This window comes from Dokdonella sp., assembly GCF_051958935.1.
Classification (GTDB): Bacteria; Pseudomonadota; Gammaproteobacteria; order Xanthomonadales; family Rhodanobacteraceae; genus Dokdonella_A.
This window is the reverse complement of sequence record NZ_JBQCFP010000057.1, coordinates 1-46,443: the sequence shown is the minus strand read 5'-3', so window position 1 is coordinate 46,443 and position 46,443 is coordinate 1. Positions and strand designations below refer to the sequence as shown.

General features: G+C 69.1%; 42 protein-coding genes and 4 tRNA genes. 23 read left to right on the top strand and 23 right to left on the bottom strand.

All coding sequences use genetic code 11. From position 1 onward, the window contains the following. From ACTHK2_RS05325 to ACTHK2_RS05305, 5 genes are all read right to left on the bottom strand, one after another. On the bottom strand, positions 1 to 147 hold a 147-nt coding region (locus ACTHK2_RS05325), incomplete at its 3' end, for a GTP-binding protein (RefSeq protein WP_331651203.1). 63 nt (positions 148 to 210) lie between these two features. Further along, positions 211 to 286, bottom strand: a tRNA-Thr gene (locus ACTHK2_RS05320). A 119-nt stretch (positions 287 to 405) separates the two neighbouring features. Then, positions 406 to 479, bottom strand: a tRNA-Gly gene (locus ACTHK2_RS05315). 323 nt (positions 480 to 802) lie between these two features. After that, a tRNA-Tyr gene (locus ACTHK2_RS05310) sits at positions 803 to 888 on the bottom strand. Positions 889 to 994: 106 nt separating this feature from the next. Next, positions 995 to 1,486 (bottom strand): acyl-CoA thioesterase, encoded by a 492-nt coding sequence (locus ACTHK2_RS05305; protein ID WP_440244661.1) that lies wholly within the window; start codon positions 1,484 to 1,486, stop codon positions 995 to 997. A 127-nt stretch (positions 1,487 to 1,613) separates the two neighbouring features. On the opposite strand from ACTHK2_RS05305, the gene ACTHK2_RS05300 reads away from it, so the two are divergent. After that, positions 1,614 to 2,693, top strand: coding sequence for a DUF11 domain-containing protein (locus ACTHK2_RS05300; protein ID WP_440244660.1), 1,080 nt, complete (start codon positions 1,614 to 1,616; stop codon positions 2,691 to 2,693). On the opposite strand, the gene ACTHK2_RS05295 is transcribed toward ACTHK2_RS05300, so the two are convergent. From ACTHK2_RS05295 to ACTHK2_RS05255, 9 genes are all read right to left on the bottom strand, one after another. After that, complete coding sequence (locus tag ACTHK2_RS05295; protein WP_440244659.1) at positions 2,690 to 3,235, bottom strand: DUF1579 family protein; 546 nt, start codon at positions 3,233 to 3,235, stop codon at positions 2,690 to 2,692. The two genes, ACTHK2_RS05300 and ACTHK2_RS05295, sit on opposite strands and share 4 nt — an antisense overlap. Positions 3,236 to 3,351: 116 nt before the next feature. Beyond that, positions 3,352 to 4,443, bottom strand: coding sequence for a redox-regulated ATPase YchF (ychF, locus tag ACTHK2_RS05290; protein ID WP_440244658.1), 1,092 nt, complete (start codon positions 4,441 to 4,443; stop codon positions 3,352 to 3,354). 92 nt (positions 4,444 to 4,535) lie between these two features. Next, positions 4,536 to 5,123: an aminoacyl-tRNA hydrolase gene (pth, locus tag ACTHK2_RS05285; RefSeq protein ID WP_440244657.1), complete on the bottom strand. Its 588-nt coding sequence runs from the start codon at positions 5,121 to 5,123 to the stop codon at positions 4,536 to 4,538. 57 nt (positions 5,124 to 5,180) lie between these two features. Further along, entirely contained in the window at positions 5,181 to 5,858 is a 678-nt protein-coding gene (locus tag ACTHK2_RS05280; RefSeq protein ID WP_440244656.1) for a 50S ribosomal protein L25/general stress protein Ctc, read from the bottom strand. A 148-nt stretch (positions 5,859 to 6,006) separates the two neighbouring features. Then, the gene (locus tag ACTHK2_RS05275) at positions 6,007 to 6,963 is read right to left on the bottom strand and encodes a ribose-phosphate diphosphokinase (RefSeq protein ID WP_440244655.1); all 957 of its coding nucleotides are present in this window, start codon (positions 6,961 to 6,963) and stop codon (positions 6,007 to 6,009) included. 102 nt (positions 6,964 to 7,065) lie between these two features. Beyond that, a tRNA-Gln gene (locus tag ACTHK2_RS05270) sits at positions 7,066 to 7,140 on the bottom strand. A gap of 45 nt (positions 7,141 to 7,185) precedes the next feature. Next, a complete protein-coding gene (gene ispE, locus ACTHK2_RS05265; RefSeq protein WP_440244654.1) occupies positions 7,186 to 8,070 on the bottom strand; it encodes a 4-(cytidine 5'-diphospho)-2-C-methyl-D-erythritol kinase in 885 nt (294 codons plus the stop codon). After that, positions 8,067 to 8,678: a lipoprotein insertase outer membrane protein LolB gene (lolB, locus tag ACTHK2_RS05260; RefSeq protein WP_440244653.1), complete on the bottom strand. Its 612-nt coding sequence runs from the start codon at positions 8,676 to 8,678 to the stop codon at positions 8,067 to 8,069. The genes ispE and lolB overlap by 4 nt, the downstream gene beginning before the upstream one ends. Further along, on the bottom strand, positions 8,675 to 10,249 hold the full coding sequence (locus tag ACTHK2_RS05255; RefSeq protein ID WP_440244652.1) for a tetratricopeptide repeat protein: 1,575 nt from the start codon (positions 10,247 to 10,249) through the stop codon (positions 8,675 to 8,677). Before ACTHK2_RS05255 ends, lolB begins: the two co-directional genes overlap by 4 nt. 331 nt (positions 10,250 to 10,580) lie before the next feature. Here ACTHK2_RS05255 and hemA point away from each other — a divergent pair, with 331 nt between their 5' ends. Further along, positions 10,581 to 11,858, top strand: a complete 1,278-nt coding sequence (gene hemA / locus ACTHK2_RS05250; protein WP_440244651.1) for a glutamyl-tRNA reductase — start codon at positions 10,581 to 10,583, stop codon at positions 11,856 to 11,858. Between the two features lie 98 nt (positions 11,859 to 11,956). Next, positions 11,957 to 13,039, top strand: a complete 1,083-nt coding sequence (gene prfA, locus ACTHK2_RS05245) for a peptide chain release factor 1 (RefSeq protein ID WP_440244650.1) — start codon at positions 11,957 to 11,959, stop codon at positions 13,037 to 13,039. A 1-nt stretch (position 13,040) separates the two neighbouring features. Here the strand turns inward: prfA and ACTHK2_RS05240 are convergent, their stop codons facing one another. The 8 genes from ACTHK2_RS05240 to map form a co-directional block, all read right to left on the bottom strand. After that, positions 13,041 to 13,286, bottom strand: coding sequence for a hypothetical protein (locus ACTHK2_RS05240; RefSeq protein ID WP_440244649.1), 246 nt, complete (start codon positions 13,284 to 13,286; stop codon positions 13,041 to 13,043). 13 nt (positions 13,287 to 13,299) lie between these two features. Continuing rightward, entirely contained in the window at positions 13,300 to 13,752 is a 453-nt protein-coding gene (locus ACTHK2_RS05235; RefSeq protein WP_440244648.1) for a hypothetical protein, read from the bottom strand. Positions 13,753 to 13,771: 19 nt separating this feature from the next. After that, positions 13,772 to 14,509, bottom strand: coding sequence for an energy transducer TonB (locus ACTHK2_RS05230; RefSeq protein ID WP_440244647.1), 738 nt, complete (start codon positions 14,507 to 14,509; stop codon positions 13,772 to 13,774). Between the two features lie 54 nt (positions 14,510 to 14,563). Next, entirely contained in the window at positions 14,564 to 15,739 is a 1,176-nt protein-coding gene (gene dapE / locus ACTHK2_RS05225; protein ID WP_440244646.1) for a succinyl-diaminopimelate desuccinylase, read from the bottom strand. Further along, positions 15,736 to 16,098, bottom strand: coding sequence for a Spx/MgsR family RNA polymerase-binding regulatory protein (locus ACTHK2_RS05220; protein WP_440244645.1), 363 nt, complete (start codon positions 16,096 to 16,098; stop codon positions 15,736 to 15,738). Before ACTHK2_RS05220 ends, dapE begins: the two co-directional genes overlap by 4 nt. A 283-nt stretch (positions 16,099 to 16,381) precedes the next feature. Next, entirely contained in the window at positions 16,382 to 17,200 is an 819-nt protein-coding gene (dapD, locus tag ACTHK2_RS05215; protein WP_440244644.1) for a 2,3,4,5-tetrahydropyridine-2,6-dicarboxylate N-succinyltransferase, read from the bottom strand. A gap of 18 nt (positions 17,201 to 17,218) precedes the next feature. Continuing rightward, a complete protein-coding gene (gene glnD / locus ACTHK2_RS05210) occupies positions 17,219 to 19,879 on the bottom strand; it encodes a [protein-PII] uridylyltransferase (protein WP_440244643.1) in 2,661 nt (886 codons plus the stop codon). Positions 19,880 to 19,883: 4 nt separating this feature from the next. After that, entirely contained in the window at positions 19,884 to 20,651 is a 768-nt protein-coding gene (gene map, locus ACTHK2_RS05205; RefSeq protein WP_440244642.1) for a type I methionyl aminopeptidase, read from the bottom strand. A gap of 325 nt (positions 20,652 to 20,976) precedes the next feature. Between map and rpsB the strand changes: the two genes are divergently transcribed. Together rpsB and tsf are read left to right on the top strand one after the other, a co-directional pair. Beyond that, positions 20,977 to 21,732 carry a 30S ribosomal protein S2 gene (gene rpsB, locus ACTHK2_RS05200; protein ID WP_440244641.1) on the top strand — a complete coding sequence of 252 codons (756 nt, stop codon included), beginning with the start codon at positions 20,977 to 20,979 and terminating at the stop codon, positions 21,730 to 21,732. A gap of 333 nt (positions 21,733 to 22,065) precedes the next feature. Next, positions 22,066 to 22,941, top strand: a complete 876-nt coding sequence (tsf, locus tag ACTHK2_RS05195) for a translation elongation factor Ts (protein ID WP_440244640.1) — start codon at positions 22,066 to 22,068, stop codon at positions 22,939 to 22,941. 98 nt (positions 22,942 to 23,039) lie between these two features. Here the strand turns inward: tsf and ACTHK2_RS05190 are convergent, their stop codons facing one another. Continuing rightward, the gene (locus tag ACTHK2_RS05190; protein WP_440244639.1) at positions 23,040 to 23,717 is read right to left on the bottom strand and encodes a trimeric intracellular cation channel family protein; all 678 of its coding nucleotides are present in this window, start codon (positions 23,715 to 23,717) and stop codon (positions 23,040 to 23,042) included. 136 nt (positions 23,718 to 23,853) lie between these two features. Here ACTHK2_RS05190 and pyrH point away from each other — a divergent pair, with 136 nt between their 5' ends. The 18 genes from pyrH to ACTHK2_RS05100 all read left to right on the top strand — a co-directional run. Further along, positions 23,854 to 24,576, top strand: a complete 723-nt coding sequence (pyrH, locus tag ACTHK2_RS05185; RefSeq protein WP_440244638.1) for a UMP kinase — start codon at positions 23,854 to 23,856, stop codon at positions 24,574 to 24,576. Between the two features lie 206 nt (positions 24,577 to 24,782). After that, a complete protein-coding gene (locus tag ACTHK2_RS05180; RefSeq protein ID WP_440244637.1) occupies positions 24,783 to 25,115 on the top strand; it encodes a hypothetical protein in 333 nt (110 codons plus the stop codon). 185 nt (positions 25,116 to 25,300) lie between these two features. Next, the gene (gene frr, locus ACTHK2_RS05175; protein WP_440244636.1) at positions 25,301 to 25,858 is read left to right on the top strand and encodes a ribosome recycling factor; all 558 of its coding nucleotides are present in this window, start codon (positions 25,301 to 25,303) and stop codon (positions 25,856 to 25,858) included. Positions 25,859 to 25,958: 100 nt separating this feature from the next. Beyond that, complete coding sequence (gene uppS / locus ACTHK2_RS05170; protein WP_440244635.1) at positions 25,959 to 26,699, top strand: polyprenyl diphosphate synthase; 741 nt, start codon at positions 25,959 to 25,961, stop codon at positions 26,697 to 26,699. Between the two features lie 7 nt (positions 26,700 to 26,706). Further along, complete coding sequence (locus tag ACTHK2_RS05165) at positions 26,707 to 27,537, top strand: phosphatidate cytidylyltransferase (RefSeq protein ID WP_440244634.1); 831 nt, start codon at positions 26,707 to 26,709, stop codon at positions 27,535 to 27,537. Further along, positions 27,534 to 28,712 carry a 1-deoxy-D-xylulose-5-phosphate reductoisomerase gene (locus tag ACTHK2_RS05160; protein WP_440244633.1) on the top strand — a complete coding sequence of 393 codons (1,179 nt, stop codon included), beginning with the start codon at positions 27,534 to 27,536 and terminating at the stop codon, positions 28,710 to 28,712. The genes ACTHK2_RS05165 and ACTHK2_RS05160 overlap by 4 nt, the downstream gene beginning before the upstream one ends. 18 nt (positions 28,713 to 28,730) lie before the next feature. Next, the gene (gene rseP, locus ACTHK2_RS05155) at positions 28,731 to 30,104 is read left to right on the top strand and encodes an RIP metalloprotease RseP (protein ID WP_440244632.1); all 1,374 of its coding nucleotides are present in this window, start codon (positions 28,731 to 28,733) and stop codon (positions 30,102 to 30,104) included. Between the two features lie 80 nt (positions 30,105 to 30,184). Beyond that, on the top strand, positions 30,185 to 32,584 hold the full coding sequence (bamA, locus tag ACTHK2_RS05150) for an outer membrane protein assembly factor BamA (RefSeq protein WP_440244631.1): 2,400 nt from the start codon (positions 30,185 to 30,187) through the stop codon (positions 32,582 to 32,584). A gap of 36 nt (positions 32,585 to 32,620) precedes the next feature. Further along, on the top strand, positions 32,621 to 33,160 hold the full coding sequence (locus ACTHK2_RS05145; protein WP_440244630.1) for an OmpH family outer membrane protein: 540 nt from the start codon (positions 32,621 to 32,623) through the stop codon (positions 33,158 to 33,160). Further along, complete coding sequence (lpxD, locus tag ACTHK2_RS05140) at positions 33,157 to 34,182, top strand: UDP-3-O-(3-hydroxymyristoyl)glucosamine N-acyltransferase (protein ID WP_440244629.1); 1,026 nt, start codon at positions 33,157 to 33,159, stop codon at positions 34,180 to 34,182. The genes ACTHK2_RS05145 and lpxD overlap by 4 nt, the downstream gene beginning before the upstream one ends. A gap of 2 nt (positions 34,183 to 34,184) precedes the next feature. Further along, a complete protein-coding gene (fabZ, locus tag ACTHK2_RS05135) occupies positions 34,185 to 34,649 on the top strand; it encodes a 3-hydroxyacyl-ACP dehydratase FabZ (protein WP_440244662.1) in 465 nt (154 codons plus the stop codon). Then, on the top strand, positions 34,646 to 35,425 hold the full coding sequence (gene lpxA / locus ACTHK2_RS05130) for an acyl-ACP--UDP-N-acetylglucosamine O-acyltransferase (protein ID WP_440244628.1): 780 nt from the start codon (positions 34,646 to 34,648) through the stop codon (positions 35,423 to 35,425). Before fabZ ends, lpxA begins: the two co-directional genes overlap by 4 nt. Next, positions 35,422 to 36,582 carry a lipid-A-disaccharide synthase gene (gene lpxB, locus ACTHK2_RS05125; RefSeq protein ID WP_440244627.1) on the top strand — a complete coding sequence of 387 codons (1,161 nt, stop codon included), beginning with the start codon at positions 35,422 to 35,424 and terminating at the stop codon, positions 36,580 to 36,582. Before lpxA ends, lpxB begins: the two co-directional genes overlap by 4 nt. Before the next feature lie 69 nt (positions 36,583 to 36,651). Further along, complete coding sequence (locus ACTHK2_RS05120) at positions 36,652 to 38,376, top strand: LTA synthase family protein (protein WP_440244626.1); 1,725 nt, start codon at positions 36,652 to 36,654, stop codon at positions 38,374 to 38,376. Beyond that, positions 38,373 to 38,966 (top strand): ribonuclease HII, encoded by a 594-nt coding sequence (locus ACTHK2_RS05115; RefSeq protein ID WP_440244625.1) that lies wholly within the window; start codon positions 38,373 to 38,375, stop codon positions 38,964 to 38,966. The genes ACTHK2_RS05120 and ACTHK2_RS05115 overlap by 4 nt, the downstream gene beginning before the upstream one ends. Before the next feature lie 146 nt (positions 38,967 to 39,112). Further along, a complete protein-coding gene (locus tag ACTHK2_RS05110) occupies positions 39,113 to 40,813 on the top strand; it encodes a sulfatase-like hydrolase/transferase (protein WP_440244624.1) in 1,701 nt (566 codons plus the stop codon). A gap of 98 nt (positions 40,814 to 40,911) precedes the next feature. After that, entirely contained in the window at positions 40,912 to 44,406 is a 3,495-nt protein-coding gene (gene dnaE / locus ACTHK2_RS05105; RefSeq protein WP_440244623.1) for a DNA polymerase III subunit alpha, read from the top strand. 132 nt (positions 44,407 to 44,538) lie between these two features. Beyond that, on the top strand, positions 44,539 to 46,443 hold a 1,905-nt coding region (locus tag ACTHK2_RS05100), incomplete at its 3' end, for a TonB-dependent receptor (protein ID WP_440244622.1).

Sequence of the window (46,443 nt, the reverse complement as noted above, 5' to 3'; positions counted from 1 at the left end):
CTGGTCGTACGCCTTGAACTCGCCGCCGAAGCGCTCCGCACCGATCTTCGTCAGCGCCGCCGTCAGCGTCGTCTTGCCGTGGTCGACGTGGCCGATCGTGCCCACGTTCACGTGCGGCTTCTTGCGCTCGAATTTTTCCTTGGACATGGCGAAAACCCCGATCTGGTGTGTACGACTGATTGGTTGGCGTGGCGAAACGGACCGCTTGGATGGTGCTCACGAATGGAATCGAACCATCGACCTCCTCCTTACCAAGGAGGTGCTCTACCGACTGAGCTACGTGAGCATGTACTTCGGCGGTCCTCCATGACCGCAAGAACGGACCGACATCCCGTCGGACCTTCGAACGACATCACGCCCGTCTGCGACGCCTCGAAGCCGCCTGCTTCGAAAGCTGGAGCGCAATGGAGCGGGAGACGGGAATCGAACCCGCGCTAGTAGCTTGGAAGGCTACAGTTCTACCATTGAACTACTCCCGCGCCGGACGAACCTGCTTGGGTGTTGCGCCGGCATACCACCGGTTTGTTTCCAACGGGTCGCGCATTCCACCGCGTCGCCCCTGCATTCGAATCCGCTCCTGCGGATTCGTCGAACCGGTCATTCGCAGGTGGTTCGAACCCACCTTCTGCAACCGCTTCGCACTTGTTCATGGTGGAGGGAGGTGGATTACTCCGGGCATCCTGCCCTCCGCCCCTCCGGGGCCAGCCCTGCGGGCTGTTCGAATCCGCTCCTGCGGATTCGTCGAACCGGTCATTCGCAGGTGGTTCGAACCCACCTTCTGCAACCGCTTCGCACTTGTTCATGGTGGAGGGAGGTGGATTCGAACCACCGAAGGCGTAAGCCAGCAGATTTACAGTCTGCCCCCGTTGGCCGCTTGGGTATCCCTCCATTCACGGAGCCGCGCATTTTCCTTGCATGGGGCCGCCAGTGTCAAGGCGCCCGCGCGAGGACTTTTCGGGGGACGCCCACCACTCGGCGGCGGATGACGCGGCGATCAGGGCGATACCGTCGGGCGGAACCGCGAAATTTCCGCCTCCATCGACTTGGACAACGCGATCAGGCGCTGCGCGTAGTCTGCGAGGCGGCGATCCTCCTCGCTGGTCGGCTGCCATGCCGGCACCGGCGTCGGCTTGCCGTCGGGCGCGTCGAGCGCGACGAAGATGATCACGCAGCTCGTCGCGACGCGCTCCGCCGCGGTCTTGAGGTCGCGCGCGACGACATCGACGGCGAAATGCATGCTCGAGGTGCCGGTATGGATGAGCTTGCAGCGTACCGTCACGAGGTCGCCGATAAGGATCGGCTGCACGAACTGGATGCCGCCGACCGCGACGGTCACGCAGTATTGGCCGCTCCAGCCGACAGCGGCCGCGTAGCCGGCCTGGTCGATCCATTTCATGACCATGCCGCCATGCACCTTGCCGCCAAAATTGACGTCGCCGGGCTCGGTCAGGAACCGGAATTCGACTTCGCGCTGCGTCCCGGGCATGGCATGGCTTCCTCGTGGGGTCGCCTAGCCTAGCGCCCCGCCCCGCACTTGTGTGACCGCCTTCGCGTCCGCATGCGCCGGCAGGGCCTATGCTCGAAATGCCGCAATGGCAGGACAGGGGGCAACCATGCGCATGACGGCTTGGCTGGTAGTGGGGATCGCATGGGCGACTGCCGGCGCCGGCGCCGCCGAAGTCACGATCAAGAACGACTCGCTCACGGAATTCGGCAGCGCCTCGATCGTCTGGGGCTTCGTCACCGGCGAGATGGCGGGTTCGTGGCTGACCAGCCCCTGCGACGGAAACCTTGTCGCCGTCCAGATCTTCTGGCGCTCGCCGAGCGGCGTGGCCGCCGACGTCATCGGCAACGCGATCCACATCTATCGCGCCGGCACCTTCCCGGAACCGGGGGACGAAGCGCAAACCATCGGCGGTCCGGTCCTGCAGGACAATGCGCTCAATGAATGGCGCTATCTCGACGACAACAACACACTTCCGCTGAACGTGCCGGTCACAGCCAATGAAATCGTCGTCGTCGCGTTCGAATTCCCCGCTCCGCCGCAAGCCGGCGTCGACCCGAGTGTGGTACGCGATACCGACGGCAACACGTCCGGGCGAAATACGATCTACGCGGATATCGGCGGTTCGTTCGTCTGGTTCGACAGCGCCACGCTAGGCGTCAACGGCGACTGGGTCATCCGCGCCGTCGTGAACTGCACCACCCTGTCGACCGAAGCCGACGTCTCGGTGTCGATGAGCGCGACGCCGACCGCGTACACCGCCGGCACCGCGTTGCAGTACACGATCGTCGTCGCCAACGCCGGCCCCGCGTCCTCACCGAACACGACGCTCGTCGACACCTTCCCCGCAGCGTTCCAGGCTCCTGTGTGGACCTGCGTGGGCAGTGGCGGCGCTACCTGCCCCGCGGGCGGCAGCGGCAACATCATCGGCTCGAGCTCGCTGCCCGCGGGCAGCGAAGTCACCTTCACCGTCGACGGCACCGTCGCGCCGGGCGCAACCGGCACGCTGACCAATTCGATGACCGCGGTGGTCAACGCGCCGGCGACCGACCCGACCGCGACGAACAACACCGCGAGCCTCGATATCGAGGCCGCCGTCAGTGACGTGATCTTCGCCGACGGCTTCGACGGCGCTCCCCTGCTCGTGCGCCCGGTGCCCGCTCACGCGACCGGCCGGCTGCCGCGTTAGCGCGCCGCCCGGCGCGTGAAGGTGATCGTGCCGAGCGGCACTTCCTTGCCGCTCTTGGGACCGATCGCGGTCATCGTCAGCACGCGCGTGTCGCCGCGGAATTCCTCGGTCATGCGGTATTTTGCCGGCGGATGGGGATCGGGCTGGCGCAGCTCCGAAGTCCACGTCATCGTCTTCGATGCGGCGTCCCAGACGCCCTCGTCGAGGCGGATGTAGTCCGTGTTGCTGTCGACCCAGATGCCGACATAACGCTGCTTCTTCGGGTCGTAGCCCCAGGTACCGTGGCCGCCGTACTTGGCGTCGACCTCGAAGTCGTTGCGGATCCAGCGCTTGCCGGTCACGAACGTATTGGTCTGCACGCCGGTCGCGTGCGTCGGCGCATCGCCGGGCTTGGCCGGCGGAAACTCGATCGCCGCGTCCCAGACGCCTTCTTCGAGCGCGAGGACGGCGAGTTCGGATGCGAGGGCGGGGGCTGGCGCAGGCTCCGCGGCCTGCGCGGCGGTGGCGGCGAACAGCAAGGTGACGACGAGGGCGATACGCATGGTTTCTCCGGCGGCGGCCGCGGATGCGGCGCTCGTCGAGGAGAACGCGATCGCGCGCCGGAACCTATCAGCCCGACGCCGCGGCGCACGGTGCATGCGCCGGGGCGATCACCGGGTCAGACGTTGAAGCGGAAATGCAGCACGTCGCCTTCCTGCACGACGTACTCCTTGCCCTCGAGGCGCAGGCGACCCGCGTCGCGCGCGCCCGCCTCGCCCTTGAACTTGATGTAGTCGTCGTAGGCGATCGTTTCGGCACGGATGAAGCCGCGCTCGAAATCCGTGTGGATGACGCCGGCGGCCTGCGGCGCGGTCGCGCCCTTCTTCACCTGCCACGCGCGCACTTCCTTCTCGCCCGCGGTGAAATACGTCTGCAGGCCGAGCAGCTTGTAGCCGGCGCGAATCACGCGGTTGAGGCCGGGTTCGTCGAGGCCGAGATCCTTGAGGAACTCGTCGCGGTCGGCGTCCTCGAGCTGCGCCATCTCCTCCTCGATCGCGGCGCACACGGGCACGACCTCGGCGCCTTCCGCGGCGGCGCGTTCGCGCACACGGTCGAGGTGCGGGTTGTTCTCGAAGCCGTCCTCGCGCACGTTCGCGATGTACATGAGGGGCTTGAGCGTGAGCAGGAACAGGTCGCGCACGAGCGCGCGCTCCTCCGCGTCGAGGCCGAGGCTGCGCGCGACGCGGCCTTCGTTGAGGCCGGCCGCGAGCTTCTGCAACACCGGCCGTTTCGCCAGCGCTTCCTTGTCGTTCGCCTTGGCCGCGCGTTCGACCCGGTTGAGCGCCTTGTCTACCGACTCGAGGTCGGCCAGCGCGAGTTCCGTGTCGATCGTCTCGATGTCGGCGATCGGGTCGACCTTGTTGGCGACGTGCACGATGTCCGGGTGCTCGAAGCAGCGTACCACGTGCGCGATCGCATCGACTTCACGGATGTGTGCGAGGAACTTGTTGCCGAGCCCCTCGCCCTTCGACGCGCCCGCGACGAGGCCGGCGATGTCGACGAACTCGATCGAGGTCGGGATGATCTTCAGCGGCTTGGCGATGCCGGCCAGTGCCGCGAGGCGCGGATCGGGAACCGGCACCACGCCGACGTTCGGCTCGATCGTGCAGAACGGAAAGTTCGCCGCCGCGATGCCGGCCTTGGTCAGCGCGTTGAACAGGGTCGACTTGCCGACGTTCGGCAGGCCGACGATGCCACATTTGATGCCCATGGACGCGTAATTCCGTGATTGGTGATTCGTGATTGATGATTCGGACGCATCGGACCTGGAGGGTGCGACCGGCTCGAATCACCAATCACCAATCACGAATCCCTGCCGTTGGTGTGCAATCTCTTCATCGCCGCCTCGAACTCGCCGGCGACCGCGAGTGGCAGCACGTCGAGCGAGCGCGCGATCGCGTCGAGCATGAGGTCCTCGTCGACCTTGGACGGTCGACCGAGCACCCACCCGCTGACGCGATCCTTGTGGCCCGGATGGCCGATGCCGATCCGGAGCCGGTGGAACTTGCCGTGGCCGATGTGCGCGAACAGGTCGCGCAGGCCGTTCTGCCCGCCGTGACCGCCGTCGAACTTGAGCCGCGCCGTGCCGGGCGGCAAGTCGAGGTCGTCGTGCACGACGAGCATCTCGTCCGGCTCGATCTTCCAGTAGCGCAGCGCCGCGCCGACCGACGCGCCGCTCGCATTCATGTAGGTGACCGGCTTGAGCATCCACAACGGCGTGCCGTCGAGGGTGATCTTCGCGGTCTCGCCGCGCAGCTTCGATTCCATGCCGAAGCGCGCCGACTCCCGCTGCGCCAGCGCGTCGACGAACCAGAACCCGGCATTGTGCCGGGTCCTCAGGTGTTCGGCCCCGGGGTTGCCGAGGCCAACGACGAGACGCAGGCCGGCCATGCGGCGGATGCGCGCGCACGCCGCCCGCGCGTACGCGGGCAGCGAAACGCAGCCTCGTTACTTCTTCTCGTCCTTCTTCGCCGGAGCCTTGGCCGGCGCGGCGGCGGCGGGAGCCGCGGCGGCTTCGCCCTCGGCCGGGGCCGGTTCGACCTCTTCCCTGACTTCCTTGGCGATGACGATCGCGTTGTCGTGCTCCTTGCCCAGGCGCAGCTCGGGAATCTCGACGCCCTTGGGCAGCTTGAGGTCGGACAGGTGGACGATGTCGCCGGTCTTCAGCTCGCCGAGGTCGACCTCGATGTATTCCGGCAGGTCCTTCGGCAGGCACGAGACTTCCACTTCGTTGAGCTCGTGCGTGATGACCACGCCCGACGCCTTGCCCGCTGGCGACGATTCCTGATTCAGGAAGTGCAGCGGCACGCGCAGGCGGATCGCCTCGTTCTCGTTGATGCGCTGGAAGTCCAGGTGCAGCACGAGCTGCTTGAACGGATGGCGCTGCATGTCACGCAGCAGCACCTTCTGCACGTCGCCGCCGAGGCTGAGGTCGAGGATCGACGAGTAGAACCACTCGTTCTGGCTCGCGTGCCAGACGTCCTTGTGCTGGATCTGGATGCTGACCGGCTTCAGCTCGCCGCCATAGACGATCGCCGGGACGAAACCAGCGCGACGCAGGCGGCGGCTCGCACCCTTGCCCTCGTCGTTGCGCTTTTCGACATTGATGGTGTGTGTGGTTGCCATTTCTATGTTGCCTTCTTGCAATGATGCCGCCGTGCGGCGGCGATGGCCTCTCCCGCGACCAGGAGAGGGTGAAAGAGCGGGGAATGGGGAATGGGGAATCGTGAAAGCAGGTCCGGCCTGCCTTTATTCCCTATTCCCCATTCCCGCTCTAATCCACATACAACGAACTCACCGATTCGCCGTAGGCGATGCGGCGGATCGTTTCCGCGAGCAGTTCCGCGACCGACAGCTGGCGGATGCGGTTGCAGGCCCGCGCCGTTTCCGACAGCGGGATCGTGTCGGTGACGACGAGTTCGTCGAGCGCGGAGCCCTCGATGTTCCTGATCGCCGGGCCCGACAACACCGGATGCGTGCAGTACGCGACGACCTTGCGCGCACCGTTCTTCTTCAGCGCCGCGGCGGCCGCACACAACGTGCCCGCGGTGTCTACGATGTCGTCGACGAGGACGCAGACCTTGTCCTTGACCTCGCCGATGATGTTCATCACGGTCGCCTCGTTCGCACGCGGACGACGCTTGTCGATGATCGCGAGGTCGGCGTCGTCGAGGCGCTTGGCCAGCGCACGCGCGCGCACGACGCCGCCGACGTCGGGCGACACCACGATCAGGTTGTCCGCCGCGTAGTAGCGCCAGATGTCGGCGAGCAGCACCGGCGAGGCGTACACGTTGTCGAGCGGGATGTCGAAGAAGCCCTGGATCTGGTCCGCGTGCAGGTCGACCGTGAGCACGCGGTCGGTGCCGACCACGCCGATCATCTGCGCCGCGACCTTCGCCGTGATCGGCACGCGCGCCGAGCGCGGGCGGCGATCCTGCCGCGCATAGCCGAGGTACGGGATCACCGCGGTCACGCTCGCCGCCGAGGCGCGCTTGAGCGCGTCGACGAGGGCGAGCAGTTCCATGAAATTGTCGGCGCTCGGCGCGCAGGTCGGCTGCACGACGAACACTTCCTGGCGCCGCACGTTCTCCTCGATCTCGATCTGCACTTCGCCGTCGCTGAAGCGGCCGACGAGCGCCTTGCCGAGCGGCACGTTCAGCTCGGTGCAGATCGAGGTGGCGAGCCTGCGATTCGCGTTGCCGGCGAAGACCAGCAGGCCGGACGTATCCATGTTGGGATCCACGAGTCTGCTCCGCTGCGCCATGCCGCCGGACACCATGCCCGCCGGACCTGCCTTGCCTACCGAACCCGCGAGCCTACGCGCCACGCGGAGTGGCTGGGGCGGCAGGATTCGAACCTGCGAATGCCGGGATCAAAACCCGGTGCCTTACCGCTTGGCGACGCCCCACCATGGGCAATCCGGCCTTCCAGCCGGCCTGCACGAAAAACCACTTCAGCCGCCCTGCCCGTCCCACGCCCGGCGCCTGCCGAGCAGCGGCGATTCCGCCACGCCCTGCGCAAGCCACGCCCGCATTCCTGGCGGGCATTCCCGGACCACGGCTTGCGCCGCCTCGCGCGATGCCACCGCGACGAACACGCAGCCACCGCTGCCGCTGAGCCGGGCCGCGCCATGTCGCGCGAGCCAGTCCAACGCGGCCGCGACCGCGGCATGGCGTTCGCGCACGACCGGCTCGAACACATTGACCGTGGTGGCGCCCGAAAGAAAGAGCGGAATTGTCAGATGTGCGGCATCGCGTGTCAATTCAGGCGCCTGGAACAGCGCAGCCGTCGGCACCATCACGCCGGGGTCGACCACCACGTACCAGTTCGGCGGCAGGTCCACGGGCGTCAACCGTTCGCCGACGCCTTCCGCCCAGGCGCTGCGGCCGCGCACGAACACCGGCACGTCCGCACCGAGGCCGAGCCCGATCTGCGCCAGGCGATTCTCGCCGAGCCCGCAGCCCCAGAGTGCGTCGAGCCCGACCAGCGTACTTGCCGCATCGGAGCTGCCCCCGCCAAGGCCGCCGCCCATCGGGATGCGCTTGTCGATCGCAATGTCCGCCCCGAGCGTGGTGCCGCTCGACGCCTGCAAGGCGCGCGCCGCGCGGATCGCCAGGTCCTGCTCCGCACCCACGCCGGGCAGCGGGTCGATACGCCGGATCGCGCCGTCGCCGCGCAGCCGCAGCCGCACCGTGTCGCCGCGATCGAGCAGGTGGAACACGGTCTGCAACAGGTGGTAGCCGTCGGCGCGGCGGCCGACGATGTGCAGGAAGAGGTTGAGCTTCGCCGGCGCCGGCCATTCGCTCCAGCCGGCGTCGGCGGCCACAACAGGCGTCATTGCAGCGACCAGTCGCGGATCGCGAGCCGCACCTGGTAGTCGCCGCGGCTTGCGAAGACCTTGCTCGGCAGCGGCGGATCGCGCGTGGTGTCGTAATCGAGGTACCGCACCTTCCAGCCGTCCTGCTCGATCTGCGCGGGCAGGCCGTCATCGCGGAATTCGATGCGCGCGTCGCCGGGCGCGCGCAGGCCGCGCACCCAGTACAGGAGGTCGGCCAACGGTACCCGCCAGCCGAGTTCGCGCTCGAGCAGCAGCGCCGCGTCATCGCCTTCGACCGCCTGTGCGCGCAGACCCTCGAGCAAGACATGGCCGCGGTCGCCGCGCAGCACCCAGGTCTTGCCGGTCACCGGCGCATGCACGCTGAAGCGGAATTGTCCGCCCTGCTGGGTCCACTCGAGCGAACCGCTGCCATTGTCGTGCGCGTCGGCGACCGCGAGGCGCCCGCGCAGGGTCCAGTCCATCCGGGGACCCATCGCCGTTTCGCGCGCACCCTGTCGCGCCAGCGAAGTCTCATCGACCGGCGGTAGCCGCGTACGCTGACCCGCGCACGCGGCAAGGACGAGCAGGCCGCACAGCAGCGCGAAGCGCCGCAGGATCGGCCCGCTCATTGCGTCATGCGCCGGATCGTTTCGAGCAACGCCTTGTTCTTCGCGTCCTTCTTGCGTCCTTCGTCCCAGATGCGCCGCGCTTCCTCGCGCTGCCCCTGTGCCCAGAGCACCTCGCCCAGATGCGCGGCGATGTCGGCGTCGGGTTGCTTGGCGTAGGCGCGGCGCAGTGCCTGCACCGACGCGTCGAGTTCGCCGAGGCGATAGCGCACCCAGCCCATGCTGTCGATGATCGCGGCTTCGTCCGGCTTCAGCTTCAGCGCACGCTCGATCAGTTCGAGCGCCTCGCGCTGGCGGGGATCGCTTGCCGCACTGCGGTCGGCGAGCGTGTAGCCGAGCGCGTTCAGTGCCTCGGCATCGTCGGGTCGCAGCTCGATGACGCGGCGCAGGTCGCGTTCGCCGCCGGCGAGGTCGCCCTGGTCGACCGCGAGCAGGGCGCGCGCGTAGAGCAGTCGCCAATCGTCCGGCAGGCTCGCGAGCGCGCGGTCGTACACCGCCAGCGCGTCCGCGTGCCGCTGCCGATGCGCCAGCAGGTCCGCCTCGGCGAGCCATGCGGCGCGTTGTTGTTCACTGTCGCCGGCGGCCATTTCGACGACGCGGTGCAACTGGTCGAGTGCTTGCGACACGCGGTCGAGCTGGTCCAGCACGAGGGCCACGCGCAACTGCGCCTCGAAACCGTGCTCGTCGTCGATCGGCACCTCGCGATACCAGGCGAGCGCCGCATCGAGCTTGCCGATCAGCTCCGCGACCTGGCCGAGCAGGTACAGGCGCTTGGAGCTGCGTTCGGTCTTGTCGGACTCGATCTCGCGGTAGAGCTCGCTCAACGCCGCCTTGTCGACCGCTCGCGCGGCATAGGCCGCGCGCGCCGCGTAGGTGGTGTCGTCCTGCGGGCCGGCGACGAGCGCGCGTGCAGCAGCGGCGTTGTCGCCGCTGTCGGCGAGCAGCGCGGCGTAGCCGCTGCGAAGGCGCAGGCTCTCGGGCGCGCGCGTGAGACCTTCGGAATAGATCGCGCGTGCCGCCGCCTTGTCGCCGCCATCGATCGCGAGACGCGCGCTCCAGGTGTAGGCGTCGATGCCAGGGAATCGCACGACCGCCGCATCGACGATGCGCCGCGCGAGCGCCTTGTCGCCGAGCTTGTACGCGAGCTGGCTCAACGCGACCTGGTTGGACTCGCTGGCGCTGGATGCCGACGAACGGACGAGGTCATCGAGCAGCGAGGCCGCCGCGATCTTGTCGTCGGCGTTCAGCAGCAGCTGGGCGACGAGCCGCCACGCGTCGTCGCCGCCTCGCGTGGCGAGCGCCACGAGTCCGGCGCGCGCCTCGTCCATGCGCTTTTCGCCGAGCGCGATCCACGCGTGTGCCTGCGCAATGCCCGGCGCGGCCGGAGCGAGTTCGCGCCAGCGCGCGAGCGAGCGCGTGGCGAGCGGCCAATCCTTCTGCGACAGTGCGAGGCGGGTCGCCTCTTCGGCCAGTGCAGGATCGCTCGACAAGGCGGAGGCGTCGGCGAACCCGCGCGCGGCCGCGGCGAGGTCGTTGTCCTGCAACGCGAACTGCGCCGTGAGCAGCTTCAGCATCAGATCCTGACCGGGGGCGATCGGGCTCACTGCCGCCGAAACCGCCGGGGGTGCGACGGCATGCCGCGGCGGCGCAGCCGCGCACGCGGCGAGCACGACCGGAAGCATGAAATACAGGGCCGCGCGCGGCCGGGAGAGTCGATCGATGGACATCGTGAATCGCATGCAAAGCCTTGTCTTGCTTGATATCGCGGTAACGCGCCCGCACAATTCGCGGCGCGCCAACGCGGCGCAGGCCGCACCGGGTTAGCTTAGCCGATCCTGGCGCCTCGTTCGGGACGCAGACGAACCTTTTCGAGGCGAAAACCGCGAACCCTTCGACCCTTCCACCATGGCGCTGATTGCCCTCGGACTCAACCACCTGACCGCGCCGGTCGCACTGCGCGAGCGCGTCGCCTTCCCGCCGGAAGCCACCGCGCCCGCACTGGCCGAACTGGCCGCGGAGCCCGGCGTGCGCGAAGCGGCGATCCTTTCCACCTGCAACCGCACCGAACTCTATTGCACGGTCGAGGCCGGCGCCGAACACATTCCGGCCGCGTGGTTGCATCGTCACCGGGAATTGACCAGCGGGCGCGCCGACGAGTTCCTTTATCGCCATCATGACGCCGACGCCGTGCGCCACCTGTTCCGCGTCGCGACGGGCCTCGAATCGATGGTGCTCGGCGAGCCGCAGATCCTCGGCCAGGTCAAGGATGCCTATGCGTTCGCACGCGACGCGCACACGCTGAAGGCGCCGCTCGAACGCCTGTTCCAGAACACCTTCGCGGTCGCCAAGCGCGTGCGCTCCGATACGCGGATCGGCGCGAGCCCGGTATCGGTGGCCTCAACCGCGGTGCGCCTGGCCCAACGCGTATTCGCCGATCTCGCCGAGGCCTGCGTACTGCTGATCGGTGCCGGCGAGACGATCGAACTCGCCGCGCGCCACCTCACCGAGGCGAAGGTCCGTCGCCTGATCGTCGCCAATCGCACGCTCGACAACGCACAGGCGCTCGCCACGCGCTTCGGCGGCTATGCGATCGCGCTGCCGGACATCGGCAAGCATCTCGCCGAGGCCGACGTCGTCATCGCCTCGACCGCGAGCCGCGAGCCGGTGCTGCTGCGCGAGCAGGTCGCGGCCGCGATCGCCGCGCGCAAGCGCAAACCGATGTTCCTGGTCGACATCGCCGTGCCGCGCGACATCGAGCCGAGCACCGCCAATATCGAGGACGTCTATCTCTACACGATCGACGACCTGCGCGAGATCATCGACGACAACCTGCGTTCGCGGCGCGAAGCGGCGCGCGAAGCCGAGACGATGATCGAGCTGTCGGTCGAGCACTTCATGGGCTGGTGGCGCACGCTCGACGCACGCAACCCGGTGGTCGACCTGCGCCGCGTCGCCGAGGCGAACCGCGATGAAGCGCTCGCCAAGGCGCAGGCGCTGCTCGCGCGCGGCCGCACGCCCGAGGAAGCGCTCGCCTTCCTCGCCAACACGCTCACCAACAAGCTCCTGCACGCGCCGAGCGCGAACCTTCGCGCGGCCGCCCTGCGCGGCGACGACGAACTCCTGCGCGCCGCCGAACGCCTGTTCGATACCGCCGCGGACGCGCCGGGCGGGCGCGAGCGTTAGCGCCGCGCGCCACGCGCGGCCTGCCCCGCCGCCGTCCGTCGCCGCGCCACGATGACGTGGCGCGTCATCCCTTCCCGTACCCGACCCGACGCCCACGCATGCAAGCCAGCATCCGCCGCAAACTCGAACAACTCGCCCAGCGCCACGAAGAACTCGAACGCCTGCTCGCGAGCGCGGAGGTCCTCGGCGATGCCAAGCGGCTGCGCGACGTCTCGCGCGAACACGCCCAGCTCGCTCCGCTGGCCGGGGCGCTGCGCGCGTACGACGAGAACGCGAGCGCGCTCGAATCGGCACGGGCGATGCTGCGTGATCCGGAGCTCGGGGATCTCGCGGGCGAGGAAATCGAGCTGCTGCAAGCCGAGCGCGCGCGGCTCGAGGGCGAGCTCAACCGGCTGCTGGTCCCGAAGGATCCGCGCGACGAAGGCAACCTGTTCCTCGAGATCCGCGCCGGCACCGGCGGCGACGAGGCCGCGATCTTCGCCGGCGACCTCCTGCGCATGTACCTGCGCTACGCCGAACGCCGCCGCTGGAACGTGGATGTGTTGTCGGCGAGCGACGGCGAGCACGGTGGCTACAAGGAAGTGATCGCGCGCGTCGAGGGCCACGGCGCATACTCGCGACTGAAGTACGAATCGGGCACGCACCGCGTGCAGCGCGTGCCGGAAACCGAATCGCAAGGCCGCATCCATACCTCGGCGGCGACGGTCGCGATCCTGCCCGAGCTCGACGAGGTCGACGCGATCGAACTCAAGGACGCCGACCTCAAGATCGACACGTTCCGCGCTTCCGGCGCGGGCGGCCAGCACGTCAACAAGACCGACTCGGCGATCCGCATCACCCACTTGCCGACCGGCATCGTGGTCGAGTGCCAGGACGAACGCAGCCAGCACAAGAACCGCGCGCGCGCGCTGTCACTGCTGAAGGCACGCCTGCTCGACGATGCGCAGTCGAAACAGGCCGCCGCGCAGGCCGAATCACGCCGCCTGCAGGTCGGCTCCGGAGACCGCAGCCAGCGCATCCGCACCTACAACTACCCGCAGGGCCGCGTGACCGACCACCGCATCAACCTGACCCTGTACAGGCTTCCGGAGATCCTCGCCGGCGACCTCGATGAACTCGTCGATACGCTCACGCGCGAGGACCAGGCCGACCAGTTGCAGTTGCTGACCGCGACCGGCTGAGTCAGAGGACGCTGCCGATCACGTCGCTGTCGAGCCGCGCGACCGGATCGAGGGCGATGGCGTCGCTGCTACCCTTCGCGCCGGTGCGCGGATTCTTCCATTCACAGTCGGGCGGGTTCATACCCTCGAGCCAGAAGCACACCGGTATCGCGGCTTTGCCTGCGATCGGGTGGCCATCGACGACTTCCGGTGAGAACGTCCAGTACTTCACCGACGACAGCGCGGCTTCAACCAACCCCTTGTCCACGCGGTTTTCCAGATCATGCGGCGCGACGTCGGTAACCGCCCCCCCGCTCGTCGAAACGCGCGATGACCAGGACCAGACCCTGCTTGCGATGACGCGCCATCCAATCCGGATACTTGACCGCGGGCTTGGTCGCATAGGTGGCTCCGGTCGACGCATCGAGCAAGCGCATCTCGAACGAATCCCCGGCAAGCCGCACTTCGATACGCGTGTGCAGGTGCGTTCGCGTGGGGGCCGGCTTGCCGTCGAGCTTGCCCGGCGTGAAATGCCGGCTGCGTATCGCCTTTTCCAGGTACGCGTGCAGCTTCGGCACGGTCGTGTCATCGGTGGAAAGCGCCGCGATGCGACCTTCCCCGTCCAGCGACAGATCCCATGAGACGCTGACGATGGCCGAGGTCCGCTCGGCTGCCAGCGAAGTCATGCTCGTCGAGGCCACCAGCAGGATGCACCACGCGACGATCGCCTTCATTGCCCTGCTCCAGTGGGAATCACAGTGCGTGTCCGATCACGTCGCTGAGCAGCTTCGCCGAAGGCTGGAGCGCGTATGCGCTGCCGTCACCGACGCGAGTGCGCGTGCCCGGCGGCGTCCACGTGCAGTCGAAATCGGGCGCGCGCAGGCCGCGCGCGACCGTGAAACAGATCGGCACCATGATGCTCGAAGCGACGCCGTGGCCACCGACGCGCTCGGGCACGACGGTCCAGCGCTTGACCGCGTCCACCGTCGCCCGCTCGAGCGAAGGCAGCGAATTGAGGCCCTCCTCGCGTTGCGGTTCGACCGAAACGATGTGGCCCTCGCCGTCGTACTCGGCCTTCACCACGACCCGCGCGACGAGGCCGAGGCGCACCGCATCGCGCGGGATGCGCGGTGGCGCCATCTTGCCGGGCTTGAAATCGATCGTGCCGCCGACGCGGGCGTCGTCGACATGCGCGACATAGTTGCCGTCGGGAGCGGCATTGAAGGTGACGTCGAGGGTGAGCGTGGTTTCGGTCGGCGCGGGTACGCCCGCGACGCGGCCGGGCTCGAACGCCCACCGGCGGATCGCCTGTTCCAGCGGCGCGCGGATGGCCGTATCCAGTTGCGGGTCGCCCTCGAGGCCCGCGACACGCCCGGCCGCATCGAGCGACAGCCGCCACGAACGCGTCAGGTGCAGCGGTGCGCCGGTTTCGCCGGCATGCGCCGGCGCGGACGCGAGGACGAGCAGCAGGAAGGGAATCGATCGACGCATCGGAGCCTCTCCTTGTGCACAATGCGCCGAACGTAGCGCACCCCCGGCGCTGCGTCAAAAAAAAGCGCCAACCTGCCGGCCGCCCAGCATCCTCTCGGCAATCGCGCCGTAGAGCGCCGGCAATCGTTCGAGTTCGTCGAGCGCGACGTGTTCGTCGACCTTGTGGATGCTCGCGTTGCACACGCCGAGCTCGACCACCTCCGCGCCAAGCGGCGCGATGAAGCGGCCGTCCGAAGTGCCGCCGCCCGTGCTGAGTTCGGGTTCGACGCCGCACAGTTCGCCGATGGCCGCGAGCGCGGCCGCGCGCAAAGGCCCTGCGGGCGTCGCGAACGGCTCCCCCGACAGCCACCAGTCGAGCGTGCTCGCCCCTTCGCCGAGTTCGACGCCGTGCCGGCGCAGGATCGCTTCGGTGCGTTGACGCAGTGCCTGCGCGGTGCTCGCCGTGCCGAAGCGGAAATTGAACACCGCGTGCAGTTCACCCGGAATCACATTGTCGGCGCCGGTGCCCGCATGGACGTTGGACAGCTGGAACGAGGTCGGCGGGAACGCATCGTCGCCCTCGTCCCAGCGCTCCGCGGCGAGCGCGGCGAGCGCGGGCGCGAACGCATGGATCGGGTTCTTCGCCTTTTCCGGGTAGGCGACATGGCCCTGCACGCCGCGCACGGCGAGCCGCCCGGTCAGCGAGCCGCGTCGACCGACGCGCACGAGGTCGCCGAGGCGCTGCTTCGACGAGGGTTCGCCGACGACGCAGGCGTCGATGCGCTGGTCGCGGCGACGGAACTCGTCGGCGACGCGGCGCACGCCGTCGATCGATGCGCCCTCCTCGTCCGACGTCACGAGCAGCGCGATCGTACCGGCATGCCGCGGGTGCGCGCGCACGAAGTCCTCGAGCGCGACGACCATCGCCGCCACGCCGGACTTCATGTCGGCGGCGCCGCGTCCGTACAGGCGGGCCTCGCGCACGACCGGCTCGAACGGCGGCGACGACCAGTTCGCCGCAGGCCCGCTCGGCACGACGTCGGTATGGCCGAGGAACACGAGTACCGGCGCGCCGCTGCCGTGCGTCGCCCACAGGTTGTCGACCTCACCGTAGCGCAGGTGCTCGATCGCGAAGCCGGCAACGCCGAGGCGCTCGCCGATCAATGCCTGACAACCGGCGTCGTCGGGCGTCACCGACGCACGGCGGATCAGCTCGCAGGTGAGGTCGAACACGGGCGAGGACATCGTCATGCCTGCGCGAGGAACACGCGCTTGAACATCGCGTCACTGAAGCCCTGGTGCACGCTGCCGTCATCCTTGACGATGAGCGGGCGGCGGATCAGCGCCGGATACTCCTTGATCAGCAGGGTCCACTCGGCGGCGCTGCCCGGCGCCTTGCGCGCCTCCGGGAGTGCGCGCCACGTCGTCGACGCGCGATTGACGAATTTCTCCCAGCCACCGAGCGCCGGCGCCCACTCCTTCAGCGACGCCGCAGGGATCGGGTGCGCGCGGTAATCGATGAATTCATGCGGCACCTTGAACCGATCGAGCCAGTTGCGTGCCTTCTTGCACGTGTCGCATTTGTCGAGGCCGTAGATGCGGGTGGTCATGGGCGGGGCGAGGGCTGAGGACTGAGGGCTGAGGGCTGAGGGCCTGAGGCTGGAGCGTAGCGCGGCGTGACTGCTTTTTCCGTGGGAGCAACTGTGCAGGCATGCGCGACCGGGGAACAACCCTCTCCCCCCGCGGACACACCGCACCGTTCCGTTCGCGCTGAGCGCAGCCCGTGAAGCGGGCGGAGTCGAAGCGCCCGCCGTGGAGGACACCGGCCCTTCGACGCCGGCCTGCGGCCTGCACTCAGGACGAACGGATGAGATGGCCCCCAAGGAGCCCGGACTACGCGCGCAGGAGTTCGTTGATGCCGGTCTTGGCGCGCGTCTGCGCATCGACCTTCTTGACGATCACAGCGGCATACAGGCTGTGGCTGCCGTCGGCCGCGGGCAGCGAGCCGGCGACGACGACGCTGCCCGCAGGCACCCGTCCGTACGAGACCTCGCCGGTCGCGCGGTCGTAGATCCGGGTCGACTGGCCGAGGAACACGCCCATGCCGATCACGCTGCCGCGCTCGACGACGACGCCCTCGACCACTTCCGAACGCGCGCCGATGAAGCAGTCGTCCTCGATGATCGTCGGATTGGCCTGCAGAGGCTCGAGCACGCCACCGATGCCGACGCCACCGGACAGGTGCACGCGCGCGCCGATCTGCGCGCACGAGCCGACCGTGGCCCAGGTGTCGACCATCGTGCCGGCGCCGACGTACGCGCCGATGTTGACGTAGCTCGGCATGAGCACGGCATCTTTCGCGACGTGCGCGCCGCGTCGCACGAGCGCGCCGGGCACGACGCGCGCGCCCGCGGCCTGGAATGCGGCCTCGTCGGCACCGGCGAAGCGCAACGGCACCTTGTCGAACGCGGCCATCGGGCCACCATCCATGACCCGATTGGCGCTGCTGCGGAAATACAGCAGCACGGCCTTCTTGAGCCATTGATGCACGCGCCAGCCACCGCTGCCGTCGGGTTCGGCCACGCGCGCGCGGCCCGCCTCGAGGTCGTCGAGCACCTCTTCGAGCGCGGGACGCAGCGCGGCCATGCCGGCGTCGGTGAGTGCAGTGCGACGCTCCCAGGCGTCGTCGATCCGGGCTTGCTGCGAAGGCATGGGTCTACTCTCGTACGGTCAGGGCGAATCGGCGCCGAGTCGTTCCAGCAGGCGCGCGCGCAGTCGCTGGCGCGCCGCCTCGGTCAGGACGGCGTCGGTCTCGTCGGTCAGGACGAAGAAGTCTTCCACACGCTCGCCGAATGTCGCAATGCGCGCATCGTGCACGCGCACGCGCGATTCGCGCAGCGCCTGCGCGACCTCGGCGAGCAGCCCGGGCCGATCGCGGCAGCCGAGCGCGAGCTGGGTGCCGCCCTCGATGTCGGTGAACCCGATCTGCGGCGGGCGCTGGAAATGGCGCAGGCGCCGCGGCAGGCTGCGGCGCGCAACGCGCGCGACCAGCTCGCGCGGCTCGAGCACGCGCTGCAGCGTCGCCTCGAGCTCGGTCGCCCGATGCGGCGCGAGCGCGCTGCCAGCGTGCGCATCGAGCAGCTCGAACGTGTCGAACACGCGACCGCCGTCACCGACGAGCAGGCGCGCCTCGACGACGCCGAGGCCTTGGCGGTCGAGCGTCGCGGCGATCGCGGCGAACAATCCGTCACGATCGGGCGCACACACGAACAGTTCGCTGCCGCCGCGCGAGGATTGCGGATTGACCGCGACGACGACGCCACCCGGCCCGGCCGCGGCGATCGCGCGGGCTTGGCGCGCGAGCTGCGCGGGTCGATGGCGCAGGAAGCTCGACGGCGGGAACAGGTCAAGCCAGCGGTCGGCCTCGCCGCCCTCGATGCCGCCCTCGACGAGCAGTTCGCGCGTGCGCAAGCGACAATCGGCCGCGCGTTCGTCGGCGTGCCGAGGGAGAGCCGGAGCCGCGCGCAACACGTAGCGCGCGGCCGTGTGCAGGTCCGCCAGCAGGCGCGCCTTCCACTCGTTCCACAGCTTCGGATTGGTGCCGGCGATGTCGGCGATCGTGAGCAGGTAGAGGTGGTCGAGGCGCTCGCGGTCACCGACCTGGCCGGCGAACCGGTGCACGACCTCCGGGTCGGTAATGTCCTGGCGCTGCGCGGTCACGCTCATGCGCAGGTGCCAGCGCACGAGCCAGGCGACGAGATCGATGTCGGGCCCGGGCAGGCCCATGCGCTCGCAGAACGCGCGCGCCTCCTCTTCGCCGAGTTCGGAATGGTCGCCGCCACGCCCCTTGGCGATGTCGTGGAACAACGCCGCCAGCAGCAGCAGCTCGGGCTTGTCGAGCGCGGCGAAGATCTCCGCGGCGAGCGGCATCGACGTCGCCGCGTCCGCATCGGCGTAGCGCGCGACAGTGCGCAGCACGCGCAGCGTGTGCTCGTCGACGGTGTAGACGTGGAACAGGTCGTACTGCATGCGCCCGACCACGCGGCGGAACGCGGGCAGGATTGCCGCGAGCACGCCGTGGCGGTTCATGCGCGCGAGCGCCTCCACCGCGGGCGCGCCGCGGCGCAGCAGCGCGAGGAATGCGGCGAGCACGTGCGAATCGGCGGCGAAGTCGTCGCCGTAGTGCGCGAGCGCCTGCTGCAGGCGGCGCATCGTCTGGGCGGACAGGCCATGCAGCTGCGGATGGTCGAGCGGCACGACGAACACGTCCACCATCGCGCGCGGCCGGCGCAGGAACAGGTCCTGCTCGCGCAGTTCGATGCGCGCGCCGAGGGCGATGAAGTCGCGGTCGAGTGCGCGCGGTGGACCCGGCGGCGGCTCGAGCCGTTCCGCACAGCGCTCGAGGAACTGCACGCCGAGCCGCTCGGCGATCGTCGCGGCGCGGTAGTACGCCTGCATGAACTGCTCGACCGCGAGGTTGGTCGCGTGCTCGTCCTCGTAGCCGAACTCGCCGGCAAGCCGGCGCTGGTAGTCGAACAGCAGCCGTTCCTCGGGCCGCCCGGCGGCGAGATGCAGGGCGTAGCGGTAACGCCAGAGCGTCGCCTGCGCGCGTTCCAGCGCGGTGCACTCGGTGCGGTCGAGCAGGCCGCGCTCGACCATCGCGGCGAAGTCGCCGGCGCCGGCGACGCGTTGGCCGAGCCAGCGCATGAGATCGAGCGTGCGCAGGCCGCCCGGACCATCCTTGAGGTTCGGCTCGAGGTTGTACGCGGTGTCGTTGTAGCGCGCATGGCGCGCAGCCTGTTCGGCGCGCTTGGCAGCGAGGAACTGCACCGGCGGCCACACGGCGGGGTCGGCGGCGAGCGCGGCGAGCGCGCCAGCGTGGCGGCCCTCGCCGGCGAGCAGGCGCGCATCCATGAGCGAGGTGTACACGCTCACGTCTTCGGCGGCGAGCGCGGCGCAGTCGGCCAGCGTGCGCACCGCGTGGCCGGGTTTCAGCCCGATGTCCCACAGGCACGCGAAGAACGCCTCGAGCGCGCGCGCCTGGCGCGCGAGCGCGTCCGCGTCGCCGAGCACGAGCAGGTCGACGTCGGAGTGCGGAAACAACCGGCCCCGCCCGAACCCGCCGACGGCGAGCAGCGCGCAGTCGCCGGCGTCGCCGACGCACGCGCGCCAGACGTGCACCACGACCGCCTCGACCGCGCGCGCACGCACATGCACGAACGTGGCGACGTCGGCTGCGGCGCGGAACGCATGGGCGAGTGCGCGCTCATTGTCGCCGAGGACCTGGCGCAGCGCGAGGCGCGCCTCGGGCGATACGCCGCTGCGCGGCAGCGCCGCGGGAAGGCGCGGCAGGTCGGGCAGGCGCGCGTCGATCGTGTCGCGCGCGTCCATCGGGTCAGGCGGCGCTCGGCCAGGCCGTGAGGATCTCGTAGCCGTCGTCGGTGACGGCGACGGTGTGCTCCCACTGCGCCGACAGCGAATGGTCCTTGGTGACCACGGTCCAGCCGTCCGGCAACAGGCGCGTATGCGGCTTGCCCGCATTGATCATCGGCTCGACCGTGAAGGTCATGCCCTTCTGCAGCTTGAGGCCCGCGCCCGGCTGGCCGTAGTGCAGCACCTGCGGATCCTCGTGGTAGATCTGGCCGATGCCGTGGCCGCAGTATTCACGCACGACCGAAAACCCTTGCGCTTCGGCGTGTTTCTGGATCGCATGGCCGATGTCGCCGAGCGTCGCGCCGGGTCGCACCTGGGCGATGCCGCGCAGCATCGCCTCGAGCGTGGTGTCGACCAGGCGCCTGGCCAGCACCGAGGGCGTGCCAACGCAGTACATGCGGCTCGTGTCTCCGTGCCAGCCGTCCTTGATGACGGTCACGTCGATGTTCACGATGTCGCCGTCCTTGAGCACCTTGCCCGGATGCGGGATGCCGTGGCAGATCACGTGGTTGACCGAGGTGCAGAGCGTCTTCGGGAAGCCTTTGTAGCCGACGTTGGCCGGCACGGCCTTCTGCTTTTCGACGATGTGCTCGTAGGCCAGCCGGTCGAGTTCCTCGGTGCTGACCCCGGGTTTGACGTGCGGCACGAGCATTTCGAGCACCTCGGCGGCGAGGCGGCCGGCGACGCGCATGTGTTCGATCTGCTCGGGGGTCTTGACGGTAACGGGCATGATTTCCGGTGGTTGACTGGCGCGGACGCGCGGGGCGGGCTATAATTCTATGGTTTCGCCGACCAACTTTCGTAAGTTGTTGGCAGCGAAACGAAAATGTGGCCGACCGGGCAATCCGCAAGGCCGCTACGGCAATCGTGCCGAATCCGCACACGTATCGTCACCGCGTTCGGGGTGCTCCGCAAGGAGTCGCACGCGGCGGGTACGTGGAGGTCCAACCCCGGAATTGGTCCGCGAGTCCCGCTCGCGAGCGCCCGCGCATTCCCGCGTGGGCTCCTCGTGGCGAAACCCGCCCCGATTCCCTTCTTCGCAAGGAATACCTGCAATGCCTCAAGTCACGATGCGCCAGATGCTCGAAGCCGGCGTGCATTTCGGCCACCAGACCCGTTACTGGAACCCCCGCATGGCGCCGTACATCTTCGGCGCGCGCGGCAAGATCCACATCATCAACCTCGAGAAGACGCTGCCGCTGTTCAGCGACGCGATGAACTTCATCTCGGCGATCGCGCAGAAGCGCGGCACGATCCTGTTCGTCGGCACCAAGCGCTCTGCGCGCGAGGCGGTCAAGGAAGAAGCGGCCCGTTGCGGCATGCCGTACATCTCGCAGCGCTGGCTCGGCGGCATGCTGACCAACTTCCGCACGGTCAAGCAGTCGGTCGCGCGCCTGAAGGAACTGGAGACGATGGCGAGCGACGGCAGCTACGAGCGCCTGGTCAAGCATGAAGTGCTCGGCCTCGTGCGCGAGCGCGAGAAGCTCGAGAAGTCGCTCGGCGGCATCAAGGACATGAATCGCCTGCCCGACGCGCTGTTCGTGATCGACATCGGCCACGAGGACATCGCGATCAAGGAAGCCAAGAAGCTCGGCATCCCGGTCATCGCGGTGGTCGACACCAACTACGATCCGGCGCTCGTCGACTACGCAATCCCGGGCAACGACGACGCGATCCGCGCCGTGCAGTTGTACGCGAGCGCCGCCGCCGACGCCGTGCTCGAGGGCAAGGCCGCCGCCCCGGCGGTCGTCGCCAGCGAGAAGGACGACTTCGTCGAACTCGACGCCGACGGCAACCCGGTCGCCAAGTAGGAAGCGCGCGAGCGCGACGACCGCCGTCGTCCGTCCGGCCCGCGCAAGCCGGGTGGCGACAAGCGTCCGCCGGCCGGCCGTCGCGGCGCCGCGCCGCGTGGTGGAAAGGGCGAAGCCCCGGCCGCCGAGTAAGCCGCATCCGGGCCGCGTCCGCGCGGCCCGGTTCCGGATCCGTCGCGATCCGCCTCTGGGCGCGCGACGGCGTCGGGCCGGCCCTGTGCCGCGCCCCTCATTGCCGGCATCCACTGATTGGCCGCGCGCGCCTGCGCGCGGCGATCGCAGTTTCAACGGGCGGCGCGATCACGCGCCGCCGCAGCAGCCATCGAGGACACCATGGAAATCACCGCTACCCTGGTCAAGGACCTGCGCGAGCGCACCGGCGCCGGCATGATGGAGTGCAAGAAGGCACTCACCGAGAACAAGGGCGACATCGACGCCGCGGCCGAATGGCTGCGCAAGCAGGGCCTCGCCAAGGCCGACAAGAAAGCCAGCCGCGTCGCCGCCGAAGGCCGCATCGCGATGGCCCAGGACGGCGGCAAGGCCGTGCTCGTCGAGATCAACTCCGAGACCGACTTCGTCGCCAAGGACGAGAACTTCCTGAAGTTCGCCGACGCGGTCGCCAAGGCCGCGCTCGCCTCCGGTGCGAAGGACGCCGAGGCGCTCAAGGCGGTCAAGCTGCCCAGCGGCGAGACCGTCGAGGAAGCACGCGCCGCGGTCATTGCCAAGGTCGGCGAGAACGTGCAGGTGCGCCGCCTCGTCGCCGCGGACACGGCGAACAACGTCGCCGCCTACGTGCACGGCGGCCGCATCGGCGTGCTGGTCGAGGTCAAGGGCGGTGACGCCGACTTCGCGCGCGGCGTCGCGATGCACGTCGCGGCGATGAACCCGCCGTACAACAAGGCGGCCGACGTGCCGGCCGATTTCCTCGCCAAGGAAAAGGAAATCGAGCTGGCGAAGATGAGCGAGAAGGACAAGGCCAAGCCGGCCGAGATCCTCGAGAAGATCATCGGCGGCAAGGTCGCCAAGATCGTCAACGAGGTCACGCTGTACGGCCAGCCGTATGTGCTCAACACCGACCAGACGGTCGAAGCCGCGGCGAAGGGCGCCGGCGCCGACGTCGTCGCGTTCCAGCGCATCGCGGTCGGCGAAGGCATCGAGAAGGTGGTCGAGGACTACGCAGCCGAAGTCGCGAAGGCGATGCAGGTCTGACGATCGCGCCGCGCGCGTGATCGATCGGAGAGAGGCCGCGGATTCCGCGGCCTTTTTCTTTGCCGCGAGGCAACCGCCGCGCGACGTTGGCGACGCACTCAGTGCCTCGCGGCGTCGTGGTGGTCGTGGTCGCGCCCGCGCGGCCGCATTCCGATCGGATGCCGCGTGCCGGCGACCGGCAATGCCCAGCCGTAGCGGATCGCGAGCAGGCGGAGGACGAAGCACAGCATCGCGCCCGTGCACATGACCGCGATCGGCGGCAGGCCGAGTCGATCGCCCGCGACGACCACCGCCGCGCCCGCGAGCGCGGCGACGGCATAGAGTTCTGCGCGCAGCACCAGCGGCACCTCGGACAGCAGCACGTCGCGGACGATGCCGCCGCCGATGCCGGACAGCATGCCGAGCAGCGCCGCCATCACCGGATCGAGGTCGTGCGCGAGTGCCTTGGTCGTGCCGACCACGGCGAACATCGCCAAGCCGGCCGCGTCGAACAGGCGCACCGGGTTCCTGAGGCGCTCGATCGACGGTGCCCAGCGGAACGTGACGAGGCCGGCGAGCACGGATACCCCGAGGTAGCGCCAGTCGCTGATCGACGCCGGCGGTACCGCGCCGATGAGTACGTCGCGCACGATGCCGCCGGAATTGGCCGCGACGAACGACAGCACGAGCACGCCGAACAGGTCGAGCCGTCGCCGCACGCCCGCAGTCGCGCCGCTCAGCGCGAACACGAAGGTGCCTGCGAGATCGAGCAGCAGCACGAGCAGTTTGAGGTCCATGCGCGCCCTCCCGACGACGTGACGATGCGCACTCTAGCGCGCGCGATCCGTGCCGCGACGAACCTCCCGGCGAAAAAACGTGATGCACGACAGCCGTGCCGCTACAATGCCGCCGTTTTGCCTGCCGGAATCGCCCATGCCCGCCGACATCAAGTACAAGCGCATCCTCCTCAAGCTGTCCGGCGAAGCGCTCATGGGCGAAGCCGACTACGGCATCGACCCGAAGGTGCTGCAGCGCCTCGCCCGCGAAATCATCGAGGTGCAGCGCGCCGGCGTGCAGGTCGGCGTGGTCATCGGCGGCGGTAACATCTTCCGCGGCGCCGGCCTCGCCGCGGCAGGCATGGACCGCGTCACCGGCGACCACATGGGCATGCTCGCGACCGTGATGAACGCACTCGCGATGCAGGACGCGATCGAGAAGGCCGGCGGCTACGCGCGCACGATGTCGGCGATCAAGATCAACGAGGTGTGCGAAGACTTCATCCGCCGCCGCGCGATCCGCCACCTGGAGAAGGGCCGCATCGCAATCTTCGCGGCCGGCACCGGCAACCCGTTCTTCACCACCGATTCCGCCGCCGCGCTGCGCGCGATCGAGGTCGGCGCCGACCTGCTGCTGAAAGCGACCAAGGTCGACGGCGTGTACAGCGCCGACCCGGCCAAGGATCCGACCGCGACGCGCTACGAGCGACTGTCCTACGAGGACGTCATCCAGCGCACCCTGCAGGTGATGGATACGAGCGCGATCGCGCTCTGCCGCGACCACCGCATCCCGCTGCGCATCTACGACATGTCGCGCGAAGGCGACCTCATGCGCATCATGCGCGGCGAGCCGATCGGCACCCTGGTCGGCGGGCGCTGAGCTCGCGCCCCCGAGCCTTCGCTTCGTCGCCCATTCGCATCGTCGCGGCGCAAACACCACTTCCGGCACGCAACCTTCCGGCCCTCGCCGCGCATCTTGAAGATGAAGGCGCACGTCGCCTTCGGCGCCCGAACGGACCCGGACATCCCCTGTTCCACGGGCCAGCCAGGGACCGGCCTGCCTGCGGCAAGTTCGAGGAGCAAGCCATGAAGACCCTGCACGCCATCGTCGTCGCGACGATCACAGCGGGCGCGTGCGACAGTGCGCTCGCCGGCAACTCGCAGCGCCAGCTCGAAGCGGTCACGGTGCAATCGCAACAGGTCGATTGCACGCCGCCATCGTCGTCCGCCCTGTGTGCCGCCCTGCACGCGCAGATCCGCCTGCATTTCAGCCCACGCGAGATCGGCATGCTGTTCCGCGCGCGCACCTCGTATCCTGAAGCATCGACCACTTTCGAACGCGTCAACCTGCGCTACGCGCTGCTCGTGCGCGAAATCGCCGCCGAGTTCCACGGCCCGGGCGCGATCGCCGCCCGTTGAGCGCGCGGCGTGTCCGCCCCGCGGCGCGGGGCGGGCGCGCCGTGCCGGACGCCACGTTCGAACGCGCATCGCGCAGCGGCGCCGATGGTGCACTGCCGCGCGCGACCGCGGTGCGCGCCACCGCGGCCGTGCGCCGCCCGCTGCTATACTCGCCGGCCACTCGCAACGGAAACGGTGGCCCTGCCATGCTCGACAACATCAAGAAGGACACCCAGACGCGCATGCAGAAGAGCGTGGATGCGCTCAAGCACGAACTGCAGCGCCTGCGCACCGGACGCGCCAGCACCGCGCTCATCGAGCCGCTCAAGGTTTCCTACTACGGCACGGACACGCCGATCACCCAGGTCGCCAACGTCGCGATCGCCGACGCGCGCTCGATCACGATCACGCCGTTCGAGAAGAACATGGTCGGCCCGGTCGAGAAGGCGATCCTCGCTTCCGACCTCGGCCTCACCCCGACCACGGTCGGCCAGGTCATCCGCATCAACCTGCCGCCGCTCACCGAGGAGCGCCGCAAGGAGCTGTCCAAGCACGTTGCTCACGAAGGCGAAAACGCCAAGGTCGCCGTGCGCAACGTGCGCCGCGACGCGCTGCACCAAGCGAAAGAGCTGCTCAAGGACAAGAAGATCAGCGAGGACGACGAACGCCGCGTCGAGGAAGAGATCCAGAAGTACACGGACAAGTACGTCAAGGACGTCGACGCTGTGGTCAAGGCGAAGGAAGAGGAATTGATGGCCATGTGACCCGAGGCCACGCGGCCGGCCGTCGCGCACGACGCGCGCGCACGACCCGCGGCCACGCACTGCAGCAGCCCGCGGCTCCGCCGCGCCTACAATGTGACACATGGATTCCGATTCCCGACCGCGCCTGCCGCGCCACATCGCGATCGTCATGGACGGCAACGGCCGCTGGGCCGAAAGTCGCCATCGGCCCCGCAGCTTCGGCCACCGCGAGGGGCAGAAGGCGGTGCGCGCCGCGGTCGAGTATTGCCGTCGCAGGGGCATCGAGGCGCTCACCCTCTTCGCGTTCTCGAGCGAGAACTGGAAGCGCCCCGGCGAGGAAGTCGGCGCGCTGATGCAGTTGTTCCTCGATGCACTCGACCGCGAGGTGGACGAGCTGCACCGCAACGGCGTGCACGTGAACTTCATCGGCGATCTCGCCGCCTTCGCGCCGGAACTGGCCTCGCGCATGCACGACGCGATGCGCCGTACCGCGGCGAACACCGCGCTGAGCCTCAACGTCGCGGTCAACTACGGCGGCCGCTGGGACATCGTGCAGGCCGCGCGCACGCTCGCGCAGTCGGCCGCGCGCGGCGAGCTCGATCCCGCCGCGATCGACGAGGCGCTGTTCGCACGCCACGTCTGCCTCGACGGCCAGCCGCCGGTCGACCTGTTCATCCGCACCGGCGGCGAAATCCGCGTGAGCAATTTCCTGCTCTGGCAGATCGCGTACGCCGAGCTGTACTTCACCGACGCACTCTGGCCCGACGTCGACGCCGGCGTGCTCGACGCGGCCCTCGCCGAATTCGCGCGGCGCGAGCGCCGCTACGGCCTCACGTCCGCGCAGATGCGCGCGGCGAGCTGAGACGCGCATGCTCAAGCAACGCACCCTGACCGCCCTCGTCCTCGCGCCGCTCGCGGTCGCGATGATCCTGCTGCTGCCCACCGCGGGTTTCGCCACCGTGATCGCGGCGATGTCGCTGCAGGCGATGTGGGAATGGACGCGGCTGGCCGGGGTGGCATCGACGACGGCGCGCATCGCCTTCGTCGCCGCCAACACGTTGCTGCTCTTCCTGCTCTGGCACCTGCGCGCGACGCCGTACGCCGGCTACGTGATCGGCGCGGGCGTCGCCTGGTGGCTGCTGTCGCTGTTCTGGCTGCGCCATTTCTCGTACGCGGCCGCGCCGACCCGCGAAAACGCGCTGCTGAAACTGGCCGCGGCGGAACTCGCCGTGCTGCCGGCGTGGCTCGCCTTCGTCCAGCTGCACGGCGCCGTCGACCGCGGGCACCAATGGGCGCTGCTCGTGATCATCCTCGTCTGGGCCGCCGACACGGGCGCCTACTTCGCGGGCAAGCGCTGGGGCACGACCAAGCTCGCACCGCGGATCAGCCCGAACAAGACGCGCGCGGGTGCGTATGGCGCGCTCGCGCTCGCCGGTGCCGTCGCGCTCGTCGGCGGCTGGCTGCTCGACGAACGCGGCGCGGCGCTGCTCGCGCTGCTCGCGCTCGCGTTGGTGACCGTGCTCGCTTCGATCCTCGGCGATCTCATCGAAAGCCTGCTCAAGCGCCAGGCCAACGTGAAGGATTCCGGCACCCTCTTCCCGGGCCATGGCGGCCTGCTCGATCGCGTCGACAGCGTGTTTTCGGCCGTGCCGGTGTTCGTTGCCGGCAAGGCCGTGCTCGACCTCCTGCTCGCGCCATGAAAACGCTCGCGGTGCTCGGCGCGACCGGCTCGATCGGTGCGAGCACGCTCGACGTCGTCGCGCGCCATCCGGACAAGTACCGCGTCGGCGTGCTCGCCGCGCATCGCAGCGTCGATGCGCTGACGGAACTGTGCGCGCGCTTCCGCCCCGAACTCGCGGTGATCGCCGATGCGGCCTGCGAACGCGAGCTGCGCGAGCGGTTGCACGCACGCGGCGTCGCAAGCCGGGTCGAGGCCGGTCCCCACGCGCTCGTCGAAGCCGCGTCGGGCGCGCACTGCGACACGGTCGTCGCCGCGATCGTCGGCGCCGCAGGGCTGGAGTCCACGCTCGCCGCCGCGCGCGCGGGCAAGCGCCTGCTGCTCGCCAACAAGGAAGCCGTCGTGATGGCCGGCGACCTGCTCGCCGCGGCGCTGCGCGAAGGTGGCGGCACCCTGCTGCCGCTCGATTCCGAGCACAACGCGGTGTTCCAGTGCCTGCCGCGCGAGCACGCCGACCTCGATGCGGTCGGCGTGAAGCGCATCCTGCTCACCGCGTCGGGCGGCCCTTTCCGCGGTCGCTCCGCCGCCGAACTCGCGACGATCACGCCGGAGCAGGCCTGCGCGCATCCGAACTGGCGCATGGGTCGCAAGATCTCGGTCGATTCGGCGACGCTCATGAACAAGGGCCTCGAGGTGATCGAGGCGCACCACCTGTTCCGCGCCCCGGCCACGCGCATCGAGGTGGTCGTGCATCCGCAGAGCATCATCCATTCGCTGGTCGAGTATGCCGACGGCTCGCTGCTCGCACAGCTCGGCAACCCCGACATGCGTACCGCGATCGCCCATGCACTCGCCTGGCCCGAACGCATCGATGCGGGGGTCGCCGCGCTCGACCTCGTCAGGCTCGGCCGGCTCGACTTCGAGGCGCCCGACCTCGCGACCTTCCGCTGCCTCGCCCTCGCCTACCAGGCGCTCGCGACGGGCGGCGCGGCGACGATCGTGCTCAACGCGGCGAACGAGGAGGCGGTCGCGGCATTCCTCGACGCCCGCCTGCCGTTCCTCGCGATCGCCGAGACGATCGAGCGTTGCCTCGCCGAAGCCCCGACCGGGGCACCGGCCGACCTCGCGGCGATCCTTGACGCCGATTTAACTGCGCGCAGGCATGCCCAACGTATGATCGCCGCCCTGTCCGCCTAACCCGCCGAACGTATCCTCATGAGCCATGTCCTGGGTCCCGTGTGGTGGCTGATCGTCACCCTCGGCCTGCTGATCACCTTCCACGAATACGGCCACTTCATCGTCGCGCGCCGCCTCGGCGTCAAGGTGCTGAAGTTCTCGGTCGGCTTCGGCCCGGCGCTGTGGTCGCGCTTCGACCGCCACGGCACCCAGTTCGTGATCGCGGCGATCCCGCTCGGCGGCTACGTGAAGATGCTCGACACGCGCGAGGTCGAGGGCGCGGTCGGCCCGACCGGCCTCGCGGGCGCGTTCGACCGCAAGCCGGTCGGTGCACGCATGGCGATCACGGCTGCAGGGCCGGTATTCAACCTCGTCTTCACGATCGCCGCGTTGTGGCTCGTATTCATGCTCGGCAAGCCGGATTTCCAGCCCGTCGTCGGCAGCGTCGACCATGTGGCGGCGGCGTCCGGATTCCAGGTCGGCGATCGCATCACGTCGGTCGGCGGACGCCCGGTCGATGCGTGGACCGATGCCTCGCTCCGCGTGCTGACGGCCGGCATGGACCGGCGTGACGTCGTCGTCGGCGTCGTCGATGCGGCCGGCACCGCGCGCGAGCGCACCCTGGCGTTGTCGAAGCTGCCCGCGGAGCTCGACCAGCACCGCCTGCCGGAGGAAATCGGCCTCGCGCCGCGCCAGCAGCCGGTTCCACCGGTGATCGGCGGCGTGCCGGCGGACGGCGCCGCCGCGAAGGCGGGGCTCGCCCCGGGCGACCGCATCGTGTCGATCGCCGGCGAGACGATCAAGGACTGGCGCGACGTGTCGGAGGCGATCCAGCGGCATGCCGCTGCCGGTCGCGCACTCGACATCGTGGTCGAACGGGACGGACAGTCGAAATCCTTCCAGGTGACGCCGAGGCAGGGCGACCCGGAGCCGGGCGCGGCCGACGCCAAGCCGCGCTGGGTGGTCGGCATCGGCGTGCAGCGGGTCGATCCCCACTACGACGCGACCCTGCGCTACGGCCCCGTCGCGGCGCTCGGCAAGGCCTTCTCGGAGACGTGGAACCAGACCCGCGACACCCTGGGCCTGCTCGGCCGCATGGTGACCGGCGAGTCTTCGGTCAAGAACCTCGGCGGGGTCATCTCGATCGCCCAGGCCGCCGACAGCTCGGCGCAGAACGGCCTCGTCTGGTTCCTCACCTTCCTCGCGGCGATCTCGTTGAGCCTGGCCATCCTGAACCTCCTGCCGATCCCGATCTTGGACGGCGGCGGCCTGCTGTATTACCTTATCGAATCAATAAAGGGCAGCCCGCTCAGCGACCGCGTGCAGATCGCCGGCCAATACGTCGGGCTGGTCCTGCTCGTCGGCCTGATGGGTCTGGCGCTGTACAACGACATCCTGCGGAACGTGTCCTGACCCGCGGGCCTGCCCCATAACGAAACCAAGGCCGCGACTGCGCCCGTCGCGGGCCCCACGACGCCCTGACGGAAGTGACGATGAAGCGTACAGCCGCCCTGCTCCTGCTTGCCTTTTTCGCCGCGAATGCCTCGGCGTTCGACACCTTCACGATCTCCGACATCCGCATCGACGGCCTCGCGCGCATCGCGCCGGGCACGGTGTTCACCTACCTGCCGGTCGAGAAGGGTGATGCGCTGACGCCCGATCGCGCGAACCAGGCGATCCGCGCGCTGTACAAGACCGGCTTCTTCAACGACGTGCAGCTGTCGCGCCAGGGCGACATCCTCGTCGTGACCGTGAAGGAGCGACCGCAGATCACCAAGATCGTGATCCGCGGCAACAAGGACATCCAGGAAGCCGACCTGCTCAAGGGCCTCAAGGGCATCGGCCTCGCCGAGGGCGAGGCGTTCGACCCGCTCAAGCTCGCCGAGGTGCAGGACGAGCTGACCCGCCAGTACTACAACCGCGGCAAGTACAACGTCTCGGTCAAGACTTCCAAGGTCAATCTCGACCGCAACCGCGTCGAAGTGGCGATCAACGTCGCCGAAGGCAAGGCGGCGAGGATCAAGCACCTCAACGTGGTCGGCAACACGGTCTTCACCGACAAGCAGATCGAAGGCGAATTCGAGTCCAACACGAGCAACTGGACGTCCTGGTACACCAAGGACGACCAGTATTCGCGCGAGAAGCTGTCGGGCGACCTCGAGAAGCTGCAGTCCTACTACATGGATCGCGGCTATGCCGATTTCAGCGTCGAGTCGACCCAGGTCAGCATCAGTCCCGACAAGCGCAAGATGTACGTCACCGCCAACATCAAGGAAGGCGAGGTGTACACGGTCAACGACATCAAGCTGACCGGCGCGCTGATCCTCAAGGAAGAAGACCTTCGCAGGATGCTGCAGCTCAAGGCCGGCGACGTGTTCTCGCGCGCGAAGGTCGAGCGCTCCGTCGACGCGATGGTCTCGGCGTTGTCCAACATCGGCTACGCGTTCGCCGACGTGCAGCCGATCCCGAACATCGACAAGGACAAGCGCGAGGTCAGCCTCAACTTCTTCATCAACCCGGGCAAGCGCGTCTACGTGCGCCAGGTCGTGTTCAAGGGCAACCAGCACACCGAGGACGAGGTGCTGCGCCGCGAGATGCGCCAGCTCGAAGGCTCGTGGTACTCGCAGGCGGCGATCGACCGCTCGAAGATCCGCCTGCAGCGCCTCGGCTACTTCAGCAAGGTCGAGATCGACACGCCCAAGGTGCCCGGTACCGACGACCAGGTCGACGTGACCGTCGCGGTCGAGGAGCAGAACTCCGGCCAGTTCACCTTCGGCCTCGGCTATTCGCAGGTGCAAGGGTTGATCGCCAGCGTCGGCGTCACGCAGAACAACTTCTTCGGCACCGGCGACCGCATCTCGGTCAACGCGCAGAAGAGCAGCTTCATCGAGCGCTACCAGCTGTCGTACTTCGAGCCGTACCTCACCGACGACGGCATCGGCATCGGCTACGACATCCAGCACACCAAGCTGGACGCGAGCGAGAACAACCTCGCCAGCTACCTGACCAGCACCGACGCGTTCGACATCTACCTTGGCCTGCCGATCAGCGAATCGGACTCGATCAACGCGCAGATGGGCCTCAGCAAGACCAATATCATCGCCAGCACGCTGTTCGGCACCCCGCAGGCGATCGTCGACTACATCGACAACCTCGGCCACAGCACGTTCCACACCTGGAACATGCAATGGTCGTGGGCGCACGACACGCGCAACCGCTTCTGGAACCCGACGCGCGGTTCGCTGCAGTCGGTGTCGCTGGAGCTGACCCTGCCCGGCTCGACCGTGCAGTACTACAAGTTCAACTATCGTTTCGCGCAGTACCTGCGCATGACCGACAGCCTCACCTTCTTCGGCCATTTCGGCGTGGGCTACGGCGACACCTACAAGGACCCCAAGAGCGTGCTGTCGCCGGATCACCCGCGATATCGCGCCGACATCTCGGGCCTGCCGTTCTTCGAGAACTTCTACGCCGGCGGCGTGACCGACGTGCGCGGCTTCCGCGACAACACGCTCGGCCCGTTCGCCGTGTACAACTCGCTCAGCTGCTCGCCCACCGACAAGAACTGCCGGCTGCCGCTCGGCGGCGCGCTCAAGTTCGTCGCTTCGGCCGAAGTCATCTTCCCGACTCCGTTCGTGAAGGAGAACAGCGACGCCACGCGCCTGTCCGCGTTCATCGACGTCGGCAACGTGTTCCAGAACAAGCTCTGCTCGGTGCCGGAATGCCGCGTCTACAAGAGCTGGAGCGCGGACCAGTTGCGCGCCTCGGCCGGCCTGTCGTTCACCTGGCGCGCCCCGGTGGGCCCGATCGTCATCAACATCGCCCGGCCGATCCGCAAGAAGCCCGGCGACGACACCGAGACGATCCAGTTCACCTTCGGCAACACGTTCTGAGATCGCACGGACGGCGTCGACAGCGAGGAGACGCGCGTGAGGCAGCCAGCACAACCAGCGAGTCGGTTGCTCGCGCTGCTGCTCGTGCCGGCGCTCGCCTTCGCGGGCGTCGCATCGGCCCAAGCGCCGGCTCCGACGCGCATCGGTTACGTCGACATGAAGCGACTGCTCGACAACGCACCGCAAGTCGTAGCCGGCCGGCGCAAGCTCGAGCGCGAGTTCGCTGCGCGCGACACCGCGTTGAAGGCGGACGAGCAGCGCCTGGCCGAATTGCACAGCAAACAGGCCACCCTCGCCAAGGATGAAGCGGACGCATTGCAACGCGAGATCGACGCGCTCGACCGCTCGATCAAGCGCACGCGTGAAACGATGCGCGCCGAACTCAAGACGCGCGGCGACCAGGAACTGGACAAGAGCTGGCGCGAGATCAACGAGGCCGTCGTCGACTTCGCGCGCGAGCAGGGCTACGACCTCATCGTGCCGAGCCCGGTCGTCTACGCGAGCCCGCGCGTCGACATCACGGACCGCATCCTCGAGCGCCTGCGCCGCAGCGGCGACAAGGGCGCGACGCCATGACCCGCGCGAGCCACACGCTCGGCGCGATCGCCGAGCGCTTCGGCCTCGAGCTGCGCGGCGACCCCACGCTCGCCGTCGACGGCGTCGACACGCTCGCCAACGCGGGCGCCACACGCATCGCCTTCCTCGCCAACCCGCGCTACCGCGGCCAGCTCGCCGCTGCCGGCGCGGCGGCCGTCGTGCTGCGCGCCGCGGATGCGGAGGCGTGCCCGCGCGCCTGCCTGGTCGCGCCCGACCCGTACGTCGCGTTCGCGAAGATCGCCTCGCTGTTCGAACGCGGCGCCGCGGCGGAACCCGGGGTGCATCCGAGCGCGGTGGTCGCCGCGGATGCGCGCGTCGGGGATGGCGCCTCGATCGGCCCATTCTGCGTGCTCGAGGCCGGCGCCGTGGTCGGGGAGGGCGCGGTACTCGGCCCGCATTGCGTGGTCGGTCGCGATTGCCATGTCGGCGCGCAATCGCGCCTCGTCGCGCGCGTGACGCTGGTGCAGGACGTGCGCCTGGGCAAGCGCGTGCTGATCCACCCCGGCGCGGTGCTCGGCGCCGACGGCTTCGGCATCGCGTTCGAACGCGATCATTGGATCAAGGTGCCGCAGCTCGGCGGCGTCGTCGTCGGCGACGACTGCGAGATCGGCGCGAACACGACGATCGACCGCGGCGCGCTCGAGGACACGGTGCTGGAAGAGGACGTGCGCCTCGACAACCAGATCCAGATCGCCCACAACGTGCGCATCGGCGCGCACAGCGCGCTGGCCGGCTGCGCCGCGGTCGCCGGCAGCGCCACGATCGGCCGCTACTGCCTGATCGGCGGCGGCGCTGGCATACTCGGCCACCTGAGCCTGGCCGACCGCGTCACCGTGACCGCGATGAGCCTGGTCACCCATTCGATCCGCGAACCCGGCGAATATTCGTCCGGCACGCCGATCCAGCCGAACCGGCAATGGCGCCGCAACGCGGCCCGCTTCAAGCATCTGGACGAAATCGCGCGACGCGTCGGTGCCGCGCCAAAGGAACCCGAGTCATGAACATGCCCCCCGCTCCGGTGACGCTGCCGCTCGGCGTCGAGCAAATCGCCGCGATGCTGCCGCACCGCTACCCGTTCCTGCTGCTCGACCGCGTGCTTGCGTTCGAGCACGGCACGCGCGTGACGGCGCTGAAGAACCTCACGTTCAACGAGCCGTTCTTCCAGGGGCACTTCCCCGGCCACCCGGTGATGCCGGGCGTGCTGATCATCGAGGCGATGGCGCAGGCCGCGGGCATGCTGGTCAAGCTGTCGGCGCAGCACAACGTCGACGTGCCGTCGATCTTCTACCTGGTCAAGGTCGACAAGGCGCGCTTCAACCGCACCGTCGTGCCGGGCGACCAGCTGCGCCTCGAAGTCGAGCACAAGCGCCGCATGCGCAACATGAGCCAGTTCTGGGGCCGCGCACTCGTCGACGGCACCGTGGTCGCCGAAGCCGAGATGCTCTGCGCCGAGGTCGCCGCGGGATGATCCATCCGACCGCGATCGTCGATGCTTCCGCGCGCATCGGCGCCGGCGTCGCCATCGGCGCCTACAGCATCGTCGGTGCGGACGTCGAGATCGGCGACGGCACCTCGGTCGGCCCGCATGTCGTCATCGAGGGGCGCACGCGGATCGGCCGCGACAACCGCATCTTCCAGTTCGCCTCGATCGGCGCCGCGCCGCAGGACAAGAAGTTCGCCGGCGAGGCCTCGGAACTCGTCATCGGCGATCGCAACCACATCCGTGAATTCGTGACGATGCATCGCGGCACCGCGGGCGGCGGCGGCGTCACGCGCGTCGGCGACGACAACTGGTTCCTCGCCTACAGCCACGTCGCGCACGACTGCCGCGTCGGCAACCACTGCGTGTTCTCCAACAACGCGACGATCGCCGGCCACGTCGAAGTGGGCGACCACGTGATCGCGAGCGGCTTCGTCGGCGTGCACCAGTTCTGCCGCATCGGCGCGCATGCGTTCATCGGCATGGGCGTCCTGCTCAGCGGCGACGTGCCGCCGTTCCTGATGGTCGCCGCCGATGCCGACACGCAGGGCCGTCCGCGCGGCATCAACAGCGAAGGCCTCAAGCGACGCGGCTTCGACGCCGAGCGCATCGCCGCGATCAAGCGCGCCTACCGCACGATCTACGTCGGCAGCTCGCCGCTCGCCGATGCGCGCGCGAAGCTCGCCGAGCAGGCCAGGGACAGCGCCGACGTCGCGCAGATGCTCGCCTTCATCGACGGCAGCGAGCGGGCGCTCGCGCGGTGACCGCGCCACGGCGCTTCGTGCTCGTCGCCGGCGAAGCCTCCGGCGACCTGCTCGGCGCCGGGCTCGTCGACGCGCTGCGCGAACGCTTCCCCGACGCGGAGTTCGCCGGCATCGGGGGCCGGCGCATGGTCGCGGCCGGGCTCGACGCGTGGCATCCGCTCGAGAGGCTCTCGGTGATGGGCCTGGTCGAGGTGCTCAGGCACCTGCCCGGCCTGCTCGCGATCCGTCGCGACGTGCTGCGGCGCACGCTCGCCTGGCGTCCCGACGCGTTCATCGGCATCGATGCGCCCGACTTCAACCTCGGCCTCGAACGAAAGCTCAAGCGCGCCGGCGTGCGCACGGTGCACTACGTGAGCCCGTCGGTGTGGGCATGGCGCGAGAAGCGCGCGCGCAGGATCGGCCGCAGCGCCGACCGCGTGCTCTGCCTGTTCCCGATGGAACCGCCGATCTACGCGCGCCACGGCGTCGATGCGCGCTTCGTCGGCCATCCGCTCGCCGACGCGATGCCGCTCGAACCCGACCGCGGCTCCGCGCGCGCGGCGCTCGGCCTCGCGCTCGACGCCCCGGTGCTGGCCCTGCTGCCAGGCAGCCGTCTCGGCGAGATCGGGCGCCTCGGCCGCGACTTCATCGAGGCGGCGCGCCTGCTCGCGCACGACGTGCCGGGCCTCGCGGTCGTCGCGCCGATGGCGAATCCGGCCGGCCACGCCGCATTCGCCGCCCTGCTCGCCGAGGCGCCGGCGGATGCGGCGGCGCTCGTGCGCGTCGTCGACGGCCATTCGCACGAAGTGATGGTCGCGGCCGACGCGATCCTGCTCGCCTCGGGCACGGCGACGCTTGAAGCGATGCTCGCGAAACGGCCGATGGCGGTCGCCTACCGCATCGCTCCGCTCACCTACCGCATCGTCAAGGGGCTAGGCCTGCTCAAGGTCGATCGCTACGCCCTGCCGAACGTGCTCGCCGGGCGCGACGTCGCACCCGAGTTCATGCAGGACGCGTGCACGCCGGGCGCACTCGCCGACGCGCTGCGGCCGCATCTCGCGCGCGGCGAGGCCGACCCCGGCCTGCTCGACGAATACCGCCGCCTGCACCTCGCCTTGCGCCGCGATGCGAGCCGCAGCGCCGCGGCGGCGATCGCCGAACTCGTCGCCGGCGGCTAGCCGGTTGCGCCGGGCATTGACGATGCCGGCGCGCATGCGCAGGATGCCACGCATGCCGTCCGCTGCCGCATGACGAAATCCCCGACCCGCCGCACGCGATGGCTGCGCGCATTCGCGCTGCTCGTATTCGCCGCGCTCGTCGTATTCGGCCCGCTCGCCGAGAACACCATCGACGAAAAGGTGTTCGCCGGTGCGCTGGTCGCCGCCGCGCTCGCCGCCATCGCGTTCGCCAGCGCGCGCGTCGCGTTCTCGCTGCTGTTCGTCTCGCTGCTGTTCGGCACGGTCGAACTGGCCGGGCGCCTCAAGTTCCTCTACCTGCAGACGCCGGTGCTCGCGCCGGACCTGCAGTACTTCGTCAACAGCGGCACGATCGAGGTGATCACCCACTACCCGCTGCTGCTCGGCGCCAGCATCGCCACGATCGTCCTGATACCGCTGCTGCTGGCCGTGTCGTTCGCGGCCGAGCGCCCTTCGCTGTTCGCGGCGCTGCCGCGTGCGCAACGGTTCGCGACGCGCGCCGCGGGCACGCTCGCCGCGTGCGCGATGCTGCTCGCCTGCCTCGCTCCGCACGGCCCGTTCAGTCGCGTCTTCAACAAGCCGATGTGGATCGCGATCAACGACCGCAGCTTCATCACCGACTTCTTCACCTCGTTCAACGACACCGTCATCAGCGAGCCGGCCAGCCCGCCCGATGTCGATCGCAGTATCACCTGGAAGCTCAAGCGGCCGCTGCAGGCGCCGCCGAAGCTGCCCGACGTCGTGCTCGTGCTCGAGGAGAGCACGTTCGACCCACGCATCCTCAAGCTGTGCACGATCCCGCAGTGCCGGCGGCCGATGTTCGACGCCGACAGGCAGACCCGCGCGCACGGGCCGATGACCGTGCACACGTTCGGTGGCGGCACCTGGACGAGCGAGTTCTCCGCGTTGACCGGGCTGGCCCACACCCTGTTCGGCAACGCCGGGCTGTACGCGCCGTACAACCTCGCGCCCCGCGTGGCCTACACGCTGCCGAACGCATTCAAGCGAGCCGGCTATCGCGCCGTCGCGCTCTACCCGATGAGCGGCGACTTCCTCAACGCGCGCAACGCATACGACTACTACGGCTTCGACGCGTTCTACGACGGCACCGAGTACGGCCTCGGCTGGACCAGCCACGACGCCGACCTGCTGAGGGTGTTCGAGCGCGTCTACGCCGACGAGAAACGCATGCACCCGGACACGCCGCTGTTCGTGTTCATGCTGACCCTGCACCAGCACGGCCCGCACATGACGCCGCTGGCCGAGCTCCCGCCGCCGTACGACAAGCCGCTGTTTCCCGGCCGGTTCAAGCCCAAGGCGCTCGACGACTGGCTCAACATGAATCTCGGCAACTACCTCGAGCGTCTCGAGCAGTCCGACGCGATGCTCGCCGACCTCGAGAAGTTCCTGCTCGACGGCGACCACCCCGCGGTGCTCGCGCATTTCGGCGACCACCAGCCCTCGTTCGACGGCGCGATCAACGAGATCCCGAAGAACGTGCCGAAGGAAGCCGGGCCGATCGCGCACTGGGTCACGTACTACATGATCAAGTCGAATTTCCCGGTGCGCCAGCGCTACGATTACCCGGTGCTCGACATCTCGTTCCTCGGCTCGCTCGTGCTCGACGTCGCCGGCGTGCCGAAGGACGAGTACTACCAGGCCAATACGCTGCTGCGCGAGCGCTGCAAGGGCCGTTACCTCGACTGCAAGGACACGAAGTTGGTCGCGTCGTACCACGACTACATCTTCGCCACGCTCGGCGAGTTGCACGAATGAGCGGGCTGCGCTTCCGGCGGGTCGCGGGCGTCGACGAGGCGGGCCGTGGACCGCTGGCCGGCCCGGTCGTCGTCGCCGCGGTGATCCTCGATCCGCGCCGGCGGATCGACGGCCTCGCAGATTCGAAGGTGCTGAGCGAAGCGCAGCGCGACGAGCTCGCGCCGCTGATCCGCGCGCATGCCCTCGCCTGGTCGGTGGTCGCGGTGGACATCGACGAGATCGAGCGCCTGAACATCCTCGGCGCGACCCTCATCGGCATGGAGCGCGCGCTGCGCGCGCTGCAGAGGCCCCCCGTGCTCGCCCTCATCGACGGCAACCGCCTGCCGAAGAACCTGCCATGCCGGGCCCGCGCGATCGTCGACGGCGACGCGACGGAGCCCTCGATCGGGGCCGCCTCGATCCTCGCCAAGACCGAGCGCGACCGCATCATGCGCGAACTCGACGGCACCCATCCGGGCTACGGCTTCGCGCGCCACAAGGGTTATTCGACGCCCGAACACCTCGGCGCGCTCGAGCGCCTGGGTCCCTGCCCGATCCACCGCCGCGGCTTCGAACCCGTGCGCCGGCTGCTCGAGCCCGAGCTGTTCTGAGGTCGCGCCGCCGCGCGTCCGTTCACAAGACCGCGTTTTTCATCAGTTCGCATTCGCGCAGCGGACGATGTGAACGCTGCCGCCATTGCGACGTTACAATGCCGTGCAACGTCTGTTGCACCATGGCGGCAGCGAAAAGGACTTCGATGGACCTGGACAGGGCTGCACCGCGTGCCGTCGCCCGGGCGCTCGGCTTCGGCGCGTTCGCGCTGGTGGCGATCCGCATCTGCGGCAGCGAGGCCGACCTCGCGGCGCGCCTTTACTGCATCTCGCTGATGCTCGCATTCGCCGCGTTCGTCGCGGTGTGGAGCGGGCGCATCGCGTTCGGCCTGCTCGCGGCTGCCGCGCTCGCGGGGGCGGTCTGGCTCGTCAGCACGCTCAAGCTCGCCTACCTGCACGAACCCCTGTTCGCGCCCGACGTGCGCTACCTCGGGCGGACACTGTTCGGCGAAGTCATCGGTCACTACCCGGCAATGCTGTACAAATGCCTCGCCGCGCTCGTGTGCGTGCCGCTCGTCGCGCTCGCGCTCTGGCGGCTGGAAGCGCCCGGCCTGTGGCGGGGGCGCAGCCGGCGCGCGCGCGGCCTCGCCTCGCTCGGCGTGACGTTCGCACTGGTCGCGCTCGCATGGGCGCAAGGTCCGTTCGCGCGGGTCTACGCGGTGTCCGCGTGGGACTTCCTCGAACAGGGCCGGCGCAATCCGGTCACGACGTTCCTGCGCTCGCTCGGGCGCATGCAGCTGACCATGCCGCCGCATGACGGCGACCCCGCGGCCTACGATTGGGACGGCGGATCCGCCGGCGCAGCCGCACCGGCGGTGCGACCGGACATCGTCGCCGTGCTCGAGGAAAGCACGCTCGACCCGCGCGCCTGGGCCGATTGCACGAGCCCGCGTTGCCGCTTCGACCTGTTCGACGCCGACGCCCACACGCGTGCCCATGGCCTGCTGCGCGTGCACACCTACGGTGGCGGCACTTGGACGAGCGAGTTCGCGTTCCTTGCCGGCCTGCCGCATACGCTGTTCGGCCCCGCCGGCCTGTACGCGCCGTACAACCTCGCGCCACGCCTGCGCGAGAGCCTGCCGCGCCGGCTCCGCGCGCTCGGCTATCGCACGATCGCCGTCTATCCGATGCCGCGCGGGTTCGTGCGCGCGGCCGAAGCCTACCGGGAATACGGCTTCGACGAATTCCACGACTCGACCGAACTCGGCATCGAGTGGCAGACAACCGACCTGGAACTGATGGACAAGGTGGAGACGATCCATCGGCGCGCGCGTGCCCAGTACGACGGGCCGCTCTTCATCATGATCCTCACGATGCGCCAGCACGGGCCGCACGACAAACCGCTCGACGCGCTGCCGCCGCCGTGGAACGAGCCGCCGGCACCACGCCTCGACGCGCGCGCGAACCGCAACATCGGCACGTACCTCTATCGCCTGGAGCAGTCCCGGCAGGCGCTCGCGAGGCTGCGCGACTACCTGTTCGCTGCAGGGAGGCCGGCCGTGCTCGCGCATTTCGGCGATCACCATCCTTCGTTCGATGGACTGGAAAGCGGGCTCGCCAGCGCGCTCGCACCCGCCCTCGCCGACCGGGCCGGCACGCTCACCTACTACCGCATCGACAGCAACATGGACGGCGCGGCGTCCCCCGCTCTGGGCCAGCCGCTCGACATCGCCTATCTCGCCGGAGCCGTCATCGATGTCGCCGGGCTCCCGCGCGGCGCCTACTTCGACGCGAATGCCCGCCTGCGCGAACGCTGCGACGGCCGCTTCCAGGACTGCGCCGCGACGGACGTACTCGCCTCGTACAACGCCTACGTGTTCGGCCGGCTCGGCATCGTCGAGGAATAGCCCGAGCGGCGCCGTTGCTGGCGAGCACGCGCCGTTGTCAACCTTGCCGCGGGCTGGGGCAGCGACTAGGCTGGCCCATCCCCGCGTCCGCTCCGCCCATGCCCCCCGGTTTCGTCCACCTGCACGTCCACAGCGAGTACTCGCTGACCGATTCGACGATCCGCGTCGGCGACCTGGTCGACGCGTGCGCGCAGGCGGACATGCCCGCGGTCGCGCTGACCGACCAGAGCAACCTGTTCGCGCTGGTGAAGTTCTACAAGGCGGCCGAGAGTGCGGGCATCAAGCCGATCGCCGGCTGCGACCTCTGGCTCGCCGACCCGGACGATCGCGCGCGGCCGCAGCGCGTGACCGTGCTGTGCCAGGACCGCGCCGGCTACCTCAACCTGTCGCGGCTGGTTTCGCGGGCGTATGCGGAAAACCGCCACGGCGACCACGCGCTCGTCGAGGCGGGCTGGCTCGCCGAAGCGAACCAGGGGCTCATCGTGCTCGCCGGCCAAGACAGCGACATCGGCCGCCTGCTGCTCGCCGGCCGCGACGAGGCGGCGCGCGCACGCGCACACTGGTGGCGCACGCATTTCCCGGACCGCTGCTACCTCGAAGCGACGCGCGTGCAGCGCGCGCACGAGGACGCCTTCCTCGCCGCCGCGCTCGATCTCGCCGTGCGCTTCGACCTGCCGATGGTCGCGAGCAACGACGTGCGCTTCCTCGTGTGCGACGATTTCGAGGCGCACGAGGCGCGCGTGTGCATCCACGCCGGCCGCGTGCTGGCGGACCCCAAGCGCCCGCGCGAGTACACGCCCGAGCAGTACCTGAAGTCGCCACGCGAGATGGCGCAGGCGTTCGCCGACCTGCCGGAGCTGCTCGAGAATACCGTCGAGCTTGCCAGGCGCTGCAACCTCGAGCTCTCCTTCGGCACCTACTTCCTGCCGGCGTTCCCGGTGCCGGCCGAGCACACGCTCGACAGCTACATCCGCTCGCAGTCGCGCGCGGGCCTCGAACGCCGCCTCGCCGCGCAGCCCGAAGCCCCCGGCTTCACGCGCGAGGACTACGCGAGGCGGCTCGAGCGCGAACTGGACGTGATCGTGCAGATGGGTTTTCCGGGCTACTTCCTCATCGTCGCCGACTTCATCAACTGGGCGAAGTCGAACGACATACCGGTCGGTCCGGGCCGCGGTTCCGGCGCCGGCTCGCTGGTCGCCTACGCGCTCGGCATCACCGACCTCGACCCGTTGCGCTACGGCCTCCTGTTCGAGCGATTCCTCAATCCCGAACGCGTGTCGATGCCGGACTTCGACGTCGATTTCTGCATGGACCGGCGCGACGAGGTGATCGATTACGTCGGGCGCAAGTACGGCCGCGACCGCGTCAGCCAGATCATCACCTACGGCACGATGGCCGCGAAGGCGGTGCTGCGCGACACCGGCCGCGTGCTCGGCATGCCGTACGGCCAGGTCGACCGCATCGCCAAGCTGATCCCGAAGATGCCGCTCGACCTCACGCTCGAGGACGCGCTCGGGCGTTCGGAGAAGTCGCGCAAGGAGCCGGACCGCGTCGTGTCCGAGTTCAAGGCGCTGTACGAGAGCGACGAGGAAGCGCGCGAGCTGGTCGACCTCGCGCTCAAGCTCGAGGACCTCACGCGCAATGCCGGCAAGCACGCCGGCGGCGTCGTGATCGCGCCGGGCCCGCTGCACGAATATGCGCCGCTCTATTCCGAAGGCGGCGACGGCGTCGTCACGCAGTACGACAAGGACGACGTCGAAGCGGTAGGCCTGGTCAAATTCGACTTCCTCGGCCTGCGCACGCTCACGATCATCGACTGGGCGATGAAGGCGATCAATGCGCGGCGCAGGCTCGCCGGCGAGGCACCGCTCGACATCGCGACGATCCCGCTCGACGACCCGGCCGTGTTCGCGCTGCTGCGCAAGGCGCAGACCGTCGCGATCTTCCAGTTCGAATCTCGCGGCATGCAGGGGGCGCTCAAGGAAGCCAAACCCGATCGCTTCGAAGACATCATCGCGCTCGGCGCGCTGTATCGCCCGGGCCCGATGGACCTCATCCCGAGCTATTGCGCGCGCAAACTCGGCCGCGAGCCGATCGAGTATCCCGACCCGCGCGTCGAGCCGGTCCGGAAAGAGACCTACGGCATCATGGTCTACCAGGAACAGGTCATGCAGATGGCGCAGATCGTCGGCGGCTACACGTTCGGCGGCGCCGACCTGTTGCGCCGCGCGATGGGCAAGAAGAAGGCCGAGGAGATGGCCAAGCACCGCGCGATCTTCCGCGAAGGTGCGGCCGCGAACGGCGTCGCCGAGGCCAAGGCCGACGCGGTGTTCGACCTCATGGAGAAGTTCGCCGGCTACGGCTTCAACAAGTCGCACGCGGCCGCGTACGCGCTCGTCTCCTACCAGACCGCCTGGCTGAAGGCGCACTACCCGGCCGAGTTCATGGCCGCGGTGCTGTCCTCGGACATGGACAACACGGACAAGGTGGTCAACTTCCTCGGCGAGGCGCGCGCGCTCGCCCTCAAGGTACTGCCGCCGGACATCAACGCGTCGAACTACATGTTCGAGGCGACCGACGCGAAGACGATCCGCTACGGACTGGGCGCGGTGAAGGGCGTCGGCCGCGGCGCGGTCGAGAACATCGTCGACGCGCGTCGGCGCGGCCCCTACACGGACCTGGCCGACCTCTGTGCTCGTGTCGACCCGTCTAGGCTCAACAAGCGCGTCTACGAGGCGCTGATCCTGTCCGGCTCGCTCGATGCGCTGGCGAAGAACCGTGCGAGCCTCGCCGCGCAGTTGCCCGAGGCGATGCGCGCGGCCGAGCAGCAGGCGCGCAATGCCGAAGCGGGCCAGTTCGACATCTTCGGCAGCGCGGCGACCGCGGCCAGCCCGACCCGCATCGTCCTGCCCGAAGTCGAGGAATGGCCCGTCGCGCAGCGCCTCGCCGGCGAGCGCGACACACTCGGCCACTACCTCTCGGGGCACCCGACCGACGCGTGGCGCGAGCTGCTCGGCGAAGTCACGACCTGCGCGATCGGCGAGATCGACAAGCACTACAAGCCACCCGCACGCGAAGGCCGCAGCCGCTTCGCCGACCTGCAGGCGTTCACCCTCGCCGGGTCGGTCGTGTCCTTGCGCAAGCAGGGCGACAACCGCGCGTTCGTCATGGTCGAGGACGGCTCGGGCAGGTTCGAAGCGGTGCTCTACCGCGAAACCTGGGTGGAATTCGGGCCGCTCCTCACGCGCGACGCGATCCTCGTGTTCGAAGGCGGCCTCAGCATCGACGACTTCTCCGGCGGGTACCAGTTGCGCGTGCAGAACGTCGCCACGCTCGAGGCTGCATGCGAGCGGCGCGCGCGCGTGCTGCGCCTGCGCCTCAACGGCGTCGATGGCGCGTTCGTCGCGCGCCTGCACGGCGCGCTCGCCGGCCACCGCGGCGGCCACACGCTCGTGCGCGTCAGCTACCGCAACGCGAACGGGCAGGCGGAGATCGAGCTCGGCAACGAGTGGCGGGTGCGCGCGAATCCGGCGCTCGCCGATGCCCTGCGTGCGCTCGACGGCGTACTCGCCGCGGAGCTCGTGTTCGGCTGACCAGAACCCTCGGAACGCTACGCCTCCAGGCGGATCATGACTACGCCACGGAGCCGATTCCGCCACCGACCGAGCTTTCTAGACTCGGCGCAGACCTCGCCATCCGGCGAGGCCGATCTCTGGGGGATCGACATGTTGCAGACCTTGACGCGCAGCGCCTTCGCTGCCGCCTTGAGCGTGGCCGCCTGCGCAACCGTACCTGCGCTCGCGGAGGAAAAATTCGACAGCCTCGCCGAATACGAGGATGTCGACGAGACTGAACGCGATCGCCGCGACCGTCGTCGCGACGGCACGGACGCATGGCATGGCGAAACCGTCCTCGTAACCGCGAAGGGTACGGCCGCCGACGACCCCGATGCGCTCGCGACCGACGTGGTGCGCTGGGACGAAGCCGTTGCGGCGCCCGTCGACGTGCAGGATCTCCTCACGCGCGTACCCGGCGTCGGCGCGACCGGCCAGAACGGCCTGTTCGAAACGTTCTCGATCCGCGGCAGTGGCGCGAACGGCATCCTGATCCTGCTCGGCGGCATGCCGCTCAGCGCACAGCGCCGCGCCGGCGTGCCGATTTCGTTCGTCGAGCCCGCCCTGCTCGGCGACATCCGCGTCACGCGCGGTCCGGCGGTCGTCCACTACGGTCCCGGCGCACTCGGTGGCGCGATCTCGATCGAACCGCGCTGGTTCGACGCCTCGTTCCTGCAGGCCGGCTATGCGACCGCGGGCGATGAAGCGAGCGTCGTCGCCGGCCTCGGCTCGGACCACTTCTCGCTCGGCGCCGCGCGGCACCAGGCCGGCGACAGCCGTTCGCCCGAGGACGTGCCGCTCAACACGAGCTACCGGCGCGAAAGCGCGAGCCTGCAGTACCGCGACCGCGTCGGCGCGTTCGACGTCGACGCGCTGCTGATGCCCTCGCGCACCGAGAACATCGGCAAGTCGAACAGTCGCTATCCGACGCGCGACACGACCTATCCGGAAGACAGCCACACGGTCGGCCGCATCCGCGTGCACCATGACGGCGGGTTCGAGGCGAGCGCCTACGCGCACGACCAGTACCTCGGTACCTGGAACCGTCGTCCCGGCTCACCCGACACGTTCGCCGCCGTCAGTAGTGTCGATGCCGGCATGACGCTGCAGCAGACGTTCCGGACCGGCGCGTTCAGCAACGACGTCGGCATCGAGTATCTCGGCCGGCGCGACGTCACCGCCCACGACGCGACGGGTTCGGTGATCACCCGGCGCTACAGCCTGCGCAATGCGAAGGAAGACGCGTGGTCGCTGTTCGCCACGAGCGACTGGCGCGTGTCCGACATGCTCGCGTTCGAGTTCGGCGCACGCCGCACCTGGGTCGAACAGGAGCAACGCGGCGCCAGCGTCGACGACGCCGATCACGCGTTTACCGCGGGCGCGGTGTGGACCCCCGGCGGCGGCCATCGCATCACGTTCAATGCGTCGACCGGCTATCGCTTTCCGACGCTCGAGGAACGTTATTACAGCGGCGTCACCGCACAGGGCGAAATCGTCGGCAATCCGGATCTCGGCTCGGAACGTTCGCGCGGCGTCGACCTCGGCTACGCCTGGCACGACGATGCATGGAGTTTCGAAGCGCATGCCTGGCGCAATGTCGTCGACGACCTGATCCAGCTCACCGATCTCGCGCCCGACGTGAACGGCTACGGCAACGTCGGCGAAGGCACCCTGCACGGCGCCGAAGTGGCGCTCGGCTGGGCGACACCCGCACCGGGCCTCGAGCTGCGCGCGAGCGCGGCGATCGTGCGCGGCCACGACGAGACGGATCGCCCGCTGTACGGCATTCCGCCGGTGACCGCGGAACTCGAAGCGCGTTACGCGCGCGGCGACTGGAGCGTCGGTGCGCGCTACAGCCATCGCTGGAAGATGGACCGCCCCGGCTTCGAAGAACTCGAGCGCGATGCGGTCGACGTCGTCGACGCGGACCTGCGCTGGCGCGTGCGCGACGGGCTGGACCTGCAGTTCTACCTGCGCAATGCGTTCGACGAAAACTACTACGCGACCGCCGACGAA

Coding starts and splice junctions, on each gene's coding strand:
- ACTHK2_RS05305 (WP_440244661.1), bottom strand. CDS start 1,486: ATGCCCGGGACGCAGCGCGAAGTCGAATTCCGGTTCCTGACCGAGCCC.
- ACTHK2_RS05300 (WP_440244660.1), top strand. CDS start 1,614: ATGCGCATGACGGCTTGGCTGGTAGTGGGGATCGCATGGGCGACTGCC.
- ACTHK2_RS05295 (WP_440244659.1), bottom strand. CDS start 3,235: ATGCGTATCGCCCTCGTCGTCACCTTGCTGTTCGCCGCCACCGCCGCG.
- ychF (WP_440244658.1), bottom strand. CDS start 4,443: ATGGGCATCAAATGTGGCATCGTCGGCCTGCCGAACGTCGGCAAGTCG.
- pth (WP_440244657.1), bottom strand. CDS start 5,123: ATGGCCGGCCTGCGTCTCGTCGTTGGCCTCGGCAACCCCGGGGCCGAA.
- ACTHK2_RS05280 (WP_440244656.1), bottom strand. CDS start 5,858: ATGGCAACCACACACACCATCAATGTCGAAAAGCGCAACGACGAGGGC.
- ACTHK2_RS05275 (WP_440244655.1), bottom strand. CDS start 6,963: ATGGATACGTCCGGCCTGCTGGTCTTCGCCGGCAACGCGAATCGCAGG.
- ispE (WP_440244654.1), bottom strand. CDS start 8,070: ATGACGCCTGTTGTGGCCGCCGACGCCGGCTGGAGCGAATGGCCGGCG.
- lolB (WP_440244653.1), bottom strand. CDS start 8,678: ATGAGCGGGCCGATCCTGCGGCGCTTCGCGCTGCTGTGCGGCCTGCTC.
- ACTHK2_RS05255 (WP_440244652.1), bottom strand. CDS start 10,249: ATGCTGAAGCTGCTCACGGCGCAGTTCGCGTTGCAGGACAACGACCTC.
- hemA (WP_440244651.1), top strand. CDS start 10,581: ATGGCGCTGATTGCCCTCGGACTCAACCACCTGACCGCGCCGGTCGCA.
- prfA (WP_440244650.1), top strand. CDS start 11,957: ATGCAAGCCAGCATCCGCCGCAAACTCGAACAACTCGCCCAGCGCCAC.
- ACTHK2_RS05235 (WP_440244648.1), bottom strand. CDS start 13,752: ATGAAGGCGATCGTCGCGTGGTGCATCCTGCTGGTGGCCTCGACGAGC.
- ACTHK2_RS05230 (WP_440244647.1), bottom strand. CDS start 14,509: ATGCGTCGATCGATTCCCTTCCTGCTGCTCGTCCTCGCGTCCGCGCCG.
- dapE (WP_440244646.1), bottom strand. CDS start 15,739: ATGACGATGTCCTCGCCCGTGTTCGACCTCACCTGCGAGCTGATCCGC.
- ACTHK2_RS05220 (WP_440244645.1), bottom strand. CDS start 16,098: ATGACCACCCGCATCTACGGCCTCGACAAATGCGACACGTGCAAGAAG.
- dapD (WP_440244644.1), bottom strand. CDS start 17,200: ATGCCTTCGCAGCAAGCCCGGATCGACGACGCCTGGGAGCGTCGCACT.
- glnD (WP_440244643.1), bottom strand. CDS start 19,879: ATGGACGCGCGCGACACGATCGACGCGCGCCTGCCCGACCTGCCGCGC.
- map (WP_440244642.1), bottom strand. CDS start 20,651: ATGCCCGTTACCGTCAAGACCCCCGAGCAGATCGAACACATGCGCGTC.
- rpsB (WP_440244641.1), top strand. CDS start 20,977: ATGCCTCAAGTCACGATGCGCCAGATGCTCGAAGCCGGCGTGCATTTC.
- tsf (WP_440244640.1), top strand. CDS start 22,066: ATGGAAATCACCGCTACCCTGGTCAAGGACCTGCGCGAGCGCACCGGC.
- ACTHK2_RS05190 (WP_440244639.1), bottom strand. CDS start 23,717: ATGGACCTCAAACTGCTCGTGCTGCTGCTCGATCTCGCAGGCACCTTC.
- pyrH (WP_440244638.1), top strand. CDS start 23,854: ATGCCCGCCGACATCAAGTACAAGCGCATCCTCCTCAAGCTGTCCGGC.
- ACTHK2_RS05180 (WP_440244637.1), top strand. CDS start 24,783: ATGAAGACCCTGCACGCCATCGTCGTCGCGACGATCACAGCGGGCGCG.
- frr (WP_440244636.1), top strand. CDS start 25,301: ATGCTCGACAACATCAAGAAGGACACCCAGACGCGCATGCAGAAGAGC.
- uppS (WP_440244635.1), top strand. CDS start 25,959: ATGGATTCCGATTCCCGACCGCGCCTGCCGCGCCACATCGCGATCGTC.
- ACTHK2_RS05165 (WP_440244634.1), top strand. CDS start 26,707: ATGCTCAAGCAACGCACCCTGACCGCCCTCGTCCTCGCGCCGCTCGCG.
- ACTHK2_RS05160 (WP_440244633.1), top strand. CDS start 27,534: ATGAAAACGCTCGCGGTGCTCGGCGCGACCGGCTCGATCGGTGCGAGC.
- rseP (WP_440244632.1), top strand. CDS start 28,731: ATGAGCCATGTCCTGGGTCCCGTGTGGTGGCTGATCGTCACCCTCGGC.
- bamA (WP_440244631.1), top strand. CDS start 30,185: ATGAAGCGTACAGCCGCCCTGCTCCTGCTTGCCTTTTTCGCCGCGAAT.
- lpxD (WP_440244629.1), top strand. CDS start 33,157: ATGACCCGCGCGAGCCACACGCTCGGCGCGATCGCCGAGCGCTTCGGC.
- fabZ (WP_440244662.1), top strand. CDS start 34,185: ATGCCCCCCGCTCCGGTGACGCTGCCGCTCGGCGTCGAGCAAATCGCC.
- lpxA (WP_440244628.1), top strand. CDS start 34,646: ATGATCCATCCGACCGCGATCGTCGATGCTTCCGCGCGCATCGGCGCC.
- ACTHK2_RS05120 (WP_440244626.1), top strand. CDS start 36,652: ATGACGAAATCCCCGACCCGCCGCACGCGATGGCTGCGCGCATTCGCG.
- ACTHK2_RS05115 (WP_440244625.1), top strand. CDS start 38,373: ATGAGCGGGCTGCGCTTCCGGCGGGTCGCGGGCGTCGACGAGGCGGGC.
- ACTHK2_RS05110 (WP_440244624.1), top strand. CDS start 39,113: ATGGACCTGGACAGGGCTGCACCGCGTGCCGTCGCCCGGGCGCTCGGC.
- dnaE (WP_440244623.1), top strand. CDS start 40,912: ATGCCCCCCGGTTTCGTCCACCTGCACGTCCACAGCGAGTACTCGCTG.